At 35.4% G+C, this 57,671-nt stretch carries 53 protein-coding genes and 4 tRNA genes (2 of these 57 cut by a window edge); 44 read left to right on the top strand and 13 right to left on the bottom strand.

Annotated features, from left to right (window positions below; all coding sequences use genetic code 11):
• From gyrA to dnaA, 6 genes are all read right to left on the bottom strand, one after another.
• Positions 1-2,399: the 5' portion of a DNA gyrase subunit A gene (gene gyrA, locus ACUN28_RS01595; protein WP_016085333.1), read on the bottom strand. 73 nt of this gene lie to the left of the window's left edge; 2,399 of the gene's 2,472 nt are visible here — the first part of the coding sequence; its start codon is at positions 2,397-2,399; its stop codon lies off the left edge, out of view.
• Between the two features lie 88 nt (positions 2,400-2,487).
• Positions 2,488-4,410: a DNA topoisomerase (ATP-hydrolyzing) subunit B gene (gene gyrB / locus ACUN28_RS01600; RefSeq protein ID WP_033659981.1), complete on the bottom strand. Its 1,923-nt coding sequence runs from the start codon at positions 4,408-4,410 to the stop codon at positions 2,488-2,490.
• 38 nt (positions 4,411-4,448) lie between these two features.
• A complete protein-coding gene (gene recF, locus ACUN28_RS01605) occupies positions 4,449-5,576 on the bottom strand; it encodes a DNA replication/repair protein RecF (RefSeq protein ID WP_016085335.1) in 1,128 nt (375 codons plus the stop codon).
• Positions 5,577-5,588: 12 nt separating this feature from the next.
• Entirely contained in the window at positions 5,589-5,801 is a 213-nt protein-coding gene (gene yaaA, locus ACUN28_RS01610; protein ID WP_000821366.1) for a S4 domain-containing protein YaaA, read from the bottom strand.
• Positions 5,802-5,928: 127 nt separating this feature from the next.
• Complete coding sequence (gene dnaN / locus ACUN28_RS01615) at positions 5,929-7,074, bottom strand: DNA polymerase III subunit beta (protein ID WP_016085336.1); 1,146 nt, start codon at positions 7,072-7,074, stop codon at positions 5,929-5,931.
• A 179-nt stretch (positions 7,075-7,253) separates the two neighbouring features.
• The gene (dnaA, locus tag ACUN28_RS01620) at positions 7,254-8,594 is read right to left on the bottom strand and encodes a chromosomal replication initiator protein DnaA (RefSeq protein WP_016085337.1); all 1,341 of its coding nucleotides are present in this window, start codon (positions 8,592-8,594) and stop codon (positions 7,254-7,256) included.
• 565 nt (positions 8,595-9,159) lie between these two features.
• On the opposite strand from dnaA, the gene rpmH reads away from it, so the two are divergent.
• The 10 genes from rpmH to spo0J all read left to right on the top strand — a co-directional run bounded on the left by rpmH (position 9,160) and on the right by spo0J (position 18,205).
• Positions 9,160-9,294 carry a 50S ribosomal protein L34 gene (gene rpmH / locus ACUN28_RS01625; RefSeq protein WP_000831901.1) on the top strand — a complete coding sequence of 45 codons (135 nt, stop codon included), beginning with the start codon at positions 9,160-9,162 and terminating at the stop codon, positions 9,292-9,294.
• 76 nt (positions 9,295-9,370) lie between these two features.
• Entirely contained in the window at positions 9,371-9,718 is a 348-nt protein-coding gene (gene rnpA / locus ACUN28_RS01630) for a ribonuclease P protein component (protein WP_016085338.1), read from the top strand.
• Positions 9,719-9,770: 52 nt separating this feature from the next.
• Positions 9,771-10,538 (top strand): YidC family membrane integrase SpoIIIJ, encoded by a 768-nt coding sequence (gene spoIIIJ / locus ACUN28_RS01635; RefSeq protein WP_016085339.1) that lies wholly within the window; start codon positions 9,771-9,773, stop codon positions 10,536-10,538.
• Positions 10,535-11,152 carry an RNA-binding cell elongation regulator Jag/EloR gene (gene jag / locus ACUN28_RS01640; protein WP_016136951.1) on the top strand — a complete coding sequence of 206 codons (618 nt, stop codon included), beginning with the start codon at positions 10,535-10,537 and terminating at the stop codon, positions 11,150-11,152. The genes spoIIIJ and jag overlap by 4 nt, the downstream gene beginning before the upstream one ends.
• A 226-nt stretch (positions 11,153-11,378) precedes the next feature.
• Positions 11,379-12,755: a tRNA uridine-5-carboxymethylaminomethyl(34) synthesis GTPase MnmE gene (gene mnmE, locus ACUN28_RS01645; protein ID WP_016085341.1), complete on the top strand. Its 1,377-nt coding sequence runs from the start codon at positions 11,379-11,381 to the stop codon at positions 12,753-12,755.
• Between the two features lie 46 nt (positions 12,756-12,801).
• Positions 12,802-14,691, top strand: coding sequence for a tRNA uridine-5-carboxymethylaminomethyl(34) synthesis enzyme MnmG (gene mnmG, locus ACUN28_RS01650; RefSeq protein WP_016085342.1), 1,890 nt, complete (start codon positions 12,802-12,804; stop codon positions 14,689-14,691).
• A 21-nt stretch (positions 14,692-14,712) separates the two neighbouring features.
• Complete coding sequence (gene rsmG / locus ACUN28_RS01655) at positions 14,713-15,432, top strand: 16S rRNA (guanine(527)-N(7))-methyltransferase RsmG (protein ID WP_016085343.1); 720 nt, start codon at positions 14,713-14,715, stop codon at positions 15,430-15,432.
• Positions 15,433-15,537: 105 nt separating this feature from the next.
• Positions 15,538-16,410, top strand: a complete 873-nt coding sequence (gene noc, locus ACUN28_RS01660; RefSeq protein WP_016085344.1) for a nucleoid occlusion protein — start codon at positions 15,538-15,540, stop codon at positions 16,408-16,410.
• 189 nt (positions 16,411-16,599) lie between these two features.
• Complete coding sequence (soj, locus tag ACUN28_RS01665) at positions 16,600-17,361, top strand: sporulation initiation inhibitor protein Soj (RefSeq protein ID WP_016085345.1); 762 nt, start codon at positions 16,600-16,602, stop codon at positions 17,359-17,361.
• Positions 17,354-18,205 carry a stage 0 sporulation protein Spo0J gene (gene spo0J, locus ACUN28_RS01670; protein WP_080117787.1) on the top strand — a complete coding sequence of 284 codons (852 nt, stop codon included), beginning with the start codon at positions 17,354-17,356 and terminating at the stop codon, positions 18,203-18,205. The genes soj and spo0J overlap by 8 nt, the downstream gene beginning before the upstream one ends.
• Positions 18,206-18,225: 20 nt before the next feature.
• Here spo0J and yyaC read toward each other — a convergent pair whose 3' ends face one another.
• A complete protein-coding gene (yyaC, locus tag ACUN28_RS01675; RefSeq protein ID WP_016085347.1) occupies positions 18,226-18,822 on the bottom strand; it encodes a spore protease YyaC in 597 nt (198 codons plus the stop codon).
• A gap of 259 nt (positions 18,823-19,081) precedes the next feature.
• On the opposite strand from yyaC, the gene ACUN28_RS01680 reads away from it, so the two are divergent.
• The 24 genes from ACUN28_RS01680 (at position 19,082) to ACUN28_RS01795 (ending at position 38,440) form a co-directional block, all read left to right on the top strand.
• A complete protein-coding gene (locus ACUN28_RS01680) occupies positions 19,082-19,963 on the top strand; it encodes a mechanosensitive ion channel family protein (RefSeq protein WP_016085348.1) in 882 nt (293 codons plus the stop codon).
• Positions 19,964-19,983: 20 nt separating this feature from the next.
• Positions 19,984-20,181, top strand: coding sequence for a DUF951 domain-containing protein (locus ACUN28_RS01685; protein ID WP_000436051.1), 198 nt, complete (start codon positions 19,984-19,986; stop codon positions 20,179-20,181).
• A 115-nt stretch (positions 20,182-20,296) separates the two neighbouring features.
• Complete coding sequence (gene ychF / locus ACUN28_RS01690; RefSeq protein ID WP_000524664.1) at positions 20,297-21,397, top strand: redox-regulated ATPase YchF; 1,101 nt, start codon at positions 20,297-20,299, stop codon at positions 21,395-21,397.
• A gap of 191 nt (positions 21,398-21,588) precedes the next feature.
• On the top strand, positions 21,589-21,879 hold the full coding sequence (rpsF, locus tag ACUN28_RS01695; protein ID WP_001233781.1) for a 30S ribosomal protein S6: 291 nt from the start codon (positions 21,589-21,591) through the stop codon (positions 21,877-21,879).
• A 26-nt stretch (positions 21,880-21,905) separates the two neighbouring features.
• Complete coding sequence (ssb, locus tag ACUN28_RS01700) at positions 21,906-22,418, top strand: single-stranded DNA-binding protein (protein ID WP_016085349.1); 513 nt, start codon at positions 21,906-21,908, stop codon at positions 22,416-22,418.
• 45 nt (positions 22,419-22,463) lie between these two features.
• Complete coding sequence (gene rpsR, locus ACUN28_RS01705; RefSeq protein ID WP_000918873.1) at positions 22,464-22,697, top strand: 30S ribosomal protein S18; 234 nt, start codon at positions 22,464-22,466, stop codon at positions 22,695-22,697.
• A gap of 80 nt (positions 22,698-22,777) precedes the next feature.
• Positions 22,778-23,713: a YybS family protein gene (locus ACUN28_RS01710; protein ID WP_016085350.1), complete on the top strand. Its 936-nt coding sequence runs from the start codon at positions 22,778-22,780 to the stop codon at positions 23,711-23,713.
• A 78-nt stretch (positions 23,714-23,791) separates the two neighbouring features.
• Positions 23,792-25,765, top strand: coding sequence for a DHH family phosphoesterase (locus ACUN28_RS01715; RefSeq protein ID WP_016085351.1), 1,974 nt, complete (start codon positions 23,792-23,794; stop codon positions 25,763-25,765).
• Positions 25,762-26,208, top strand: a complete 447-nt coding sequence (rplI, locus tag ACUN28_RS01720; RefSeq protein WP_000864237.1) for a 50S ribosomal protein L9 — start codon at positions 25,762-25,764, stop codon at positions 26,206-26,208. The genes ACUN28_RS01715 and rplI overlap by 4 nt, the downstream gene beginning before the upstream one ends.
• A gap of 27 nt (positions 26,209-26,235) precedes the next feature.
• Positions 26,236-27,597 (top strand): replicative DNA helicase, encoded by a 1,362-nt coding sequence (dnaB, locus tag ACUN28_RS01725; RefSeq protein ID WP_001286242.1) that lies wholly within the window; start codon positions 26,236-26,238, stop codon positions 27,595-27,597.
• A 214-nt stretch (positions 27,598-27,811) separates the two neighbouring features.
• Entirely contained in the window at positions 27,812-29,101 is a 1,290-nt protein-coding gene (locus ACUN28_RS01730) for an adenylosuccinate synthase (protein ID WP_016085352.1), read from the top strand.
• A gap of 140 nt (positions 29,102-29,241) precedes the next feature.
• Positions 29,242-29,317: transfer RNA gene (locus tag ACUN28_RS01735), tRNA-Lys, on the top strand.
• Positions 29,318-29,330: 13 nt separating this feature from the next.
• Positions 29,331-29,402, top strand: a tRNA-Glu gene (locus tag ACUN28_RS01740).
• A 21-nt stretch (positions 29,403-29,423) separates the two neighbouring features.
• A tRNA-Asp gene (locus tag ACUN28_RS01745) sits at positions 29,424-29,499 on the top strand.
• 41 nt (positions 29,500-29,540) lie between these two features.
• A tRNA-Phe gene (locus ACUN28_RS01750) sits at positions 29,541-29,613 on the top strand.
• A gap of 283 nt (positions 29,614-29,896) precedes the next feature.
• Positions 29,897-30,604, top strand: coding sequence for a cell wall metabolism DNA-binding response regulator WalR (gene walR, locus ACUN28_RS01755; RefSeq protein WP_000971865.1), 708 nt, complete (start codon positions 29,897-29,899; stop codon positions 30,602-30,604).
• A gap of 3 nt (positions 30,605-30,607) precedes the next feature.
• Positions 30,608-32,449, top strand: coding sequence for a cell wall metabolism sensor histidine kinase WalK (gene walK / locus ACUN28_RS01760; protein ID WP_000755363.1), 1,842 nt, complete (start codon positions 30,608-30,610; stop codon positions 32,447-32,449).
• A complete protein-coding gene (locus ACUN28_RS01765) occupies positions 32,446-33,762 on the top strand; it encodes a YycH family regulatory protein (RefSeq protein WP_016085353.1) in 1,317 nt (438 codons plus the stop codon). Before walK ends, ACUN28_RS01765 begins: the two co-directional genes overlap by 4 nt.
• A complete protein-coding gene (locus ACUN28_RS01770; RefSeq protein ID WP_016085354.1) occupies positions 33,743-34,585 on the top strand; it encodes a two-component system regulatory protein YycI in 843 nt (280 codons plus the stop codon). The genes ACUN28_RS01765 and ACUN28_RS01770 overlap by 20 nt, the downstream gene beginning before the upstream one ends.
• The gene (locus tag ACUN28_RS01775) at positions 34,569-35,363 is read left to right on the top strand and encodes an MBL fold metallo-hydrolase (protein ID WP_000522836.1); all 795 of its coding nucleotides are present in this window, start codon (positions 34,569-34,571) and stop codon (positions 35,361-35,363) included. The genes ACUN28_RS01770 and ACUN28_RS01775 overlap by 17 nt, the downstream gene beginning before the upstream one ends.
• Positions 35,364-35,426: 63 nt before the next feature.
• Positions 35,427-36,602 (top strand): S1C family serine protease, encoded by a 1,176-nt coding sequence (locus tag ACUN28_RS01780; RefSeq protein ID WP_016085355.1) that lies wholly within the window; start codon positions 35,427-35,429, stop codon positions 36,600-36,602.
• A gap of 53 nt (positions 36,603-36,655) precedes the next feature.
• Positions 36,656-36,841, top strand: a complete 186-nt coding sequence (locus ACUN28_RS01785) for a CxxH/CxxC protein (RefSeq protein ID WP_001052827.1) — start codon at positions 36,656-36,658, stop codon at positions 36,839-36,841.
• Positions 36,842-36,900: 59 nt separating this feature from the next.
• Positions 36,901-37,380 carry a 23S rRNA (pseudouridine(1915)-N(3))-methyltransferase RlmH gene (gene rlmH, locus ACUN28_RS01790; RefSeq protein ID WP_001027000.1) on the top strand — a complete coding sequence of 160 codons (480 nt, stop codon included), beginning with the start codon at positions 36,901-36,903 and terminating at the stop codon, positions 37,378-37,380.
• A 181-nt stretch (positions 37,381-37,561) separates the two neighbouring features.
• The gene (locus ACUN28_RS01795) at positions 37,562-38,440 is read left to right on the top strand and encodes a radical SAM/SPASM domain-containing protein (RefSeq protein WP_016085356.1); all 879 of its coding nucleotides are present in this window, start codon (positions 37,562-37,564) and stop codon (positions 38,438-38,440) included.
• Between the two features lie 37 nt (positions 38,441-38,477).
• On the opposite strand, the gene pepF is transcribed toward ACUN28_RS01795, so the two are convergent.
• Complete coding sequence (gene pepF, locus ACUN28_RS01800) at positions 38,478-40,295, bottom strand: oligoendopeptidase F (protein WP_016085357.1); 1,818 nt, start codon at positions 40,293-40,295, stop codon at positions 38,478-38,480.
• 136 nt (positions 40,296-40,431) lie between these two features.
• The gene (guaC, locus tag ACUN28_RS01805; RefSeq protein ID WP_000432444.1) at positions 40,432-41,415 is read right to left on the bottom strand and encodes a GMP reductase; all 984 of its coding nucleotides are present in this window, start codon (positions 41,413-41,415) and stop codon (positions 40,432-40,434) included.
• A 240-nt stretch (positions 41,416-41,655) separates the two neighbouring features.
• Between guaC and ACUN28_RS01810 the strand changes: the two genes are divergently transcribed.
• From ACUN28_RS01810 to ACUN28_RS01820, 3 genes are all read left to right on the top strand, one after another.
• Positions 41,656-42,687, top strand: a complete 1,032-nt coding sequence (locus ACUN28_RS01810; protein WP_016085358.1) for an acyltransferase — start codon at positions 41,656-41,658, stop codon at positions 42,685-42,687.
• Positions 42,688-42,875: 188 nt separating this feature from the next.
• Positions 42,876-44,321, top strand: a complete 1,446-nt coding sequence (gene dbpA / locus ACUN28_RS01815; protein WP_016085359.1) for an ATP-dependent RNA helicase DbpA — start codon at positions 42,876-42,878, stop codon at positions 44,319-44,321.
• 279 nt (positions 44,322-44,600) lie between these two features.
• Complete coding sequence (locus ACUN28_RS01820; RefSeq protein WP_016136950.1) at positions 44,601-45,839, top strand: hypothetical protein; 1,239 nt, start codon at positions 44,601-44,603, stop codon at positions 45,837-45,839.
• Positions 45,840-46,029: 190 nt separating this feature from the next.
• On the opposite strand, the gene ACUN28_RS01825 is transcribed toward ACUN28_RS01820, so the two are convergent.
• Complete coding sequence (locus ACUN28_RS01825) at positions 46,030-46,590, bottom strand: DUF1836 domain-containing protein (RefSeq protein WP_016085361.1); 561 nt, start codon at positions 46,588-46,590, stop codon at positions 46,030-46,032.
• 164 nt (positions 46,591-46,754) lie between these two features.
• Between ACUN28_RS01825 and trhA the strand changes: the two genes are divergently transcribed.
• The gene (trhA, locus tag ACUN28_RS01830) at positions 46,755-47,402 is read left to right on the top strand and encodes a PAQR family membrane homeostasis protein TrhA (RefSeq protein WP_016085362.1); all 648 of its coding nucleotides are present in this window, start codon (positions 46,755-46,757) and stop codon (positions 47,400-47,402) included.
• Positions 47,403-47,621: 219 nt separating this feature from the next.
• On the top strand, positions 47,622-48,638 hold the full coding sequence (galE, locus tag ACUN28_RS01835) for a UDP-glucose 4-epimerase GalE (RefSeq protein WP_016085363.1): 1,017 nt from the start codon (positions 47,622-47,624) through the stop codon (positions 48,636-48,638).
• A 182-nt stretch (positions 48,639-48,820) separates the two neighbouring features.
• Here the strand turns inward: galE and ACUN28_RS01840 are convergent, their stop codons facing one another.
• Positions 48,821-49,222, bottom strand: a complete 402-nt coding sequence (locus ACUN28_RS01840) for a hypothetical protein (protein ID WP_016085364.1) — start codon at positions 49,220-49,222, stop codon at positions 48,821-48,823.
• Between the two features lie 425 nt (positions 49,223-49,647).
• Here ACUN28_RS01840 and ACUN28_RS01845 point away from each other — a divergent pair, with 425 nt between their 5' ends.
• A complete protein-coding gene (locus tag ACUN28_RS01845) occupies positions 49,648-50,238 on the top strand; it encodes an AmiS/UreI family transporter (protein WP_016085365.1) in 591 nt (196 codons plus the stop codon).
• 105 nt (positions 50,239-50,343) lie between these two features.
• Positions 50,344-51,225 carry an NAD-dependent epimerase/dehydratase family protein gene (locus tag ACUN28_RS01850; RefSeq protein ID WP_080118138.1) on the top strand — a complete coding sequence of 294 codons (882 nt, stop codon included), beginning with the start codon at positions 50,344-50,346 and terminating at the stop codon, positions 51,223-51,225.
• 88 nt (positions 51,226-51,313) lie between these two features.
• Here ACUN28_RS01850 and sodA read toward each other — a convergent pair whose 3' ends face one another.
• The gene (gene sodA, locus ACUN28_RS01855; protein ID WP_016085367.1) at positions 51,314-51,940 is read right to left on the bottom strand and encodes a superoxide dismutase [Mn]; all 627 of its coding nucleotides are present in this window, start codon (positions 51,938-51,940) and stop codon (positions 51,314-51,316) included.
• Between the two features lie 216 nt (positions 51,941-52,156).
• Between sodA and ACUN28_RS01860 the strand changes: the two genes are divergently transcribed.
• A complete protein-coding gene (locus ACUN28_RS01860) occupies positions 52,157-53,227 on the top strand; it encodes a nitric oxide synthase oxygenase (protein ID WP_016085368.1) in 1,071 nt (356 codons plus the stop codon).
• A 363-nt stretch (positions 53,228-53,590) separates the two neighbouring features.
• Complete coding sequence (locus ACUN28_RS01865; protein WP_016085369.1) at positions 53,591-55,159, top strand: BCCT family transporter; 1,569 nt, start codon at positions 53,591-53,593, stop codon at positions 55,157-55,159.
• A 160-nt stretch (positions 55,160-55,319) separates the two neighbouring features.
• Here the strand turns inward: ACUN28_RS01865 and ACUN28_RS01870 are convergent, their stop codons facing one another.
• Complete coding sequence (locus ACUN28_RS01870; protein WP_016136949.1) at positions 55,320-56,618, bottom strand: MFS transporter; 1,299 nt, start codon at positions 56,616-56,618, stop codon at positions 55,320-55,322.
• Between the two features lie 329 nt (positions 56,619-56,947).
• On the opposite strand from ACUN28_RS01870, the gene lytS reads away from it, so the two are divergent.
• Positions 56,948-57,671: the beginning of a two-component system sensor histidine kinase LytS gene (gene lytS, locus ACUN28_RS01875; protein WP_016085371.1), read on the top strand. Its footprint extends 1,046 nt past the window's final position; the window shows 724 of its 1,770 coding nt (coding positions 1-724); its start codon is at positions 56,948-56,950; its stop codon lies off the right edge, out of view.

Here is a 57,671-nt window from a genome sequence, read left to right on the forward strand (position 1 = left end):
TCTTGCTCATCCTCTAAACGAATTAGACGAACACCTTGTGTGTTACGTCCCATTTGAGAGATTTGATCAACTGGCATACGAATAATAACGCCTGCCGCTGTAATTAGCATGATGTCTTCTTCACCTGTTACAGACTTAACTGCTACTAATTTACCGTTCTTATCTGTAATGTTACAAGTCTTCAGACCTTTACCGCCACGACTTTGTAGACGATATTCATCAATCGGTGTACGCTTTCCGTAACCATTTTTCGTTACAATTAGAACATTTACATCCTCTTCGACAATTTCCATGCCTACGACTTGATCTTCATCACCTAATGTAATTGCTTTTACACCAGCCGCATTACGTCCCATAGAACGTACATCTTGCTCGTTAAAGCGAATTAACATACCGTTGCTTGTTCCTACAATAATATCCTTATCACCAGATGTTAAACGTACAGATATTACTTCATCCTCTTCACGAAGAGAGATTGCAATTAAACCATTCGTACGTATATTCGCAAATGATGAAAGTGGTGTTCTCTTAGAAATACCTTGTTTTGTTGTGAAGAATAAGAATTCATCGTCACCAAATTCCCGAATTGGAATAATGGCGTTGATCCATTCACCCTTATCTACACCTAATAGGTTAATAATCGGTATACCTTTTGCTGTACGGCTATACTCTGGGATTTCATATCCTTTCGTACGGTATACTTTACCCTTATTAGTGAAGAATAAAATATGATCATGCGTAGAAGTAGTTAATAAATGCTCTACGAAATCATCATCATTTGTTCCCATTCCTTGCACACCACGTCCACCACGGTTCTGTGTTTTGTACGTAGAAGCTGGCAACCTCTTAATATAACCATTATGAGTTAACGTAATAGCGATGTTTTGCTCTGGAATCAAATCTTCATCTTCAATAAATTCCATGCCACCAATTGTAATTTCCGTTCGTCTCTTATCATTGAAGCGCTCTTTAACTTCCGTTAGTTCTTCACGAATAATCTCAAGAACTTTCTCTTCATCTGCTAAGATTGCTTTTAATTCAGCGATTAACTTCATTAAGTCTTGATATTCTTGCTCAATTTTTTCACGTTCTAATCCTGTTAAACGTTGCAGACGCATATCTAAAATTGCTTGTGCTTGTTTCTCACTTAAACCGAAACGTTCCATTAAGCCTTGCTTTGCAATATCTGCTGTTTTCGAACTACGAATTAACGTAATAACTTCATCAAGATGATCTAGAGCAATTCGTAATCCTTCTAAAATATGAGCACGCGCCTCTGCTTTTTCTAATTCATAAGCAGTACGTCGACGAATTACTACCTTCTGATGCTCCAAGTAATGATATAAATTTTGTTTTAAATTCAACACTTGTGGCTCTCCATTTACAAGAGACAACATATTAATACCGAAACTTGTTTGAAGTGCTGTATGTTTATATAGATTATTTAATAGTACATTGGCATTGGCATCACGGCGTACTTCCATAACAATACGCATACCGTTTCGATCTGACTCATCACGTAAATCCGTAATACCTTCGATTTTCTTATCACGAACTAATTCTGCAATTTTTTCAATTAATCGCGCCTTATTCACTTGATAAGGTAGTTCAGTTACGAGAATAGATTGTTTACCATTTGACTTCTCTTCAATTTCAACTTTAGCTCGAAGCATAATAGAGCCTCTACCTGTTTCATATGCTCTTCGAATCCCACTTCGTCCCAAAATTAAACCTGCTGTTGGAAAATCTGGTCCTGGAATAAACTCCATTAATTCAGCAATCGTAATATCGGGGTTATGGCTTAGTGCCAATACACCATCAATTACTTCACCGAGTTGATGCGGCGGAATATTTGTTGCCATACCAACCGCAATACCCGTCGTACCATTCACTAATAAATTAGGGAAACGCGCTGGCAATACAATTGGCTCTCTTTCAGAACCATCATAGTTATCTTGATAATCAATCGTATTTTTTGAAATATCACGTATTAATTCCATAGAAATCTTAGACATTCTTGCTTCTGTATAACGCATTGCTGCTGCTGAATCACCATCAACAGAACCGAAGTTACCATGCCCATCAACAAGCATATAACGTTGGCTAAAATCTTGCGCCATACGTACCATCGTCTCATAAACAGCTGAATCACCGTGAGGGTGATACTTACCGATTACTTCACCGACAATACGTGCTGATTTCTTATACGCTTTATCAGCTGTAATTCCTAAATCATTCATCGCATATAAAACCCTACGATGCACAGGTTTTAATCCATCACGAACATCTGGTAATGCACGAGATACGATAACACTCATTGCGTAATCTAAAAATGAGGTACGCATTTCATGACTAATATTAATTTCTCGAATTCGTGCTTGTTGTTGATTGTCTGACATCAACGAGCACCTCCTCTTACATTTCCGTTACACATACATTGATTTATATGTAGAAGACAGGAATACTTAGATTCCTGTCATTACTCATTTAAATATCAAGGTTTTTCACGTATTTTGCATTTTCTTGGATAAAGTTACGACGTGGCTCTACTTTATCTCCCATTAAAATTTCAAATGTTTCATCCGCTTCAATTGCATCTTGAAGAGAAACTTGAAGTAATGAACGTACTTCTGGGTCCATTGTTGTCTCCCATAACTGAGTTGGATTCATTTCCCCTAGACCTTTATAACGCTGAATCCCTGGCTTAGGTTGTGCTGGTAATTCCGCTAAGATTTTTTCAAGTTCTTTATCATTATAAGCATATTGAATTTTCTTACCTTGTTGTACTTTAAACAAAGGTGGCTGTGCGATATATATATAACCGCACTCAATTATTTGACGCATATAACGATAGAAGAACGTTAATAATAGGGTACGAATATGTGCACCATCAACATCGGCATCGGTCATAATAATAACTTTATGATAACGTGCTTTTTCAATATCGAAGTCTCCGCCGATATTTGTACCGATCGCTGTAATAATTGTACGAACTTCATCATTTGATAAAATCTTATCTAAGCGTGCCTTTTCAACATTAATAATTTTACCCTTCAGCGGTAAAATCGCTTGGAAATGACGATCGCGCCCTTGTTTTGCAGATCCACCCGCAGAGTCACCCTCTACGATATAAATTTCACTAATTGCTGGATCTTTAGAAGAACAGTCTGCCAATTTCCCTGGTAAACTTGAAACTTCTAAAGCACTCTTTCGGCGAGTTAACTCACGAGCCTTTTTAGCTGCTACACGCGCACGCGCTGCCATCGTACCTTTATCTATAATTTTACGTGCAACATTGGGATTTTCCAGTAAGAACTTTTCAAATGCCTCTGAGAATACTGACTCTGTAATTGTTCTTGCTTCGCTATTTCCAAGTTTCGTCTTCGTTTGTCCTTCGAATTGTGGATTCGGATGTTTAATTGACACAATTGCCGTTAAACCTTCACGAACATCTTCACCGGTTAAATTACTATCCGCATCTTTTAAAATATTATTTTTACGACCATAATCGTTGATCACGCGAGTTAAGGCTGTTTTAAATCCTACCTCATGTGTACCACCTTCATACGTATGAATATTATTCGTAAATGAGTAAATATGATTTGTATATCCTTCGTTATATTGAAGCGCAACTTCAACCTGAATACCGTCTTTTGACCCTTCTACATATACAGGTTCTTCATGAATTGGCTGTTTTGAACGATTTAAATGTTCAACATATGATTTAATTCCACCTTCATAGTGAAACTCTTTCTTTTGCTTATGTTCACGCTTATCTTCAATTGTTAATTTAATATTACGATTTAAAAATGCCAGCTCACGCATACGAGTCGCTAACGTATCAAATTCATATTCTGTCGTTTCTTTAAAAATCTCTGGGTCCGGCTTAAAGCGAGTTATTGTTCCAGTTTTATCTGTATCACCGATGACTTTTAAATCTGCAGCTGGAATACCTCTTTCATACTTTTGATAATGGATTTTTCCATCACGATGTACAAATACTTCTAGTTCTGTTGATAAGGCATTTACAACAGATGCACCAACACCATGCAAACCACCAGAAACCTTGTAACCACCACCGCCAAATTTACCTCCGGCGTGAAGGACAGTCATGATAACTTCTACTGCAGGACGTCCCATTTTTTCTTGTATACCAACTGGAATACCACGTCCATTATCCGTTACAAGAATACTATTATCTTCTTCGATACTAACGTTAATTTCATCACAATACCCTGCAAGTGCTTCATCAATACTATTATCGACAATTTCCCACACAAGATGGTGAAGTCCTTTTCCACTTGTAGATCCAATATACATCCCAGGGCGTTTTCGAACTGCTTCTAGTCCTTCAAGTACCTGTATCTGACTTTCATCATACGAATTTTCTTCCATTTGTTTTTGTTCCATTGACACAAAGATCACCTACTTTTCCATTTAAACAGGGATTACGCCCTATCTATTTCACAATCTACCGTGCCGTTCGTTACATGAATTGTTTTCGCTTCTTTTAATGTTTCGTGTTCAATTCCGTCGACACTCGTCGTTGTCACAAATGTTTGCACTTTTCCTTGAATTGTATTTAACAGATGCGATTGACGATAATCATCTAATTCTGATAATACATCATCCAATAAAAGAATCGGATATTCCTTAACTTCTGAGTAAATCAATTCAATTTCAGCTAATTTTAGGGACAGTGCGGTCGTTCGTTGTTGTCCTTGCGAACCAAAGACTTGAACATTTTTACTATTAACGAAGAATTGTAAATCATCACGATGAGGACCAATTAAAGTCGTACCACGGAAAATCTCACGTTGTTTCACAGATTGAAAATTTTCATAGTATACTTCTTTTATTTTCGACAAATCCATTGATTCTGATACATCTACGCTTGGTTTATAGACAATTTCTAATTCTTCTAATCCACGGCTTATACCGCGATGAATTGGAGCTGCCCATTCTTGTAGTAAATGCAAAAATTCAAACCGTTTTTGCAATATTTTTGTACCATGCTCAATAAGTTGAAGTGTAAATACATCCAACATCGTTTCCTCATTCTTACTATTCCCTTGCATTTTTTTCAGCAAGTGATTTCGTTGCGTGAGCACCTTTTGATATTGACTCAATTCATACAAATAGACTGGAGCTATTTGGCCTAATTCCATATCTAAAAAGCGTCTTCTTACTTGAGGGCTTCCTTTTACAAGATTTAAATCTTCTGGGGCAAACATGACAACATTCATCATGCCAATATATTGACTCAATTTTTGTTGTTCAAGTTGATTTAATTTTGCCTTTTTACCTTTTTTCGAAATATTTAATTCCAAAGACAAAGAACTATTTCTCTTTTGTAATTTCCCTTTAATTTGACCGAAATCTTCATCCCAGCGGATAAGCTCGCGATCATTAGAGGTTCTATGAGATTTCGCCATCGCTAAAACATAAATAGCTTCCATCAAATTCGTTTTCCCTTGCGCGTTTTCACCGATAATTACATTTACTTTATCTTCAAAGGAAAGCTCTAACTTTTCATAATTGCGATAGTTTTTTAATTGTATTTCTGAAATAAACAAAGGGCTCCCCCTTTATGCCTGAACTTGGAAACTTCCGCTTCCTGGAATTTCAATAATATCGTTCGCATATAGTTTGCGACCTCTTCTATTTTCAAGTTCTTGATTCACGTACACTTCATATTCTTGTAAAAACCATTTTACAGCGCCACCTGTATCAATTACATCGGCTAACTTTAAAAATTGTCCTAGTGTAATATACTCTGTTGAAATTTTAATACGTTTCATAAAATCGCTCACTTTCTGAAAGTGTTCATTCTTTCATTGTACTAAATAAACTAACATTAGGAAAGTAATACCCAAAAATCAAATAAGGGCCACTAGCATCTGAAAACTAGCAACCCTTACTTCTTACTTAGTAAGTACGAACAGGTAAAATTAATTGAATAATGGACTCATCATTTACTGTACGAATTAAGAATGGTCTCATTGCGCCAGTAAAGCTAATTTTAATTTCAGTACTATCTAAGGCTTTTAGTGCATCCATCATATATTTTGCACTAAAAGATATTTTTAACTCTTCCCCATCTACTTTTTCACATTGAACTTCTTCTACTACTTTCCCGATTTCTGGTGAATTCGAAGAAATTTCCAGCATTTCCTGTTCTAAAGTTGATAATTTTACAACATTATTACGACCATCTCTTGCTAATAGAGATGCACGATCAATTGCTTGTAAAAATTCTTTTGTATTTACAAAAATATCTGTTTTACTCTCGGCTGGAATTAAACGAGTTGTATCAGGATAATTCCCTTCTAATAATCTTGAGAAGAATAATAAATGTTTTGTACGGAATAATACTTGATACTCCGTAATAACGATATCTACCATTTCTTCAGACTCATCTAGAATTTTGCTTAATTCATTTAAGCTTTTACCAGGGATAACAACATTTGCTTGGAATTCATCTGCAATGTTATATCCTTCGATTTTTGCTTTTCGAAGAGCCAACCTGTGACTATCTGTAGCAATGCAAGTTAATTCGCTGTTATATACCTTCCAGTTTACACCTGTCAAGATCGGTCTTGTTTCAGAAGTGGAAACTGCGAATACAGTTTGTCTGATCATATGTTTTAGTAAATCTGTTGGAATCTTAAAAACATGATGTTCTTCAATTTGTGGTAACAATGGATATTCAGCAGAATCTAAACCATTTAAATTAAACTCTGACTTTCCAGAAGTTATTTTTGTCATAAAATGATTTTCCACTGAAATTTCGACAGTCTCTTTAGGTAATTTTTTTACAATCTCACTAAAATATTTTGCTTGTAAAACAATACTGCCTGATTGTGCTACTTCTACGATTTCTTTTCCATCTTCTTCAACTGGGATAAAAGATTCGATAGAAATATCCGCATCGCTTCCTGTTAACGTAACTCCTTCTTCCGTAGCGACAACTTTAATTCCTGTAAGGATCGGAATTGTTGTACGAGAAGAAACTGCCTTCATTACATCTTGTACACTTCTTACAAGATAGTCTTTTTGTATTGTAAAACGCATAAAGAAAAACCTCCGGTAAGTATAAGATTTTATTTAATTAATAAAGATAAAAAAATAGTAGTAATAGTAGTAGGGCTTGTGGATATGTGGATAACTCCGTTGAAGGATGTAAAAACAGTCTATCTACATGTGGATAGACTGTGCGTAAAACAAGGAAAGTTATTCACACTATTCAGCTACTACTTTAAAATATCGTTAATTTCTTCAACTTGCTTTTGTAATTGCGTATCTGTTTTAAGCAGCTTAGAAATTTTTTCATGGGCATGGATAACTGTTGTATGATCACGTCCACCGAATTCTTCACCTATTTTAGGTAAGGAGGAGTCTGTAAGTTCGCGTGATAAATACATTGCAATTTGGCGAGGGAAGGCAACTGATTTTGTTCGCTTTTTCGCCTTGAAATCTTCCAGTTTTATTTGGTAAACATCCCCGACAGCCTTTTGAATATCATAAATAGAGATAATTTTTGGTTTAGAATTTGGAATAATATCTTTAAGTGCCTCAGCAGCTAAATCAGCATTAATATCTTTGTTAATTAAAGATGAATAAGCTACAACTCGGATGAGTGCACCTTCTAGTTCACGAATATTTGAATCGATTTGATTTGCAATATAAAGCATAACCTCATTTGGTATATCGAGTCCTTCAGCCTTTGCTTTTTTACGTAAAATTGCAATTCGTGTTTCTAAATCTGGTGGCGTAATATCCGTAATGAGTCCCCATTCAAAGCGAGAACGAAGACGATCTTCTAAAGTTGGAATTTCTTTTGGTGGCCGATCACTTGAAATTACAATTTGTTTACTTTCTTCGTGTAATGCATTGAATGTATGGAAAAACTCTTCTTGAGTTTGTTCTTTTCCTGCTAGAAATTGAATATCATCTATCAATAAAACATCTACATTGCGGTATTTATTACGAAAATCGACCGCTTTATTATCACGAATAGAATTAATGAACTCATTTGTAAATTTTTCTGATGATAAATATACAACCTTCGCGTTTGGGTTATGTTCAATTACATAATGACCAATTGCATGCATTAAATGGGTCTTTCCAAGTCCAACTCCCCCATAAATAAAGAGGGGATTATATGCTTTAGCTGGCGCTTCAGCTACGGCCAATGAAGCAGCGTGGGCAAAACGGTTACCAGAGCCAATAACAAATGTATCAAACGTATATTTTGGATTTAGCATACTCTGTGGTAAATGATTAGAATCATCCTGTGCTGAATTTGGTTTAGAAGGAGGAAGATCAATCTCCTCTTCAGCTTGACTTTGGGGAATAATAAAGCGAATAGCTAACTTTGCCCCTGTTAAATCATAAAGTGTTTCCGAAATTAGCTCTGAATAATGAGATTCTAACCAATCACGAGCGAATTCATTTGGAGCTGTAATTGTTAATACGTCTTTCTTTAAATTATGTGCAGTTGTTGATTTTAACCATGTTTCATAACTAGGTTTACTGACCTTTTTTTCTAGTTCTTTTAAGGCGCTGTTCCATAAATCAGAGATGTTTTCCAAAGGTGTCCCTCCTTTACTAAGATGGTAAAAGAATAAGGTTGCGCAACAAATGTACAACCTAAATAAATATAAAATGTATATTTATACGAAACGTATTTTAAAACCTAAAAACGTCGTTTGTATATGAGATAGGGTTTTCGACAAAAAAAGTAAATGTGGATAATCATTTACCCACATGTGATTAAAACTGTCCACATGTTATACACAAATTGTGGATAAGATAAAGATGTGGAAAACTTATTCAAAGTGAAAACACAACTATAATATCAAAAAAAAGTAGCTATAGCAATGAAATTAAGAAAGTTATCCACAAAATCAATACCTTGTGGAATAAACTTGTCCACAACACGATATACTGTGTAAAAGTACGAAAAGAGTTTGTGGATATAAAAAACAAGAAAAAACATTTATCCACAAGGAAATATGGGGTCTGTGAAAAAGTATGTGAATAGGTTCAAAATGAATATTTGATGAAAATTTCAAGAACCATTGACATTTTCCTAGTTGATTAACTATAATTTATAAGACTGTCTTTAACAGATATTCCTCAGGGAGGTGTCATATAATGAAAAGAACTTACCAACCAAATAAACGTAAGCGCAGCAAAGTACATGGTTTCCGCAGCCGTATGAGCACAGCGAACGGACGTAAAGTGCTAGCAGCTCGTCGTCGTAAAGGAAGAAAAGTATTATCTGCGTAGACCACTGATCGTTCAGTGGTCTTTTTTTCTAATAATAGTGAATTTCCGCTGATGAACTACAGGAGTGTCAATTGATATGAAGAAAAAACATCGTATAAAAAAGAATGATGAATTCCAGACGGTTTTTCAAAAAGGAAAATCTTATGCGAATCGTCAGCTTGTTGTCTATCAACTAGATAAAGAAGGACAGCCAAACTTTCGTATTGGCCTTTCTGTCAGCAAGAAAATAGGAAATGCAGTAGTGCGTAACCGAATTAAACGTATGATTCGCCAGTCGATCACAGAATTAAAAGATGAGATAGATTCTGGAAAAGATTTTGTTATAATAGCAAGGAAGCCTTGTGCAGAGATGACATATGAAGAATTAAAGAAAAGCTTAATTCATGTCTTTAAACGCTCTGGTATGAAAAGAATAAAAAAGTAGCGTAAGGAAATGAATTACACTATATACATACCGATACAAGGAGGAGTAGGCTTTGAAAAAGAAATTAGGTTTACTAGCCATGGTTATTGCATTAATGGCGATTACTGCTGGCTGTAGTGAAGTAAAACAGCCAATTACACCAAAAAGCACTGGAATTTGGAATGAATACTTCGTATACCCGCTTTCTCAGTTAATTACGTATTTTGCCAACTTATTTGGTAGTAATTACGGTTTAGCAATCGTTGTTACGACTCTTATTATTCGTTTTGCATTATTACCATTAATGATTAAACAAACAAAGAGTACGAAAGCAATGCAAGCGTTACAACCAGAAATGGTGAAGTTAAAAGAGAAATATAGCTCTAAAGATCAAGCAACACAGCAGAAACTACAACAAGAAATGATGCAGTTATATCAAAAAAATGGTGTAAACCCATTAGCAGGATGTTTACCAATCTTTGTTCAGATGCCTATTTTATTCGCGTTTTACCATGCGATTATGAGAACAGCAGAAATTAGTAAGCATACATTTTTATGGTTCGACTTAGGACAGGCAGATCCGTACTATATCTTACCGGTTGTTGCGGCAATTACGACATTTATTCAGCAAAAGCTTGCAATGGCAGGAACAGCTGGTCAAAACCCGCAAATGGCAATGATGATTTGGCTTATGCCAATTATGATTTTAGTCTTTGCAATTAACTTCCCAGCTGCATTATCACTTTACTGGGTTGTTGGTAATATCTTTGGTATCGCTCAAATGTACTTGATCAAGGGGCCAGAAATTAAGGCTAGTAAGGCAGGAGGATCAAGCAAGTGAGTATAATTACTGCTAAAGGACAAACAGTCGAGCTGGCAGTACAAGATGCTTTAAGGCAACTAAATGTTTCAAAAGACCGAGTAGATATAAATATTATCGATGAGGGTAAAAGAGGGTTCTTAGGTTTATTTGGGAATCGACCTGCAGTAGTAGAAGTTGTATTGAAGAAAGATCCAATTCATGAATGTGAAGAATATTTAAAAAATGTTATTCACGATATGGGTGTGGAAACTGAGATTAGTAAAATTGTAAAAGGACGCGAAGTTGAATTTACAATTTCTGGCGAAAATATAGGTGTTTTGATTGGAAAAAGAGGAAACACCTTGAATTCTTTACAGTATTTAACAAAACTTGTGGCGAATCGTAATACGAAGCAGTATATTGGTATCACACTAGATGCTGAGAATTATCGTAGTAAAAGAAAAGGTACATTAGAAGCACTTTCTTATCGATTAGCAAAACAAGTAGTAAGTACGAAAAAAAGAGTTGTATTGGAGCCTATGCCATCTTTTGAACGAAAGATTATCCACCAAGCATTATCTAATCATCAAAATATCATTACAACTTCTGAAGGAAAAGAACCACATCGACATGTTGTAATATCTTCCAAGTGACCGGTTACTCAATTGAGTGCCGGTTTTTTTGAGGGAAAAATAGATGTGGATAACTAAAAAACACTAAACTTATCCACTGTGAATAAGTTTAGTGTTTTTCACATGAGGACATAATAAAATGAGTTATTATTCTTTTGTAGATAGGTTCGTTATGGTATTCTAATAATTTAGTGAAGAAAATAATCATGTTGAAATAGAGATAAATAAGCAAGTGAGGTGAAAGGACATGGAATTTGATACAATTGCTGCGATTTCCACGGCGCTTGGAGAGGGTGCAATTGCCATTGTTCGAGTAAGTGGGGATGATGCGGTTGAAAAAGTTAATCGTATTTTTAAAGGGAAGGATTTAACAGAGGTTCCTTCGCACACAATTCATTATGGTCATATCGTTGATTTAGATACAAATCAGGTTATTGAAGAAGTGATGGTGTCTATTATGCGTGCACCAAGGACTTTTACACGTGAAAATATAGTAGAAATTAACTGTCATGGCGGACTTGTTTCAGTAAATAAAGTATTGCAACTTATTTTAGCGCAAGGAGTACGATTAGCGGAGCCTGGTGAATTTACGAAACGTGCTTTTTTAAATGGTCGTATTGATTTATCACAAGCAGAGGCTGTTATGGACTTAATCCGCGCAAAAACAGATCGTGCAATGAACGTAGCAATTAATCAAATGGAAGGGCGTTTATCTAAATTAATTGGCCGTCTGCGTCAGGACATATTAGAAACGTTAGCTCATGTTGAGGTAAACATAGATTACCCAGAATATGATGATGTGGAAGAAATGACACATAATATTTTAATTGAGAAAGCTACACATGTTCGTACTGAAATTGCAAAAATATTAGAAACATCGAAGCAAGGAAAGATTTTACGTGAAGGTATTGCTACTGCAATCATCGGTAGACCTAACGTTGGGAAATCATCGCTATTGAATAGTCTCGTTCAGGAGAAAAAGGCAATTGTAACCGATATTGCAGGAACAACTCGTGATGTTATTGAAGAGTACGTTAATGTGCGTGGTGTACCACTTAAACTTATAGATACAGCCGGAATTCGTGAAACAGAAGATGTTGTGGAACGAATTGGTGTAGAGCGCTCAAAAGAAATGATGAGCCAAGCTGATTTAGTGTTAGTTGTCGTTAATTATAGCGAAGCTTTAACGAATGAGGATGAAGATCTATTCCGTGCTGTACAAGGAAAAGATTTCATTGTTATTGTAAATAAGACAGATTTACCGCAAGCAATCAATATGGAACGTATTACAGAATTGGCAGCGGGAAATCGTGTTATTACAACATCGTTAATTGAGGAACAAGGAATAGATGAACTTGAACAGGCAATAGCTGATTTATTCTTTGAAGGAACAATTGATTCTGCAGATGTGACATATGTTTCTAACGCGAGACATATTGGATTATTAACACAAGCAGGAAAAACAATTGGAGATGCAATTGAGGCGATAGAAAATGGTGTTCCAATTGATATGGTGCAAATTGATTTAACAAGAACGTGGGAAATACTTGGTGAAATTACTGGTGACACAGTCCATGAGAGCCTAATTGACCAGTTGTTCTCTCAATTTTGTTTAGGAAAATAATATAGAGATGTTTTAGAAAGATAGAGATTATTAGGAGGAATAAACAATGGGATACAATGCCGGTTCATACGATGTCATAGTAATCGGTGCAGGTCATGCAGGATGTGAAGCTGGTCTTGCGGCAGCACGAATGGGCTCCAAAACATTAATGTTAACAATTAACTTAGATATGGTAGCGTTTATGCCATGTAACCCTTCTGTTGGTGGACCAGCAAAAGGGATTGTTGTTCGTGAAATTGATGCATTAGGCGGAGAAATGGGACGCAACATTGATAAAACATATATTCAAATGCGTATGTTAAATACAGGTAAAGGACCAGCTGTACGTGCACTTCGAGCACAAGCAGATAAGTTCTCTTACCAGCATGAATTAAAGAAAACAATTGAAGAAACACCAAACTTAACGTTGTTCCAAGGAATGGTAGAGCGTTTAATCGTTGAAGATGGCGAATGTAAAGGGGTAATTACGCAAGCTGGTGCTGAATATACAGCAAAAACTGTTGTAATTACGACTGGAACATTTTTACGTGGTGAGATTATTATGGGAGATTTAAAATATTCGAGCGGTCCGAATAATCAACAACCATCTATTACTTTATCTGAACATTTAGAGGAGCTTGGATTTGATCTTGTTAGATTTAAAACAGGTACACCTCCGCGTGTAAATAGTAATACGATTGATTACAGTAAAACAGAAATTCAGCCAGGTGATGATAAACCACGAGCTTTCTCTTTTGAAACGACAAAATTTATTATGGATCAAATTCCATGTTGGTTGACGTATACAAGTACGGAAACACATCGTTTAATAGATGAAAACTTACATCGCTCAGCTATGTATTCTGGTATGATTAAGGGAACAGGACCTAGATATTGTCCTTCGATTGAAGACAAAGTAGTAAGGTTTAATGATAAACCACGTCATCAAATTTTCTTAGAGCCAGAAGGACGTAATACACAAGAAGTGTATGTACAAGGTTTATCCACAAGCTTACCAGAAGATGTGCAACGTGATATGCTTAGAACAATACCTGGCCTAGAAAACGTTGAAATGATGCGTACAGGTTATGCAATTGAATATGATGCAATCGTGCCAACACAACTATGGCCGACACTTGAAACGAAAAAAATCAAAAATTTATATACAGCAGGACAAATTAATGGAACTTCTGGTTACGAAGAGGCGGCAGGACAAGGGCTTATGGCTGGGATTAATGCAGCATGTCGTTCTTTAGGTAAAAAAGAAGTTATTTTAGGTCGCGCAGATGCTTATATTGGTGTCTTAATTGATGATCTTGTAACGAAAGGTACAAATGAACCATATCGTTTATTAACGTCTCGTGCAGAATATCGCCTATTATTACGCCACGATAATGCTGATCTACGTTTAACTGAAGTTGGTCGTGAAATTGGATTAATTAAAGAAGAGCGCTACGAGCGATTTACAAATAAAAAATTACAAATTGAACAGGAAAAGGAACGTTTAGGAAGCATTATTATTAAACCACGTCCTGAAGTTCAAGAATTAATTCGTAGTATTGGCGGAAGTGAATTGAAAGATGGAATACGTGCAAGTGATTTATTACGTCGTCCAGAGATGACATATGAGCATATTCATCTTTTAGTACCAAGTGAAGTAGAATTAAGTGATGAAATTACAGAACAAGTTGAAATTCAGATTAAGTACGAAGGATATATCGAAAAATCTTTACAGCAAGTAGAGCGTATGAAGAAAATGGAAAACAAAAAAATCCCTGTGGATATTGATTATGATGCAATTTCTAGTCTTGCCTCAGAAGCTAGACAGAAATTGAAAGATGTTCGTCCACTTTCAATGGGTCAGGCTTCACGTATTTCTGGCGTAAATCCAGCGGATGTTTCCATCTTGCTTGTTTATATTGAACAAGGAAAAATTGCGCGAGTATCGAACCAATAAATAGTAAGGAGATATTGTTAGATGAACATAGAACAATTTCAATCTATGCTAGAAGAGAAGGGTATCATCCTCTCTTCTAGACAGTTAGAGCAGTTCGAAATCTACTTCGAAACATTAGTAGAGTGGAATGAAAAAATGAACTTAACGGCTATTACGGAGAAAGAAGAAGTATATTTAAAACACTTTTTTGATTCCATTACCGCTGCTTTCTATTATGATTTTTCAAAACCATTCTCAATTTGTGATGTTGGTGCAGGAGCTGGCTTCCCAAGTATTCCTTTAAAAATCTGTTTCCCGCACTTAAAAGTGACAATTGTAGATTCATTGCAAAAACGTATTAACTTCTTAAATCATTTAGCACAAAAATTGGGATTAAGTGACGTTGCGTTTTGTCACGATCGTGCTGAAACATTTGGGAAAAAAGAAGGTGTACGTGAATCGTACGATATTGTAATGGCACGTGCAGTTGCGCGTCTTTCGGTATTAAGTGAATTATGTTTACCACTTGTAAAAGTTGGGGGAACATTCATTGCAATGAAAGGTGCCGCAGCAAATGAAGAAATTGAAAATGGCAAGTATGCTTTAGAGGTGCTAGGCGGGAATTTAAAAGAAATGTCTACGTTCCAATTACCGTTTGAAGAAAGTGAACGTAATATTTTATTAATCGAGAAAAAGCGCAAGACACCAAAGAAATATCCACGCAAACCGGGAACACCCAATAAATTACCTATTGAAAAATAAATCTTATTAGACGTAAGATTAAATTATATAAATGAAAACGTAAATGTTTCATAGGAAACATTTTATGGAGAATAGTCAATAGGCCTAAAAGGTGGTGGAATATGTATGAAAAATACGTTTTCTCGTTTATTTGGCTTTGGAGATAAAGAGAGCGAATTCGAATTACAAGACGAAAGCCATGAAGAAATAGATAAAAAGGTATATGAAGAAATACAGGAAATTCCGATAGTAAATATTACCCCTAACCGTTATCAACCACGAACAGTTTTTGATGATGCGCGTATTGAAGAGCTAGCATTAACGATTCGTACACACGGACTGATTCAGCCAATTGTTGTGAGGCAATATGAGGATGATAAGTACGAGATTATCGCTGGAGAAAGGCGTTTCCGTGCGGCAACAAAGTTAGGGTGGGAAAAGGTACCTGCAATTATAAAGAACTTAAATGATACAGAGACAGCTTCTGTAGCTTTAATTGAAAACTTGCAGCGTGAGGAACTAACAGCAATCGAGGAAGCTGTGGCATATCAAAAGCTAATTGAGTTACATAATTTAACACAAGAAGCATTGGCACAACGACTTGGAAAAGGACAATCCACAATCGCAAATAAGTTGCGATTGTTAAAGTTGCCTGAAGAAATAAAAGGTGCGTTATTAGAAAAAAGTATTACAGAACGCCATGCCCGTGCGCTCATTCCTTTAAAGAATGAGGAATTACAACTGAAGGTTTTACAGGAAATTGTGGAGAAACAACTGAATGTAAAGCAAACAGAGGAACGAATTGCGAAATTACTAGAGGAAGCAAAACCGAAGCGTAAGGCGAAGCAAAAAGCAGTAAGTCGAGATACGAGAATCGCCATGAATACAATTAGGCAGTCATTACAAATGGTTGCTGACAGTGGTTTAAATGTTAATTCTGAGGAAGAAGAATTTGATGAGTACTATCAAATTACAATTAAAATTCCGAAGAAAAAATAATAATGGCATGTTAGAGACCTTATCCTATTGGATAGGTCTCTTTTACTATATTTTCTTGTTAGATGAAGAAGGAGTTTAGAAATAAATTTTGAAGTTTAATAAGGACGTAAAAGAAAAACTTTTATTTCATGTTACAATAAACGTAATTGTTACTAGAATAAGATAGAAAGGTTGAAAGTAGGTGACATCATGGGAAAAATCATTGCTATTGCCAATCAAAAAGGTGGCGTTGGGAAAACAACAACATCTGTTAATTTAGGGGCTGGATTGGCACAAGTAGGTAAGAAGGTCCTTCTTGTAGATATTGATGCTCAAGGAAATGCAACGACTGGTGTGGGAATTGAAAAATCCGAATTAGATCAATGTATTTACAACGTTCTTGTGGAAGATGCAGATGTTCAAGGGGTTGTACGGAAAACCGCAACTGAAAACTTAGATGTTCTACCCGCTACAATTCAATTGGCAGGTGCTGAAATTGAATTGGTACCGACTATTTCCCGGGAAGTACGTTTGCAAAGGGCATTACAGTCAGTTCGTGATGAATATGATTATATTATTATCGACTGTCCCCCGTCCTTAGGGTTATTAACGATTAATGCATTAACAGCAGCAGATTCTGTTATTATTCCTGTTCAATGCGAATATTACGCACTAGAAGGATTAAGTCAGCTATTAAATACAGTTCGACTTGTGCAAAAGCACTTAAATAAAAATCTAGCAATTCAAGGTGTATTGCTAACGATGTTGGATGCCCGTACAAATTTAGGGATTCAGGTTATAGATGAAGTGAAAAAATACTTTAGGGATAAAGTATACCGTTCGATTATTCCTCGTAATGTTCGTTTAAGTGAAGCACCAAGTCATGGGAAACCAATTATGCAGTATGACGCTAAATCAAGAGGGGCAGAAGTATATATAGATTTAGCAGAGGAAGTGATTGCAGGTGGCTAAAGGATTAGGAAGAGGAATCAATGTGTTTTTTCCTGATTTAGATGTGAAAGAAGAAGAGACAATTCAGGAGGTTGTGATAACTGAATTAAGACCGAATCCATATCAACCACGTAAACACTTTAATAAAGAGGCGATTCAGGAATTAGCGGCTTCTATTAAGGAACACGGTATATTGCAACCGTTAATTGCTAGAAAGAGTATTAAAGGATATGAAATTGTTGCAGGTGAAAGAAGATATCGTGCTGCCAAAGAGGCAGGACTCGAGAAGGTACCTGCTGTTGTAAGACAATTAAGTGAGCAACAAATGATGGAGTTTGCATTGCTTGAAAACTTACAACGAGAAGATTTAAATCCAATGGAAGAAGCAATGGCATATCAAATGTTAATGAATGAGCTAAATGTAACGCAAGAACAATTAGCGAAACGTCTTGGTAAGAGCAGACCTTACATTGCAAATTATACGCGGTTATTAAGCCTCCCCTCTTTTGTGCAAGATATGATTGCAAATGGTCAGCTTTCAATGGCTCATGGGAGAACTTTGCTTACGATAAAAGATGAAGAACAATTAAATTCTTTATTAAAACGAATCGAAAAAGAAGGATTAAATGTTCGTCAATTAGAGAAAATTGTTCAGGAGATTAATCAACGCGTTTCACGTGAAACAAAACAAGTGAAAAAAGAGAGAAACATATTTTTCGTAGAACGCGAAACGTTCTTAAGAGAAAAGTTTGGTACAGATGTGAAAATTAAAGAAACGAAAAGAGAAAAAGGTAAAATCGAAATTGAATTTTTTAATAAAGAAGATTTAAATCGTATTTTAGAATTGTTAGCACAGAAAAACTAAAAAGCAAACCATCTTATTATTTATAGATGGTTTGCTTTTTTTAATACAGATAGTTTTTGGTCGGTTTCTTTTATACTCTGCGCAATTACATCAGCCATTTTCATGACTAAACTTAGTCTTGTATTTTGCAGGACGAAAAACTCCATAAAACCATTTAGGTTTACGATGCCATGAATATGTAAATCACCAACTGCAGGTAATTTTTTATTCATTGCAGCTCCAGGCTTACTAGGCCCCATTCCGGTAGTGATGGAACCAATACTTTGAGACTTTCCTAAACAGGCATCAACCGCAATGATAAATGAAGTAGGATTATCTTTCTGTATATTCTGAATTTTCTCTTCTAAATTTAGCGCGTGTACTGGCTCATCTAGTGTGCCGAACACTTGGAAGTTTTTAATTCCTACTTGTTCTAGTTTCGTACCGACTAACGGACCGAGTGCATCGCCTGTAGAACGATCTGTGCCGATACAAATGAGAATAACCGGTATATTCGTTTTAATAGGGATATGGGCAAGTAAGAAGTTACTAATTGTCTCGGAGGCTTCTACGTCTTGGTGCATAACATTTTGAGTTTCTTTTTCGAAAAAAGGTAAGCGAAAACTTCCAATATTCATGAAGCATCCATCCTTTTAATAAATTTTCAAAATATGTTATATGGTGAGTAAAATGGAAAACTATAAGTGCGTAATTCCTGTAAAACTTGAGTGGAAACGGAAATAATAGTACTAGTATATATATATTCATTCCATTTTATACCTGTATGGAAGTTAACAAATGCAATTAAAGTCATAAAAATTTTTCAGCAATTAGGAGACTTCTGATACAATAAGAAGGATAACTAAAAAGAAATTTTGGCTGGAGAGGTAGAGGTACATGGATTTATTAACACAGTGGTTTAATGCCACGAAACAGTATTTATTAAATGCTGATCGTTGGGCTGATATTGGAACGGCGACATTGAAAATATGTATTATTTTAATAATCGGTGCAGTTGTGGTACGAGTTGCACGTGCAATTGTACGAAATGCGTTTCGCATGGGAAGCCGTTCACCAATTCAAATTTCAGAACGTCGTACAGTTACAGTAGCGAAGTTACTTGAAAATATTGTGGCATACGTTGTTATGTTCATTATGTTAATTGCGATTTTAGGTGTGTTTAATATTAATGCATCTGGTTTATTAGCGGGTGCCGGAGTAATTGGTTTAGCGGTCGGATTTGGTGCTCAAAGTTTGGTGAAAGATGTCATTACAGGATTATTTATTTTGTTAGAAGATCAATTTTCAGTCGGTGACTATGTAAAAATTGGTCAGTTTGAGGGAGTCGTTTTAGAAATTGGACTTCGTACAACAAAAGTAAAGAGTTGGACAGGCGAAATTCATACTTTACCAAACGGAAGTATTATTCAAGTTACGAACTATTCAGTTAGTAACAGTGTTGCATTTGTTGATGTATCTATTTCGTATGAGGCTGACATAGCGAAGGCGGAGCAAGTCATTGAAGAGTTATTAGAAGAATTACCTGCACAGTATGCGCAAATGGTAACAACGCCTCAGTTATTAGGTGTGCAAACATTGGCTGCATCGGAAGTTATATTACGTGTTATTGCGGAAGTAGAGCCGATGCAACATGCGGTTGTTGCAAGAGCACTTCGTAAAGAAATTAAAAATCGTCTAGATTTACATGGTATTGAAATTCCATATCCACGTATGGTTTTATATAATCGTGAAGAATTGGTGAGTGGAAAAGCAATTTAGTATGGAGAGGGGTTTGGAGAATGGAGCAAAAGCAGTATAACTTGTACGATGTTGTGGAAATGAAGAAAGCCCACCCATGTGGTGAGAATCGTTGGAAGATTATTCGTATGGGAATGGATATCCGCATTAAGTGCGAGGGATGTGACCATTCAGTAATGATTCCTCGAAGAGAGTTTGATCGTAAGGTGAAAAAAATACTTGTGAAGCACGAAGAATAGAGAGAAAGTAACAGTTGCAATGGGTAGCTGTTACTTTTTTTCGTTTGGAGGAAACTTGTCATTTTTTTCGTTACTATCTATAATGATGAAAGATTGAGACATAGGAGTGAAAAATATGGGATTAACGGCTGGGATTGTTGGATTACCTAACGTAGGGAAGTCCACTTTATTTAATGCAATTACACAAGCAGGAGCAGAATCTGCAAACTATCCATTCTGTACAATTGATCCAAACGTAGGAATTGTAGAAGTACCAGATGAGCGTTTAAATAAATTAACGGAATTAGTAGAACCGAAAAAAACTGTTCCGACTGTATTTGAGTTTACTGATATTGCAGGTATCGTAAAAGGTGCTAGTAAAGGTGAAGGTTTAGGAAATAAATTCTTATCTCATATTCGCCAAGTAGATGCAATTTGCCAAGTTGTTCGTTGTTTTGAAGACGAAAATATTACGCACGTTTCAGGGAAAGTAGATCCAATCGATGATATTGAAACAATCAACTTAGAGCTAATCTTAGCAGATTTAGAATCTGTTGATAAACGTATCGAGCGTGTTGCAAAATTAGCAAGACAAAAAGATAAAGAAGCAGTATATGAGCATGAAATTTTAGTGCGTTTAAAAGAAGCTTTCGAAGAGGGAAAACCGGCTCGTACTGTTGAATTTACAGAAGAGCAAATGAAGATTGTGAAGGGCCTTCATTTACTTACAACGAAAGAAATGTTATACGTAGCAAACGTAAGTGAAGATGATATTATGGATCCTTCTGAAAACAAATACGTACAAATGGTAAAAGAATTTGCTGCAAATGAAAATTCTCAAGTAATCGTTGTATGTGCAAAAATCGAATCAGAAATCGCTGAGTTAGACGAGGAAGAGAAAAAGGTATTCCTTGAAGAACTAGGCATTGAAGAATCTGGTTTAGATCAATTAATTCGTGCTGCATATGATTTATTAGGACTTGCTACATACTTCACAGCTGGTGTGCAAGAAGTACGTGCATGGACGTTTAAACAAGGTATGAAAGCACCACAATGTGCTGGTGTAATTCATACAGACTTTGAGCGTGGATTTATTCGTGCAGAAACAGTTTCTTATGATGATTTAATGACAAACGGTTCTATGACAGCTGCAAAAGAAGCTGGAAAAGTACGTTTAGAAGGAAAAGAGTATATCGTAAAAGACGGAGACGTTATGCACTTCCGCTTCAACGTTTAATTTAATATTTCCTAGGAAAAATAAAGATATGAGCTTGGCAAATATATTATATGTTTGCCAAGCTTTTTATGTATGGGTGAGTTGATTCATCCAACTTACTATGATATAATCTAAACTCGTGAGTAATTACTATAAATTAATTGCTCCTTGCCCATTATGGGCCGTTTAGACCAAAAGGAGGTGAAAGTGTAATGAGAAAGTACGAAATTATGTACATCATTCGTCCTGGCGTTGAAGAAGAAGCTCAAAAAGCTTTAGTTGAACGTTTTGCAGGTGTTTTAACAAACAATGGTGCAGAAATCATTAACACGAAAGAGTGGGGTAAGCGTCGTTTAGCTTACGAAATCAACGACTTACGTGAAGGTTTCTACATGATCTTAAACGTGAACTCTAACGCAGAAGCGATTAACGAATTCGACCGTTTAGCTAAGATCAACGAAGATATCCTTCGTCATATCGTTGTTAAAGAAGAAGAAAAATAATTGATATATAAGGGAGAGTGGTTCGATTGATGAATCGTGTTATCCTCGTTGGTCGTTTAACTAAGGACCCTGACTTACGTTACACGCCCAATGGTGTTGCAGTAGCTACTTTTACGTTAGCTGTGAATCGCGCATTTGCCAATCAACAAGGTGAGCGTGAAGCTGACTTTATTAATTGTGTAATATGGCGTAAACAAGCAGAAAACGTAGCAAATTATTTGAAAAAAGGTAGCTTAGCAGGCGTAGACGGACGTCTTCAAACTCGTAATTACGATGGACAAGATGGTAAACGTGTATACGTAACAGAAGTTCTTGCGGAAAGCGTACAATTTTTAGAGCCGCGTAATGGCGGTGGGGAGCAACGTGGTTCATTTAATCAGCAACCATCAGGAGCTGGTTTCGGTAACCAAGGCTCTAACCCATTTGGTCAATCTAGTAATCCGGGTAACCAAGGTAACTCTGGATTTACGAAGAATGACGATCCATTTTCAAATGTAGGTCAACCGATCGACATTTCCGACGACGATTTACCGTTCTAATACAGTAAATTTGTTAGTTTTAACAAAGAATGGAGGGAAATAGATATGGCAGGACGCAAAGGTGGACGTGCGAAACGTCGTAAGGTGTGTTTCTTCACAGCTAACGGCATCACTCGCATTGACTATAAAGATGTTGATTTATTAAAACGTTTCGTTTCTGAGCGTGGTAAAATTTTACCTCGTCGTGTAACAGGAACAAGCGCAAAATACCAACGCAAACTTACAGTTGCAATTAAACGTGCTCGTCAAATGGCACTTTTACCATATGTTGGTGAATAATAGCGTATGAAATGCACAGTAGAGTCGGACTCTACTGTGCATTTTGCTATGCTTTTCTTTTTTGAAAGAGAGGTTAGAGGATGAAAAATACGAAATTTATTACTGAGGGTGCAGCGTTGTTAGCGATATATGCAATGTTATTGCTTATATCTATGTATGTTCCGATTTTAGGTACGGTTGTAACGTTTGCGTTGCCATTGCCATTTATATTGCTAACGATTAGATATAAATTATCTAATGCCTTTGTAATTTTTACGGCGGCGCTTTTTATTACTGTTATTGTCAGTCAGCCGATGAACCTAGTGAAGACAACTATGTTTGGATTGATAGGTATCGTTTTAGGATATATGTATAAAAAACAAAAAAAGCCGGTAGAAATTTTGATGGCGGGGATGCTTGCATACTTAATTGGTATTATGCTCATTTATGTTGCGAGTATAAAGTTTTTTAACATAGATTTAATGAAGCAAATGCAAAATATGTTTAATGAAAGTATGACGCAAAGCGAAAAGATAGTCAGTGCTGCTGGTATGCCGATTAGTAAAGAACAAAAAGAGTTATTTGCACAAATGAATGATATGTTACAAACGTTATTTCCAAGTATACTTGTGCTCGTTTCTGCATGTTTTTCTTGGATCACAGTAATATTATCGGGCAGTGTTTTGAGAAAGTTAAAACATGATGTTATACCTTGGCCTAAATTTAAAGATATACAATTACCAAAGAGTATTGTTTGGTATTACGTTATATTTATTTTGCTATCAACTTTTATAAAAGTAGAACCGACATCATATTTACATATGGTATTTTCTAACCTAAATCTCATATTTGCATTATTACTCGTACTGCAAGGTCTGACATTTATTGCTTTTTTAGCGCATAGAAAAGGTTTTACGAAAGGTGTTCCTATTATTAGTTTTATTGTCTGCATGTTTATTCCGATGCTGTTTCCTCTTGTGACAATCTTAGGTATAATTGATTTAGGGATTTCATTGCGTTCTAAAATAGGAGGATAAAGTAATATTCCTTATACTATTTTAATCTGTTTAACTAACTGGAAGGTGAGTTAGTTTTACTTTATAGGAGTTGTATACATGCCTGAATTTTATAAGAAACAGTGGTTTTTATATCCTGTTTATGTATTGGCATTCTTCGTGTTTGTGCTCATTTCGATCCTCTGTTATTTTCATTTAATGATGGGGATAGCCGCCTTTTTTATTTTTTGTATCGTCCTTTTTGTTGTTGTACGATTTGAACTTACCTTTCAAAAGAATTTTGAAAAACATACGACAGATATGATTACAAGGGTAAAGAAAGTGAGTAATGAGGCATTTAACCAAATGCCGATCGGTATTTTGTTATACAATAAGGATTATGGGATTGATTGGGCGAATCCTTATTTATCTTCATGTCTGGGACAGCATGCGTTAGCTGGATGGCACCTTTATGATGTATCAGAAACGTTACTTCTTTTTATTAAGGGAGAAACTTCCGATGATATAGTCTCTTTAAATAATCGAAAGTTTCGTGTTTTTGTAAGGAAGGAAGAAAAGTTAATTTATTTCTTTGATGTAACGGAACAAACAGAGATCGAAAAGATGTACGAGGATCAACGTACTGTTTTGGCTGTCATTTATTTAGATAATTATGATGAAGTTACACAAGGTTTAGATGATCAATTACGTACGAATATAACAAGTCTGGTAACATCACGACTAAATGAATGGGCCGTTAAGTATGGGGCATATTTAAAACGTGCATCTTCAGAAAGATTCTTCGTTGTACTAAATGAAAGTATTTTAGCGCAGATGGAGAAAGGGAAATTTAGCATTTTAGATCAGGTGCGTGAAGAAACTTCCAAAAGGAATATACCACTTACTTTAAGTGTGGGTGTTGGATCAGGTGATTTACCTTTATCAGAGCTTGGGGCGATGGCGCAGTCCGGTTTAGACCTTGCGCTTGGCCGTGGTGGAGATCAAGTAGCTATTAAACAGGCAACAGGTAAAGTTAAGTTTTATGGTGGTAAGACAAATCCGGTTGAAAAACGTACTCGTGTACGTGCCAGAGTTATTTCGCATGCATTAAAGGATTTAGTATTAGAAAGTAGCAATGTCATTATAATGGGGCACAGGGCTCCTGATATGGACGCAATTGGTGCTGCGATTGGTATTTTGAAGGTAGCGCAATTAAATGAGCGCAAAGGATATATTGTGCTAGATGAAAATGATTCTGATAAGGGAATTAAGCGTTTGATGGATAAAGTGAAACAAAACGAAGAATTATGGTCACACTTTATTACACCAGGACAAGCGATGGAATTTGCAAATGATGATTCTTTACTTGTAGTTGTTGATACGCATAAACCTTCAATGGTGATGGAAGAAAAGCTTTTACGCAAAATTGAAAATGTAGTTGTTATTGACCATCATCGCCGAGGAGAAGATTTTATTGAAGATCCATTGCTTGTTTACATGGAGCCATATGCTTCTTCTACGGCAGAACTTGTTACAGAATTACTTGAATACCAACCGAAAAATTTAAAAATGACAATGTTAGAAGCGACAGCATTGTTAGCGGGTATTATTGTTGATACGAAAAGCTTTACATTCCGGACGGGTGCTCGTACGTTTGATGCTGCTTCTTATTTACGCTCACATGGTGCAGATACTGTACTTGTACAAGAGCTTTTAAAAGAAGATATGGATCAGTATTTACGGGTTGCAAAAGCTATTAAAAATGCGTACATTTATACAAATGGAATTGCGATTGCAAAAGTTGATAGTGATGATTACTACGATCAAGTGCTTATTGCGCAATCGGCGGACACATTATTAACAATGACAGGAATTATTGCGTCATTTGTTATTGCAAAACGTGGCGAGAATTTCATTGGAATTAGCGGCAGGTCTTTAGGTGAAGTGAATGTGCAGCTAATTATGGAAAATTTAGGCGGTGGTGGGCATTTAACGAATGCAGCCACACAAATGAAAAATGTTACAGTAGATGAAGCTGAGGAGAAGCTTCGATTTGTTATTGATGACTATTTACAGGGAGGCACACAATCATGAAAGTAATTTTTCTAAAAGACGTAAAAGGTAAAGGGAAAAAAGGAGAAGTAAAAAACGTACCAGATGGTTATGCAAATAACTTCTTATTAAAACAAGGATTAGCTGCTGAAGCAACAAATAGCAGTATGAAAACTTTAGAAGCTCAAAAGCGCAAAGAGGAAAAAGATGCAGCAGCAGAGGTTGAAAATGCAAAAGAATTGAAAGAAACATTAGAGAAACTAACTGTAGAAGTAAAGGCAAAATCTGGAGAAGGTGGCCGTTTATTCGGTTCTATTACGAGCAAACAAATCGTAGATGCAATGCAAAAATCACACAAGATTAAACTTGATAAGCGTAAATTTGAAATGGATGATGCAATTCGTGCATTAGGCTATACAAATGTTACTGTGAAATTGCATCCGCAAGTAACAGCAACAGTAAAAGTTCATGTTAGTGAACAATAAAAATAAGTTAAGCAAGGAGGATTGCGTATGAGTGATGTAATGGCTGATCGTACCCCTCCGCATAATATAGAAGCTGAGCAGGCAGTCTTGGGTGCTATATTGATTGATCAGGATGCGTTAACGTCAGCATCGGAACTATTAGTACCTGACTCATTCTATCGAACGAAACATCAAAAGATTTTTGAAGTCATGCTTGGGTTATCTGATAAAGGAGAACCGATTGACTTAGTAATCATGACATCAGCGATGGCTGATCAAGGATTATTAGAAGAAGTTGGTGGAGTTTCTTATCTAGCAGAGTTAGCAGAAGTTGTTCCAACGGCTGCTAACGTAGAATATTATGCACGTATCATCGCTGAAAAGGCACTTTTACGTCGTTTAATTCGAACAGCGACTCATATTGTGTCAGATGGATACGAGAGAGAAGATGACGTGGACGGCCTTCTAAATGAGGCTGAGAAAAAAATATTAGAAGTATCTCACCAAACAAATGCAAAAGCATTCCAAAACATTAAAGATGTTCTTGTAGATGCTTATGATAAAATTGAACTTTTGCATAATCAAAAAGGTGAAGTTACTGGGATACCAACTGGATTTACTGAATTAGATAAGATGACCGCAGGTTTCCAGCGAAATGATTTAATTATCGTAGCGGCACGTCCATCAGTAGGGAAAACCGCATTTTCATTAAATATCGCACAAAACGTAGCGACGAAAACGGATGAAAATGTAGCGATTTTTAGTTTGGAGATGGGCTCTGATCAGCTTGTTATGCGTATGCTTTGTGCAGAAGGAAATATTGATGCGCAAAGACTTCGTACCGGATCATTAACTTCTGATGATTGGGCGAAATTAACGATGGCGATGGGTAGCCTTTCTAATGCTGGTATATATATTGATGATACACCAGGGATTAAAGTAAATGAGATTCGAGCGAAATGTCGTAGATTAAAGCAAGAACAAGGTCTTGGGATGGTTTTGATTGACTATTTACAGCTTATTCAAGGAAGCGGGAAATCAGGAGAAAACCGTCAGCAGGAAGTATCTGAGATTTCTCGTACACTAAAAGGGATTGCGCGTGAATTGCAAGTGCCTGTTATTGCCTTGTCACAGTTATCTCGTGGTGTAGAATCTCGTCAAGATAAACGTCCGATGATGTCTGATATTCGTGAATCGGGAAGTATTGAGCAGGATGCTGATATTGTAGCCTTCTTATATCGTGAAGATTACTACGACCGAGAAACGGAAAATAAAAATACGATTGAAATTATTATTGCAAAGCAGCGTAACGGTCCAGTAGGCTCAGTAGAGCTCGCATTCGTTAAAGAGTTCAATAAGTTCGTTAACTTAGAACGTCGCTTCGAGGATGGACATGCGCCGCCTGCATAAAGATAGTATAAAAAAGAAACACATTTCTTATAATAAGATGTGTTTCTTTTTTTTATAGGAAAGATAAGGCTTTCATAATGTGAAAATATAATTCTTACGAACGAAAATGTTTTTTTATAAAAAAATGTTCGCTTTTTGGTTGACTTCTTTTTCGGTTTTGGTACAATTATATTGTTTGAATAGATCGTTTGAAAATTGCGGAGGTGCTTTAATAATGTCTTCAGTAGTAGTTGTAGGAACACAATGGGGCGACGAAGGAAAAGGTAAAATCACTGATTTTCTTTCTGAGCATGCGGAAGTAGTTGCAAGATATCAAGGTGGAAATAACGCGGGACATACAATTGTTTTCGGCGGAGTTAAATATAAATTACACTTAATTCCATCTGGTATTTTCTATAAAGAGAAAATTTGTGTAATCGGAAACGGCTTAGTAGTAGATCCGAAAGCATTACTTGAAGAGTTAAAATACTTACACGATCGTGGTGTAAGTACTGATAATTTACGCGTAAGTAACCGTGCGCATGTTATTTTACCTTATCACTTAAAACAAGATGAGTTAGAAGAAGCGAGTAAAGGTGATAACAAAATCGGTACAACGAAAAAAGGTATCGGTCCTGCATATATGGATAAAGCTGCTCGTATTGGTATTCGTATGGCTGATCTTTTAGACCGTGAAGCATTTAAAGAAAAGCTTGAGCGCAATTTAGTAGAAAAAAATCGTTTATTTGAAAAAATGTACGATACAGAAGGTTTCAGTGTAGAAGAAATCTTTGAAGAGTACTTCGAGTACGGACAACAAATCGCGCAATATGTATGTGATACGTCTGTTGTATTAAATGATGCACTAGATAACGATCAACGTGTATTATTTGAAGGTGCACAAGGTGTTATGCTTGATATCGACCACGGTACGTACCCGTTCGTTACATCTTCTAACCCGATTGCTGGTGGTGTAACAGTTGGAACTGGAGTTGGTCCTGCGAAAGTTACTCGCGTTGTAGGTGTATGTAAAGCATATACAAGCCGCGTAGGTGATGGCCCGTTCCCTACTGAGCTTAATGATGAAATTGGTCATCAAATTCGTGAAGTTGGTCGTGAGTATGGAACGACAACTGGTCGACCACGCCGCGTAGGTTGGTTTGATAGTGTTGTTGTAAGACATGCACGTCGTGTTAGTGGTTTAACAGATCTATCATTAAATTCTATCGACGTTCTAACAGGTATTCCAACTCTTAAAATTTGTGTTGCTTACAAATACAATGGCGAAGTTATCGATGAAGTTCCAGCGAACTTAAACATTTTAGCGAAATGTGAGCCTGTATACGAAGAACTTCCAGGTTGGGAAGAAGATATTACTGGTGTAAAATCATTAGACGAGCTTCCTGAAAATGCACGAAAATACGTAGAACGTGTTTCTGAGTTAACAGGAATTCAATTATCTATGTTCTCAGTTGGACCAGATCGTAACCAAACAAATATCGTTCGTAACGTATACGAAGCTTAATTGATATTTTTGAGAAAAAACTCATGTCCGCATGAGTTTTTTCTTATCTTTTATAAAAAAATAAAAAAGGTGTTGCAAAAAATAAAGAAGATATGTTATGATACATCTTGTCGTCACGAAAATATGACGTTGGTGAGTATGAGCCATTAGCTCAGTTGGTAGAGCATCTGACTTTTAATCAGAGGGTCGAAGGTTCGAATCCTTCATGGCTCACCATTTTATTTTTCGTGGCCCGTTGGTCAAGTGGTTAAGACACCGCCCTTTCACGGCGGTAACACGGGTTCGAATCCCGTACGGGTCATGTTTTTTTATGTTCATTTTTGGTCCCGTGGTGTAGTGGTTAACATGCCTGCCTGTCACGCAGGAGATCGCCGGTTCGACCCCGGTCGGGACCGCCACTTTTGTTTATACCACCATTAGTGGTTTTATATATAGTTTTGGCTCGGTAGCTCAGTCGGTAGAGCAGAGGACTGAAAATCCTCGTGTCGGCGGTTCGATTCCGTCCCGAGCCACTCTCAGGATATTAAGTGGGCCCACTTAATATCCTTTTTATTTTGTGTAGTTTTACAAATGTGTGTAGTTATTTTACAATAGGATGAGGAGCCTCTAGCAGTTGAAGCTAGAGGTTTTTCTGTAGATCGTATAGGATTCCGTGTAAAGGTGGATCATACATGAGTCTATGAGAATAGAGGAGAGAACACTTAAATAAAGGTTGCTGTCATATAGGGATATACTATAGAAACATCAATATATTTAAGAATCATTGACCATATTTTTATGAGGAGGAAATAGACGATGATGGGAAAGAAAATTTTAGTAGTTGATGATGAAAAGCCGATTGCGGACATTTTGAAGTTCAACCTAGAAAAAGAGGGTTTTGAAATTGTAATGGCGCATGATGGTGATGAAGCAATTGAGAAAGCGAATGAAGAACAGCCAGATATGGTTTTATTAGATATTATGCTACCAGGTAAAGATGGTTTAGAGGTTTGCCGTGAAATACGTAAAAGCTCAGAAATGCCGATTATTATGCTTACAGCAAAGGACTCTGAAATCGATAAAGTATTAGGGCTTGAGCTTGGGGCAGATGATTATGTAACGAAGCCATTTAGTACGAGGGAATTACTTGCTCGCGTGAAGGCGAATTTACGTCGTCATCAACAAGGTGGTGCTGCAGAAAAAGAAGAAAATACGGAAATGGTTATTGGACCAATTGTTATCAATCCAAATGCGTATAGTGTAACGAAACGTGAGGAAAATATTGAACTTACACATCGAGAATTTGAGTTACTACATTATTTAGCAAAACATTTAGGACAAGTTATGACACGCGAACATTTATTGCAAACAGTTTGGGGTTATGACTATTTTGGAGATGTACGTACAGTGGATGTAACAGTGCGTCGTTTACGTGAAAAAATTGAAGATAATCCAAGTCATCCTACTTTAATTGTAACTAGACGTGGAGTAGGGTATTACTTGCGTGACCCAGAGCAGGAATAGTATATGAAGAAAGTCGGTTTTTTTCAATCTATTCATTTAAAATTTGTACTCATATATATGCTATTAATATTAATAGCTATGCAAGTTATTGGAGTATATTTCGTAAGAGAGTTAGAAAAGAGCCTTGTACAAGGCTTTAGAGATTCTTTAACGCAGCAAACGAACTTATTAGCGTATAACTTGAAACAAGAGTTTAAAAAAAGTTATACAAAAGCAGAAACAGAGTCAACAGATGAAACGATTAAAACGTCAATTCGAAAATTTGCCTCTGATCGAAAGAAAGATATTCAAGAGGTAAGTGTATTTGATTCGCATAGAAAGTTACTCGCTATTTCAGATGAGTCAAAGCAAAATAAGGTAAATAGAACATCAACTGATATAGCTGTTCAGCGGGTATTGGTACAAAAAAAGCCAGAAGTGAAAATTGAGAAGGATGGCCGTACGGGCCATCGCGTACAAGTTATGCTTACTCCGATTCTAGATGATAACGGCAAAGATGCACTTGGTGTTATTTACATTGTTGCATCTATGGAAGATGTTTATAAACAGATGAAGGATATTAATCAAATTTTTGCGACTGGAACTGTAATTGCATTACTCGTAACAGCTGTACTTGGAATTTTGTTAGCTCAAACGATTACGAGACCAATCTCAGATATGCGAAGACAAGCGATTGAAATGGCAAAAGGAAACTATTCAAGGAAAGTAAAAGTGCATAGCCATGATGAAATTGGACAATTAGCATTATCTTTCAATAATTTATCAAAAAAATTACAACAAGCTCGTTCTTCAACGGAAAGTGAAAGACGTAAATTATCATCTGTTTTATCACATATGACAGATGGAGTAATTGCTACTGACCGAAAAGGGGACATTATTTTATTAAATGATCCTGCGGAAAAGATGCTAAATGTTTCGCGTGAAACGGCGCTCGATCAGTCTGTTTTAGAAGTATTAGGGATACAAGAAGAATTTACACTTGATCATTTATATGAAGAGCCGGATTCTGTTTTATTAGATTTTAGTACAAGAAATGAGCCATATATTTTACGCGCTAGTTTCTCTGTTATTCAAAAAGAGACAGGGAAAGCAAATGGTTTAATTGCCGTATTATATGATGTAACTGAGCAGGAGCGTATAGAAAGGGAACGCCGTGAGTTTGTAGCAAACGTTTCTCATGAATTAAGAACGCCATTAACAACAATGCGCAGTTATTTAGAGGCACTTACAGACGGTGCGTGGCAAGATCCGAATATTGCACCGCAATTTTTAACAGTTACACAAGAAGAAACAGAAAGAATGATTAGACTTGTAAATGCGTTATTGCAACTATCTAAACTTGATAGTACAGAACATCGTTTAATGAAAGAGTGGGTCGACTTTACTGACTTCTTTAATAACATTATTGATCGTTTTGAAATGTCTAAAGAGCAAAACGTAAGTTTTAAACGATCTTTCTCTAAAAAATCCCGATTTATTGATATGGATACGGATAAAATTACGCAAGTTTTGTATAACATTATTTCGAATGCATTAAAGTATTCACCAGAAGGTGGAACAGTAACATATCGCTTACGTGATCGCGGGGAATTATTAGAGATTAGTGTAAGCGACCAAGGAATGGGTATTCCGAAAGAAAACGTCGATAAAATCTTTGAACGTTTTTATCGCGTAGATAAAGCACGTTCCAGACAAATGGGTGGTACAGGACTTGGATTAGCAATTGCGAAAGAAATGATTGAGGCACATGGTGGCTCGATTTGGGCGAAGAGTGAGGAAGGAAAAGGGACAACTATTTATTTCACATTGCCAATGGCAGCGGATGAAGAGGACGATTGGGAATGAGTATGGAAAATGTTAAAACGATAGTTTTAATTAATTTAGTTGTAATTAGCCTATTTCTTACTTTTAACTTATGGACGTATGTGCCAGATTCCACATCTATGCAAAACGCAAAATTTGTGCAGGGGAACGAAGGAACTACTCAAACTAAAATCGCTGATGTTGTCCGCCCTACTTCTATCATCGTGCATAAAGATAAAAATCATTACGGGAGCAAAAGAGAGGGAGATATAGAATCAATCTATAAACCTTTGGAAGCAGGGGAATTACATGATTTCAGAGAGATATCGATTGCTAAGGCTGATTTCCTTTCTTATGTGCATGGTGAAGGGAAAATTGAGCTTGTTTTTCCTACCAACGTCCCATTTGATGCAGTTAAATCTATGTTTAATATGAAAGAAAAAAGTATAGATAAGCCGAAACATTTTAATCGAATTATTCTTGATCCTTCTAGAAGTAGAGATCAAGAAATTAAAATTAATTTTGTTTCTGATAGTGATAACTCTAGAATATATGAAGCAAAATTAAGTGGTGTGTATTTAAAAGATGTTGTAAACGCACAAAATCAATTTATAGTATCGGCGAAACCTTACTTTGATTATCAAATTAATGATATGAAGAAGCTATTTTTACCAGATGGAACGACAGAATTAAATAATATAACATATATTTCATCTAATTTAGCAGTTGATACATTTAAGAATGCTCTTTTTAGTGACCCACGTTATTTAAGCCCAATTACCGAGAAATCGAAAGAGACATTTACAGATGGTATTAGATCCATGGAGATTGAAAACGATCATCATATGCTAAAGTATAAGAATTCTTCTGTTTCAAGTGAGAAAACGACAGATAATTTAATGCTTTTACAAAAAAGCTTTGATTTTGTAAATGGTCACAGTGGGAGTTTGGATTCATATCGTTTGGACTATATGAATAAAGGACAGACAGTATTCCGTTTACATGAAGATGGATATTCCGTATTCAATACAGATGGATTAGCTGAATTGAGACAAGTATGGGGATCAGAAGAAGTAATGGAATATGAAAGACCATTGTTGTCTTTAAATACGAAAGGTATAGAACAGAAGGTTACTCTTCCATCAGGTCACGTTGTGATAGCATCTTTAGAAAATAATGCCGCGGTAGATAAACGATTCATTAAAGACATTGGTATTGGATACAAATTATCACTAGATGGGCAAGTGGCTCGACTACAGCCAATCTGGTATGTAAAGTTTGTTGAAGATGAAGCTGGCAAACAAAAAATATATGAGTGGAGTGAGGGAGGACTAAATGGATTGGGATCGGATTAAAACCATATTTATTGTGACCTTTTTTGTTTTGGACCTCTTTCTCATTTTTCAATTCATTCAAAAGCAAGATAGTAATCAATTGGAGCTTATTGCAGAAACAAAGATAGATCAAGAATTAAAAGCAAACAAAATTACTATGGGTAATTTCCCTAAAGAACCGAAAAAAGAGTCATTTATTAGGGCGGAAAACAAGGCATTTAAAGAAGAAGATGTACAGTCTTTAAAAAATCAAACGGCGCATATACAAAATATGTACAAGATAGAAAGTAAGCTAAAAGAGCCCTTTTTAAATACAAAATCATTATCTAAAGACAAGTATAGTGATTTTTTGAAGAACTATGTATTGGATGGACAAAAGTATGAGTTTGGCGCGATGAAAGACTCTAAAATTTACTTCTTCCAAAAATATAAAGATAAGCCTATTTTCTATAACGATCAGGCAATGATTGTTGTGGAATTAAATGAAAAAAATGAACTTGTGTCGTATACGCAGACGATGCTAACTGATTTAAAAGAAATGGGCGAAAGTGAAAAAACGAAACAGCAAGAAATTATTACTGCCCAAACGGCTTTAGAAAATCTGTATTTAAAAAATAAAGTTCATGGGAATACACATGTAAAAGAAGCACAAATTGGTTATGCCACCCTTACCGCATCTACTTCTAATAACCAAGTACTCGCTCCAACATGGAATTTAAAAACGGAGCAGAAACAGGACTTCTTTGTAAATGCAATTGAAGGACAAGTTATGGAACTAGGGGAAAGGGAAAATCAAGTGGTTGATGAACATACTGGAGTGAGAAAGAATGGGTTTGCATTTTAGCGTGCTTGCAAGTGGAAGTACAGGGAATATGCTATATGTAGGAACGGATGAAAAAAAATTACTCGTCGATGCAGGTTTAAGTGGTAAAGCAACAGAGGCTTTATTTAAACAGGCAGAACTAAATATAAATGATGTATCAGGTATTCTTGTAACACATGAACATAGTGACCATATTAAAGGATTAGGTGTATTAGCACGTAAATATGATTTGCCTGTTTATGCAAATGAGAAAACATGGAATGCAATGGAACATTTAATAGGAAATATCCCAACTGAGCAAAAATTTATTTTCTCAGTTGGGGATGTAAAAACATTCGGCGATATTGAGGTCGAATCATTTGGAGTTTCTCATGATGCTGCAGAGCCGATGTTTTATGCTTTTCATAATAATAATAGAAAGTTAGCCCTTATTACAGATACGGGGTACGTGAGTGACCGTATGAAAGGTGTTATTAAGGGAGCTAATGCTTTCGTGTTTGAAAGTAATCATGACGTGGAAATGCTTCGTATGGGACGTTATCCATGGAGTATTAAGCGACGTATTTTAAGTGATGTTGGGCACGTATGTAATGAGGATGCTGCATTAGCGATGGCAGATGTAATTACAGATGAGACAAAACATATTTATTTAGCCCATTTAAGTTTAGATAATAACATGAAAGAACTAGCACGTATGTCAGTATCACAAGTATTAGAGGAAAAAGGATTTGGAGTGGGAGAAGCTTTTGAAATTCACGATACAGATCCGAAAATGCCTACAAAAATTCAATACGTATAATTCTTCATTTTAGTAAACAATAAAGGTGAATATAGTTGTTTTCAGGAAGATAGGTGAACAAATATGTCCTTTATTGATGAAGAAAATTACCATATGAAACGTGCAAGGAAAAAGAAGCATAAAGGTATTGTTATTTCTAGCATAGCAGGAACAATTGTAGGAGCTTCATTATTTGCATTTGGAGCTCCTTTATTTTCAAATGATACGGACGCGTTTCCGCAAGCTGAAGCAAGTGGAAGTAATATGGCCGAAGCTCAAGGAATTAAACAGATTAGCTTTGTGGATGCTGTTGATCGCGCGTCTGAAGCTGTTGTTGGAGTTATTAATATTCAACGAGATAATTTTTCAGAGGCAGATTCAGAAGCAGGTACGGGATCAGGTGTAATTTATAAGAAGACAGATGGTCAAGCTTATATTGTAACGAATAATCATGTTGTTGCTGGAGCAAATCGTATTGAAGTAAGTTTAAGTGACGGTAAGAAGGTTTCAGGAAAGGTATTAGGAACCGATGTAGTCACAGATTTGGCTGTACTAGAGATAGATGCAAAGCATGTGAAAAAAGTAATTGAGATTGGCGATTCTAATACTGTTCGAAGAGGAGAACCAGTCATTGCGATTGGAAACCCACTAGGGCTACAATTTTCTGGAACCGTCACACAAGGCATAATTTCGGCTAATGAGCGTATTGTCCCTGTAGACTTAGATCAAGATGGACATTATGATTGGCAAGTAGAAGTATTGCAAACAGACGCAGCAATTAATCCAGGTAATAGTGGTGGTGCGCTTGTAAACGCAGCAGGTCAATTAATTGGTATTAACTCAATGAAAATTGCTGCAAAAGAAGTAGAAGGAATTGGGCTAGCTATTCCTGTTACTAGAGCTGTTCCAATTATGAATGAATTAGAGAAGTATGGAAAAGTAAGAAGACCGTATGTTGGAATTGAACTGAGATCATTAAATGAGATTCCAAACTACTATTGGTCAAAAACATTGCATTTACCAGGCAATGTAACAGAGGGAGTTTGCATTTTAGATGTGAAAAGTCCTTCGCCAGGTACAGATGCTGGTTTACGAGAACACGATGTAATTGTAGCAGTAGATGGAAAACCGGTTCGCGATATTATCGGATTCCGTACGGCCTTATATGATAAAAAAATTAATGATAAAATGACTCTTACGTTTTATCGTGGTACAAAACGAGCAACAACAACGGTTAAACTAGGCATTCAAAAGTATTAAAAACAGGAGGGCCTACCTCCTGTTTTCTATTGTAGAAAAGTGAGGTGAAGAATATGAATTTACCTTGTTGTTTAGAACATGTTGAATTAGCTTTAGATATTATTGTGGATGAGTGTGAAGTTGCACCAGTTATCAACAATGTGGATAACTCAGAAAAAGAGAAAAAAACATGTGAATTTTGTCAAAATGAGGCGACATATGTTGTATCGAACACAGATTCTCACACAATATGTGGGTAACATTTGTGGATATGTGGATAAGTCCTGTGGATAACATGTTTGTAAGGTGGGGAATACGTGTGAATATCTCGATTATTTCAATTGGGAAATTAAAAGAAAAATATTTAAAACAAGGTATAGCAGAATATTTAAAACGATTATCTGCATACGCAAAAGTAGAAGTAATTGAATTGCCAGATGAAAAGGCACCAGAAAATTTAAGTGAAGCAGAAATGTTAATTGTAAAAGAAAAAGAAGGTATACGTATACTGGATAAAATTTCTGATGATACGCACGTGATTGCGTTAGCGATAGAAGGAAAGCAAAAATCATCAGAAGAATTTGCGATAAGCTTAGATCGTCTTGCTACATATGGAAAGAGTAAAGTTGCCTTTGTAATTGGTGGATCCCTTGGACTAAGTTCAGAAGTAATGAAGCGTTCAAACGAATCCCTTTCTTTTTCAAAGATGACATTACCACACCAATTAATGCGATTAGTATTGCTTGAGCAAGTGTATAGAGCATTTCGGATTAATCGTGGTGAACCGTATCATAAATAAAACTACTTTTATATATAACAAGAGTAAAAAGGACCATTGGACAAAAATTACCGATGGTCTTTTAAACATTAATAGATGGTATATAGGTTTCCTAAAATAAGTATGTTTCTATTTCTAAAAAAGTGTGATGTAATATGAAGAGGAAAAAAGTATAAGTAGTCATAGAAGTGAGGAATTAAAGGTGAAGAAGTTTAAAAAGTTTTACTTGGAGATTACGAGTGTATGTAATCTTGCGTGCAGCTTTTGTCCGCCGACGGAAAGGCAGAAGCAATTCATTTCTGTGGAGGATTTTGCTAAAAGATTAGACCAAATTAAACCTCACACAGACTACATTTATTTGCACGTGAAGGGTGAGCCGTTGCTTCATCCGAAAATAGATCAGCTGTTAGATTTAAGCCATGAAAAAGGGTTTAAAGTTAATATTACAACGAACGGAACGTTAATTAATAAGAGAAGGCATAGACTGTTAAATAAGCCTGCGTTAAGACAAATGAATTTTTCACTGCACAGTTTTGATGGACACCCAGGCTCGCAAGATAAAGAGGGCTATGTAAGAAGTATACTTTCCTTTATTAGGGAAGCGACAAGTCAATCGGATTTAATTGTTTCGCTAAGGTTATGGAATTTAACTCAGGATAATAAAACAAATGCTGAAATCCAGAAAAATAGAGATTTATTATCCATCATTGAAAATGAGTTTGATCTATCTTATCAAATTGAAGAGAAGCTTACACCAGGAAAAGGTATAAAAATTGCGGACCGTGTCTTTATTAATCAAGACTATGAATTCCAGTGGCCGGCATTACATGAAGAAGAGGATGATGGAAAAGGATTCTGTCACGGTCTTCGTAATCAGGCTGGAATTTTAGCGAACGGAACGGTTATTCCTTGCTGTTTAGATGGTGAGGGAATTATTAACCTTGGGAATATTAATAATGACTCATTTTCTAACATTATAGAAGGTGAAAGAGCAACAAACATTGTCGATGGATTTTCGAAAAGAGTTGCAGTCGAAGAGCTATGCAGGAAATGTGGATACCGTAAAAGATTTGGAAAGTAAATATGAAATAAGCCCTCATAAAGCGAGGGCTTATTTTTTATTCTTGATAAGAGCGCTCTAATTCATCAATTAAGGAACCGACGTAAGAAACAGCTTTACGGATTGCATCTGGTTTGGACATATCTACTCCGGCGTGTTTCATTAATTCAAGTGGTTTCATCGTACCACCAGCGCGAAGTACATCTAACCAGCGATCAACGACAGGTTGTCCTTCTTCTTTAATCATTTGGGCTACCGCAGTAGATGCAGTGAGGCCTGCGGAATAGGTGTAAGAATATAAGCCCATATAATAATGAGGTTGACGCATCCAAGTTAAGCCAGCGCCTTCGTCAATTTCTACGGAATCTCCCCAGAATGTAGAAAGTACATTTGTTTTTATTTCAGTTAAAGTTGTAGCTGTAAGTGCTTCGCCTTTTTCTGCTAGAGTGTATACTCTTCTTTGATATTCTCCCTCAAGTAAGTGAGTAACAAAGTTATGATAATACGTGCCGAGTAGTTGCAGAATGACCCATCTGTGCATTCTCTTATCGTCAGTAGTCGCTAATAAATGCTGGGCTAATAGTAATTCGTTCATCGTAGACGGTGCTTCTACAAAGTACATAGATGGACGTACATTCATAATACGCTGGTTTTTATTTGCTAAATAAAAATGACCAGCATGCCCAAATTCATGGGCTAATGTGAAGCATCCACGCATCGTATTTTGCCATGTAATTAAAATGTATGGATGAGAACCATATGGACTTGAACAAAATGCACCTGTTGATTTCCCTACATTATCTGCAAGATCGACCCATCTTTCTTTGAATCCTTTTTTGATAATGGAACTATATTCATTGCCGAGTACTTGTAAAGAGTCTTGAATAAGTTTTCCAGCTTCTTCGTAAGTAATTGTCGGATTAAATTCAGGATCTAAAGGTGCATGTAAGTCGCAGAACAGCATTTGATCGAGTCCTAATACTTTCTTTTTTAAATCTGCAAAACGGCGCATATGAGGCGCTAATTCGTTATAAATAATATCAAGTTGATTGTTATACATTTCAAGTGGGACTTTTTGTGGTTCTAAAAGCATATGCGTAACAGATTCAAACTTGCGTAAACGAGAAAGTGTTACTTGTTTTTTTACTTCAGTAGCATATGTTGTTGCCACTATATTTTTATATCGTTTCAAGGTGGAAACAAATGATGAGTATGCTTTTCTGCGTATGTCTACGCTTGGAGAAAACTCATATTTGCTCTCAAATAATGCAAATGAGACAGGGAGTTCGTTTCCTTGTTCGTCCTGTATGGAGGTAAAATCCATATCGGCTAATTTAGTCATACCGTAAATTTTGTATGGAGAACTATGTACTTCGCCAAGCGCAGCAAGAGCTTCTTCTGTTTCAGGAGAGAGCGTGTGCGACCTTTTTTGTAGTATGTCTAGTAATGATTTACGGAAAGGTTCAAGCTGTGTTTCTTCAGTTAAATATTTTTCAATTGTACCTTCATCGAATGAGAGGATTTCATTATGAATAAAGGATAGTGCCGTATGTACTTTCGTCCATAAAGCGGCAATTTTGGAAGAGTTCGCTTGAATAATTGGATTTGTACGATCAGTAGATTCTTTTAAATTTGCATAGGAGTATAGTTTTGTTAACTTCATTAAAAGCTCTTCTTCTAAAAGTAGGCAATGTAATAAGGTAGTAGGGCTAGTATGTAATTGTCCTTTAAACGCATCAAGTTTTTTTATATCATCTGTTAATACACGTAATGCAGTTTCCCACTCTTTATCAGATTCGTATAAATCAGAGAGGTCCCATGTTAGTTCAGTAGGAACTTCTGCGCGAATATGGCGTTTCTCAATTACATCTTTCATTTATTATATCCCCCTTATTATAAGTATATAAAAACATGATACTAGAAAATTCAGTTAAATGAAAATATTTAACATTTTTATACATAAAAAGAAGGACAAGCATAAAAATACTTGTCCTTCGAGTTAAATTTAAAAATTAATATACTTTATCACCGTTGAAAATAGAGTTTTTCACGACTACATAATCTACAGTACGAATTGAGTCTAATTTTGTTCCGCCAGCGTAAGAGATAGAAGATTGAAGATCTTGTTCCATTTCGATTAAAGTGTCTTCTAAAGAACCTTTATGCTCAACGAACATTTTCTTACCTTCAACGTTTTTCTTCTCGCCTTTTTGGAATTCAGAAGCAGAACCGAAGTACTCTTTATAAAGTTTGCCGTCTTTTTCGATTGTTTCCCCTGGAGACTCTTCATGACCAGCGAATAGAGAACCAATCATAACCATAGTCGCTCCAAATCGAATAGATTTAGCTACGTCGCCGTGTGTACGAATACCACCGTCAGCGATAATTGGCTTACTTGCAGCTTTTGCACACCAGCGAAGTGCAGCTAGTTGCCAACCGCCAGTTCCAAAGCCTGTTTTAATTTTAGTAATACAAACTTTACCAGGTCCAATACCAACTTTTGTTGCGTCAGCACCAGCGTTTTCTAATTCTCTTACCGCTTCTGGAGTTCCAACGTTTCCAGCGATAACGAAGCTTTCTGGTAAATGCTTTTTAATATGTTGAATCATGTTGATCACAGCATTAGAATGTCCGTGCGCGATATCAATCGTGATGTATTCAGGTGTAAGTTGCTCAGCAGCTAATTGTTGTACGAACTCATACTCGTCCTCTTTTACACCAACGCTAATAGAAGCGATTAATCCACGTGATTGCATATCTCTAATGAATGAGATTCGTTTCTCTGGTTGGAAACGATGCATGATATAGAAGTAATTATTTTCAGCTAAATAAGTTGCAATTCTTTCATCAATAATCGTTTGCATATTTGCAGGTACGACAGGTAATTTAAATTTATGTTTACCTAAAGTGACAGTTGTATCACATTCAGATCGGCTGTTTACAATACATTTTGCAGGAATTAATTGAATATCTTCATAGTCGAATACGTTTTCCATCGTTTACACCCCTAAAATACGAATATTTTATTCATTTCATTTAAAAATGTTCGTCCAAAAGATAATTTACATTATTTTCACTCATAAGTCAAAGGTTTTGATGTTTATATTTACAAATTGAGTCTATTTAAGTTGATTATAGGTTTGTATTGTCAAAAAATGTTTTAATATAGGATTTTCTGATATAGAATTATGTGAGGCAAAGAAAAAATTAAATATACAAATTTGGGAGAGATTTTAATGAAGCGATTAATGTATATGGACTGGTTGCGAGTATTAGCGACAATCGCAGTTGTTACAATTCACGTTTCTGCTGGTTATGTTGCCGTTTTAGATGCCAATAATGTTTCACGCTGGATGGCTGGTAATCTATTTGAATCGATTTCACGTGCAAGTGTTCCGATTTTTGTAATGATTAGTGGAGCTTTATTGTTAAAGGGGACAAAAGATATTTCAGTCGGGGAATTTTTACAGAAGCGTGCAAGTAAAGTGATTATACCTTTTGTAGCTTGGAGCGCTATATTTTATGCATATGGAGCATATGCAGGATATTTCCCAGTATCTTTAAAGCAAGGGATCAAGCACTTTTTAACAGATACTATTGGGGGACATTTGTGGTTCTTATACATGATTGTAGGGATATACTTGATTACACCTCTACTGAAAATCTTTGTGAAGAACGCTAAAAAAAGAGAAATAGAATACTTTTTAATTTTATGGCTATATGCATCTGTTGTAGTCAATTTAGCGAAATATTATTATCCGATCAACTTTAATATTGAATTATTTTACGTTACAAATTATGTAGGGTATTTCCTACTTGGTTATTATTTATCTAATTTTGATATTTCGAAAAAATGGAGAAATATTTCTTACATTGGAGGATTTGTAGGATTTATTAGTACATTCTTTATTACTTATTACTATACAGTAAAAGCAAATGGACAGTTAGAGCAGTTTTGGTACGGATACTTTGCGCCAGGCGTTGTACTGATGGCAATTGGATTATTTGTATTTTTCAAATATGCTTTCCAAAAATCAGAAAGAGAATTACCATTGTTATTCCGTTTTATAAATCAAGCAAGCCTTGGAATCTATATTCTTCACTTCTTCTTATTAAATAACTTGTTGTATATGGTTTTCCCTAAGGTAAATGAGCGTGTGCATGCAATATTGGCAATACCTATTAATGTAACGATTACAATTGTTCTTAGTATGGCAATTACGTTAGTATTGCAAAGAATACCAGTTGTGAAAAAACTAGTTCCGTAAAAAATGAATATGGTATAGATAGGGCAGACTTATTATTAAGGCTGCCCTTTACTATTTTAAAATTATATTTAGATAAATTTAGGTTTAAACGAATTAAAAACAGTGGATTAATATAGTATCTTACTATAGTCTAAAGTGAGGCATGAAGAACATAATAGGTTAAATATAAAATCAAATGAGGTTAATATATGAGTAAAAAAAGCTTTAGTAATTATGCATTAAGTAAAGAAGTAAGACGAGCACTTACTGGTTTAGGATATGAGCATCCAACAGAAGTGCAAGGAGAGGTTATTCCAGTTGCGTTGCAAAAGAAGGACCTTGTTGTAAAGTCACAAACGGGAAGTGGAAAAACGGCTTCGTTCGGTATACCACTTTGTGAAATGGTAGAGTGGGAAGAAAATAAACCACAAGCATTAGTTTTAACACCAACAAGGGAACTTGCTGTTCAAGTGAAAGAAGATATTACGAATATAGGGCGATTCAAAAGAATTAAAGCTGCTGCAATCTATGGTAAATCTCCATTTGCGCGTCAAAAATTAGAGTTAAAACAAAAGACGCATATTGTAGTAGGGACTCCAGGACGTGTGTTGGATCATATTGAAAAAGGGACTCTTTCTTTAGATCGATTGAAATATTTAGTGATTGATGAAGCAGATGAAATGCTAAACATGGGTTTTATCGATCAAGTAGAGGCAATTATTGATGAATTACCTAAAAAAAGAATGACAATGCTATTTTCAGCAACCTTACCGGAAGATGTTGAAAAGTTATCCCGTACATATATGAATGCACCAACTCATATTGAAATTAAAGCGGCTGGGATTACAACAGATAAAATTGAACATAGACTTTTTGAAGTGAGAGAAGAAGAGAAGCTTTCACTTCTTAAAGATGTAACAACGATTGAGAATCCAGATAGTTGCATTATTTTTTGTCGTACACAAGAAAACGTAGACCATGTATATAGACAGCTAAAACGAGTTAATTATCCTTGTGACAAAATACATGGTGGTATGGTACAAGAAGATCGTTTTGAAGTTATGGATGATTTTAGAAAAGGAAAATTCCGTTATTTAGTAGCAACTGATGTAGCTGCGAGAGGAATTGATATTGATAATATTACACATGTTATTAATTATGATATTCCATTAGAAAAAGAAAGTTATGTACATCGTACTGGAAGAACAGGACGAGCTGGTAATAATGGAAAAGCTATTACATTTATAACGCCTTATGAAAATAGATTTTTAGAAGAGATTGAGGAATATATTGGGTTTGAAATTCCAAAAGAACTGGCCCCTTCAAAAGAAGAAGTTATAAAAGGGAAAGCAGTATTTGAGGAAAAGATATATGCTAAACCAATTATAAAGAAAGATAAAAATGCAGATATAAACAAAGGGATTATGAAATTGTACTTTAATGGCGGAAAGAAAAAGAAAATTAGGGCGGTAGATTTCGTCGGTACAATTGCTAAAATTCAAGGTGTTTCCGCTGAAGATATAGGTATTATTACAATACAAGACAATGTTTCATATGTTGAAATATTAAACGGAAAAGGGCCACTTGTTTTAAAGGTCATGAAGAATACGACGATAAAAGGTAAACAATTAAAAGTTCATGAGGCAATTAAGTGAGGGTAACTATCCACTATAAAGGTGGATAGTTTTTTATTATTCATATAGAGGTATAATAGCCAATTGTTTTCATAGGGAAATTAGCTAATAAATTAATTATATTTGAAGGTAACCAATAGAGAGAGTAATTCATAATGAGCTTGAATAATCTCTATTGACGATTTTTTTTAAACATAATAGTATTTTCATTTGATTTTTTTCAATAACGAATGTGAAAATCAGGGAGAATTTTAATATTGTTACTTAAAAATATATAGAAGTAAGGACGGTGTTTCATTGATGAATTTGATTGGGGATAAGCGAAATTTGAATTGGCTTCATTTTTATTTGTTCTTAGCAATTTTTGCTTCTCTTTTATTACGTATATATTTAGCATTTCATTTAGAAGGATACGAACGAGATCAACTATTTTTCGTGGATTGGATGAATACTGTAGGTAAATATGGACTAGGTGATGTGTATGCACATGGGGATTTAGTAAACTATCCGCCATTTTTCTTAGCTCTTTTAGGTATTTATGGAGAAATATTGTCATTTTTAAATATACATGTGGAAGCTGCGGGTGTTTTAATTCGAATCCCGTCCATTGTATTTGAAGTAGTAGCTATTATTATTTTTGCTATAGTTTCTAAAAGAATAGACAATTCGATTATGAGAGCAGCATTAGTAACATTTTTTGCCTTTAGTCCAGCCGTTATAGTGGATGGAACTATTTGGGGGCAAGTAGATATGCTACATAGCATATTGATGGTTAGTTCAATTTTATTATTAATGTCTAAGCCAACTTGGTCTGGTGCTATTTACGCTATAGCACTACTAGCTAAATTTCAATCAATCGTAATTGCCCCTGTTTTTGCTATGTATTTCTTAAAAATCATTTGGGAAAAAAAAGAAGGCAAGCAATTAACCAAATTTGTAATCGGGTTCTGTATTCCTTTATTACTATTCGGTCTTTATTTCGCAGCGTATGGAACATTTATCACGATGTTAAAACAAGCATATTTAAATGCGGTAGGTACGTTCCCAACAGTAACTGTATTTGCTATGAACATTTGGTATTACGCAATTGGTACGGATCCTAATACAGTGGATACGATTCAAATTTTACCGCATATTACATTGAAAACAGTTGGATTAATACTCTTGTCTATTGCGGCAGCGTTGACTTGTCTGTATATCTTTTTCCATCGTCACATGAATACAGCGGTTCTATTAAAAGCTGCGACCTTTATAAGTTTTGCGTTCTTTATGTTACCTACGCAAATACATGAGAGATACGCTTTCCCAGCGTTAGTATTTGTCATCTTTTTACTACTATATGAAATGAAGTGGACAGGAATAGCTTTAGGATTAACGTTAACAATCTTTTTTAATATAGTAATGGTTCTGTACGCGGGCTTTAATACAAATATGGGAATGTTTATTGTTATTATTAATGTTTTCATTTTCTATGCTATGTGTAAATTATTAGTAAAAGAGTATTATGATCGCTTTGAATTGTTAATAAAGAAGCAGTAAAAATTATAATTTTAGGGGAGGTACATTTTGCTAATATGCAGAATGTACTTTTTTATTGAAAGAGTAAAATTCCAATAGAAAAATCAAAGATGAGAAGATACTTAGAAGCATAATTTCTAAAATACTACAATCATTCAGATAGTTGAAGTTAATAAAACGCTACCTAAAAGTAGGTAGCGTTTTATGGTTATTAGGATTCTTTTAAATCGTCAATTAACTTCTCAGCTAAGCGTCTATACATATTACTCATCGACACGAATGATGTTAGTAATAAAAACTTCTCTAAGTTTTGATCTTCTAAGGAAGAAATCTCACTTACTTCTGAAATACGGTTATTTACTTCTTGTTTAAAGCTTTGGACGTTGTTTTCGGTAAGAGAAAGATACTCTTTATATAGCATATTTAATTCGAATGAATCATCGCTTAATAAGGATTCATTTATATTTTCTAAGGAGCTTTTTATGTCATTAATGGAAAGAGCCCCTTTTAATTGATAAATTAAGCTGATTAAAATCATATGCTCTTTTGAGTATTTTTTATTTTTGATTGGAATAAACAATTTCCCTTTTGCATAATTGTTAATCATTGTTTTTGTTAATACTTTTTCATCATCAGTTCTTGTTGTATCCGCATAAGTATTTTCAAATAGTTGGACAACCTGGTCTACATACAAGTCGACATTTGGAATATCCTCGAGTGTAATATTTTTTTCTAAATGTAATGTTTCAAGCAATTTATTTATATTTTCCACGTAGAACCCCTCACTTTTATAACTTAGTGGAGCATAATGTTTAGTTTATCTCTAAATATGGTATTACGAAACAAATGAATTGTAAATGTTGACCTCTAATAATAATGCGTATATAATTACATGTAGTTATCAAAACTACATGTAATTATATGAGGGGTGTTTATATGAATGCGTATATAAGAGAACCGGTTAATGCTTTTACCCACTTGGGAGGAGCTGTATTATCATTTGTTGCATTATTAGCTATGCTTGTAAAAGTTTCTGTTAAGATGCCATCTTTTGCGGCAATTACAGCTGTTATGTTGTTTGGGATCGGAATGATGGTTCTGTATACAGCATCAGCTGTATATCATAGTGTTGTAGCCAGTGAACGTGTTATTTATTTCTTTAGGAAGCTTGATCACTCTATGATTTTTATATTGATTGCAGGTACATATGCACCATTTTGTTTAATTACATTACATTCCGCAAACGGTTTATTATTATTTTGTTTAGTCTATGCAACTGCCGTTTGTGGTATTGTTTTTAAAATGTTTTGGTTTAGTTGCCCGAGATGGTTATCAACAGCAATTTATATTACAATGGGCTGGTTAATTGTTCTGTTCTTTGCACCGTTAGCTGCTAACTTAAGTGCAGGAGGTATAATGCTCTTAGTGCTTGGAGGCATTTTTTATACAATTGGTGGATTTATTTATGGAACAAAGCTAAAGTGGTTAGAGTTTAAACATATGGGGCATCATGAAATTTTTCACGTGTTCGTGTTATTGGGAAGCCTTGCCCACTTTTTAAGTGTATATTGCTACGTAATTTAACAATATAAAATTTCCAAGTGATTTTTATTCTTCTTGATTAATAAAAAAAGATATAGACACATATGTATGTTGAAGAGTTGCATAACTTAAAGGTTATGTGGCTCTTTTTTTATAAATAATAATTAAAAATATTTTTAGAATTATCAGTCTATTCGTGGTAGGATAGATGTGTATTGAGGTTATAAAATTTTATAATTAATAATCAGTGGGGGACTATATATGGCGATACTTATAACGGGTGGAGCAGGATATATTGGTAGTCATACATGTATAGAATTATTAAATAATAATTATAAAATTATAGTCGTAGATAATCTTTCAAATAGTTCAATCGAGTCTTTAAACCGAGTAAAAGAAATAACAGGGAAACAATTTGAATTTTATAAAGAAAGTGTTTTAAATCGTGAAAAAATGAATGAGATTTTTTTGAAAAATAATATTGAAGCGGTTATACATTTTGCTGGATTTAAAGCAGTGGGGGAATCGACTACAATTCCTCTTACATATTATTATAATAATATAATAAGTACAATCGTACTATGTGATGTGATGCAGAAACATAATGTTAAAAAATTTATTTTTAGTTCATCTGCAACTGTATATGGAATTCCAAAAACATCACCAATTACAGAAGAATTTCCGCTGAGTGTGACAAATCCGTATGGGCAAACAAAACTAATGATTGAGCAAATTATGCGTGATGTAGCAAAAGCTGATGATGAATGGAGTGTTGCGTTACTCCGTTATTTCAATCCATTTGGAGCACATAAAAGTGGCCGTATTGGAGAAGATCCAAATGGGATTCCGAATAATTTAATGCCATATGTAACGCAGGTGGCGGTAGGTAAGTTAAAGGAGTTAAATATATTCGGAAACGATTATCCAACAAAAGATGGGACAGGTGTCCGTGATTATATTCACGTTGTTGACCTTGCAAAAGGACATGTGAAGGCACTTGAGAAAGTACTTGAGACGAAAGGAATCGAGGCATATAATCTTGGCACAGGTAAAGGGTATAGTGTATTGGAGATGGTAAAGGCTTTTGAGAAGGTTTCGGGTGAAAAAATACCTTATAAAGTGATAGGGCGTCGTCCCGGTGATGTAGCAATATGTTTTGCTGATGTATCTAAAGCGAAACGAGAATTAGGATGGGAAGCGGAATATGGGTTAGAAGAGATGTGTGTAGATTCTTGGAGATGGCAAGTAAATAATAAAAATGGCTATCAAATGATTTAAGGTAGTTAGTAAAGTATTCTCTTATTATTTTGTAGGATATTTTATGTATATAATAAATTGTATTCTTTATTATACTACTTGAGATCAGTAATATGTTCACTTTAGGAAAGAGAACATATTACTGATCATAGCGTTTGAACAGCAATTTGTTCTATATCAATTTTAGATAGAGGAAAGAACTATTAATGAATGCGAACAAGTTGTTTATGATACACCGTATTACCTTCTTGGCTTGTATAAGGCGGTACGCTTCGTCCGAAACAATTTGCAATAATATTGGAGTGAGTAGGATAAGAAATACGAATTTCATACAAATTAATAGCTTCATCTAAATTAGCATAAAATACTGCTAGATTGTTGCCTTGTAAAAGGTATGGAAATTCTACAACTGTATCTTCACCAATAAATACAGGTAATTTTACAGGACTAGAATAGTTAGACCAATCCCAAACCTCTATATTTATATAGTGTGCATAATATGCATCTAAATTTACAATGTTTATTACTGCTGAAACTGTTGCAGGCTCTCTTGTTAATACACCTGTTGAATGAATAACAGCTTGATGTGGATAATGAGGAGGCATAAATATCAGACCTTTCTAATTTAATATGATTTTACAATATTCTATGCAGATCATTGATAGAATGAAATAGGGAAAATGTATCATTCTATTAATTTTTTATAGAAATAAAAAATGTAATGTTGAATAATATTCCAATACTTGTATCATTGGTAAAGTGCGTTTATAATCAAATAATCCTATTAGCTTTCTAATTGCATTACGCATTATTGAAAGCGTTTTTATTATGTGATACATTGCGATGGACATGATTACTGTATGACATGTATCAAAGGGATTTTTTTATCGTTTTTAAAGGTAGGAAGTCTGACTTATTTTCGAAAGAACTTTGTATGGAGTTGGAAGTAAGAAGGAGAATAAGGAATAATATAATTTTTACAAGATGGGGAGGGACAGTGTGGAAATGTAAGGTTTTCACATGAGAATATATGGGTTATGTAGGATTATTACTTTCGGGTGCAGCTTTGTTTTTAAATAGTCTTGTTATATTAGGAAAAGCAGAGATGAAAAGTGCGGGTGTTTTTAATTTATTTGTGGGTGCACTACAAATTATTATCCCGTTCTATTTAATCATGATTTCTGACCAAAGCAATTGGACAGTGTATTCATATGCAGCTACTTTCTTATTTGGATTAACCTATTTATATGTAGGTGTTACCTTTATAAAAGGAATGGATAGTAGCGGTCTAGGGTGGTTTTGTATTTGGGTAGCAATCATTGCTCTATTTTATATGGTTGTTTCATTTGTTCAATTCCACGATGTTGTTAATGCGTTAACGTGGTTTATGTGGGCATTACTTTGGTATTTATTCTTTGTATTAAATACACAAAAAAAGAATATCAATCAATATCTTGGAAGGATTGCCTTCGTACAATCATGGGTAACATTGACGTTGCCTTCACTCTTTTATTTTATGGGAGTATGGGGAGAGGGATTCGTATATGAGCTATGGGTTTATGTATCCGTAATTTCTATTTTATACTGCTGTTATTGTATTTATAAATATCGAGTACGTTAATATATTTTCTGTAGAAAAGCATGGAATCGTTAAACTAATTCCATGCTTTTTATATATTAGCATTTATAATAGAGAGGTAGTATTTTACAATTTATCACAATGGGGATGATGAAGTTGAAAAAAGTATTGGTACTAGGGGGAACAAGATTTTTTGGTAAACATTTAGTAGAAGCACTTTTGCAAGATGGACACGATGTAACGATTGCGACGAGAGGAATTACGGAAGATTCTTTTGGCTGTGCAGTAAAAAGATTTGTTGTAGATAGAGAAGACGAAAAACAATTAGCAGAGCGTCTAGAAGATAAAAGTTATGATATCGTATACGATAATTTATGCTATAGCTCGAATGCAGCGAAGATAATATGTGAAGTGTTACGAGGAAAAACGAAGAAATACATTATGACATCTTCAATGGCTGTTTATGAGCCAGCACTAGGCTTGTTAGAAGGGGATTTTAATCCGTACGAGTATGAAATCGCGTATGGAGATAGAACTGACTTCAGTTATAGTGAAGGTAAGCGATTAGCCGAAGCAGTTGTATTTCAACAGGCAACATTCCCAGTTGTTGCAGTGCGTTTTCCAGTTGTTATTGGAGAAAACGATTATACGAAAAGGTTACAATTTTACGTTGAACATATTATGAGGCAAAAATTTGTCGCCGTGAATCATCTAGATGGAGAGTTGTCATTTATACATGAAGAAGAAGCAGGAGAATTTTTAGCTTGGTGCGGGATGAAGGACATAGAAGGGCCAATTAATGCTTGTAGCAACGGGGCAGTTTCTACTCGAGAAGTTATTCATTTCATAGAAGAAAACACGGGAATAAAAGCACTCGTTCAAGAAGTAGGAGATAATGTAGCGCCTTATAATGAAGTGATTAATTGTACATTACATAATGGAAAAGCTAATGAATTAGGATTCTCGTTCCGAGAGTTGAAAATAGAAATAGAAAAAGTATTACGTTATTACATACATGCAATGAAATAATCATAAATCCCCCGGTGGCAATCCGGGGGGTTCTGGAGGATTTCGACAATACTAATTTTACATTACTAAATTTACCTTATACGTACGACTAATGTTTTTGTGATTGAATTGCTTGTAAATACTTTTCATTTACCCGGTCCCAGTTCACGGTATGCCACCAATTGGTAACAAATTCTGGACGGCGATTTTGATACTTTAAATAATAGGCATGTTCCCATACATCGATGACGAGTAATGGAATCTTACCTTCTTGCAAAGGCGTATCTTGATTGGGTGTACTCATAACAGTAAGTTCTTCACCATCAAGGACAAGCCATCCATATCCACTTCCAAAACGGCTAATTGCTGCTTTGGATAGTTGATCTTTTAAGTTGTCAAAGGTATTGAAGTAATAATCAATTACTTTTGCAACGTCTCCATTAGGCTCGCCGCCACCTCGTGGGCTCATTACTTCCCAAAAAAGACTATGACAATAATGTCCACCACCGTTATTTCTGACAGCTGTAACAATTTCCTTTGGTAAAATTTCTAAATTACATAGTAATTCTTCTAAAGATTTATTATGTAATTCCGTATAGTTTTCTAAAGCGGCATTCAAATTACTTACGTATGTCGCATGGTGCTTCCCATGATGAATAGAAAGTGTGTTGCTATCGATATATGGTTCTAGCCCATCATAGTCATATGAAAGTTTTGGCAATTGAAATGAAGACATAACATTCCCTCCTTTCGTATTAAAAGTTGGTCTAGGTAAAAATAATTTACCTGAGTCAAAAATACACTTATTTTTTATGTAAGTCAATAGCAATGTCTTTAATTTTCTGAAAAATATTACAATAAAAGTAACACTTCGACTTTTATTTGTGACTACTATCCTTTTTGCTTATACTGTAAAGTAGTAACGTTTTGTTGAAATAGAAGGAGATCGTTTATGAGTAAAACGAAACAATTAATCGAGGAAGCGAGTCATTTTATTACGATTTGCTATAAAGAGCTGAATAAAGAACAATTCATAGAAGAGCGCGTGAAAGAAATTCAAGTTGAGATAGAGAAGACGGGGACGTATGAGCATACATTTGAAGAACTTGTTCATGGATCGCGAATGGCATGGCGCAATAGTAATCGGTGTATCGGAAGACTATTTTGGAGTAAGATGCACATATTAGATGCACGTGAAGTAGATGATGAGGAAGGTGTATATAATGCATTAATTCATCATATTAAATATGCAACGAACGACGGAAAAGTGAAACCAACAATTACAATTTTTAAGCAATATCAAGGTGAAGAAAATAATATACGAATTTATAATCACCAATTGATTCGATATGCAGGATATAAAACAGAAAGGGGAGTAATCGGTGACTCCCATTCCACTACATTTACGGATTTTTGTCAGGAACTTGGCTGGCAAGGAGAAGGTACGAATTTCGATGTATTGCCACTTGTATTTTCCATAGATGGGAAGGCACCTATATATAAAGAAATTCCGAAAGAAGAAGTGAAAGAAGTACCAATTGAACATCCAGAATACCCGATTTCGTCGCTTGGAGTAAAATGGTATGGGGTTCCAATGATTTCAGATATGCGCTTAGAAATTGGTGGTATTTCCTATACAGCTGCTCCGTTCAATGGATGGTATATGGGAACGGAAATTGGTGCGCGTAACTTAGCGGATCATGATCGTTATAATTTACTTCCGGCAGTTGCAGAGATGATGGAGTTAGATACATCGAGGAACGGTACGTTATGGAAAGACAAGGCACTAATTGAGTTGAATATTGCTGTATTACATTCCTTTAAAAAACAAGGAGTTAGTATTGTGGATCACCATACGGCTGCACAACAATTTCAGCAGTTTGAGAAGCAAGAAGCTGCGTGTGGACGGGTTGTAACAGGGAATTGGGTGTGGCTCATTCCGCCGTTGTCGCCAGCTACTACTCATATTTATCATAAACCGTATCTAAATGAAATTTTGAAGCCGAATTTCTTTCATAAATGATATTTAGTATAGGGGTTTCTTCTGCAAAATATAATTTTTTTTAATTACTGTTACGTAGCAAATGGAAGCCTTTACTATCGGTTATTTTTGGAAGGGTCTTTTTGAACCAAGGAGTTCCTTATGTTATAATCAAATTTCTGTTTCGAAGACCTTATAGAAATATAAGGTCTTTTGTTTTGCTGTTTTATGTAATAGGAATAGAAATTTTCTTTTAAATAAGGGATTTAGCATATTTTTAGGGACAACATAAGTGTGTAGAAAATCGATAAATTATTATACTTATATAATTATTGTGTTTTGGGTGTAAACGATACAACATAATAAAGTTGTTTTTTTAGATTGCTGAGGAAGGAGGAAGTGTAAATGAGGATGAAGAGTCGGAAAACGGATTGGCCTGTATTTCTTATTAGTGGTGGCTCACTTTTATTATTTGTAATTGCAGTTATTTTAAATAAAAGTTACGTAGAGGGAGTCATTAATAGCAGTTTTGCGGCTTCAATTAAATATTTTGGTGCCTTTTGGCAAGTTTTATTAATTGGTACATTTGTTGTGGCTATGTGTATGGCGTTCTCCAAATATGGGAGAGTTAAACTTGGGGGGCTAGAAAAACCTGAGATTAGTACGACAAAGTGGCTCGCTATTATTATGTCTACATTACTTGCCGGAGGTGGCGTTTTTTGGGCAGCGGCAGAGCCGATGTACCACTTGATGACGGTGCCACCAATACATGAAGGTATATCTGCTGGAACGAAAGAAGCGGTAATGCCTGCTTTAGCACAAAGTTATATGCACTGGGGTTTCCTGGCTTGGACGATTTTAGGTACAATTAGTGCGGTAGTTATGATGTACGGACATTATCATAAAGGCATGCCGCTAAAACCTCGAACGCTTTTATATCCTATTTTTGGAGAGAAATTGCGAAAGAGTTGGCTTGGAACAATGATCGATGTGTTTGCAATTATTGCGGTAGCTGCAGGGACAATTGGTCCAATTGGATTTTTAGGACTACAAGCAAGTTATGGATTACAAGCATTGTTTGACATTCCTGATGTGTTTACTACTCAATTAGCTATTATTGTTTGTGTAGTAGCTGTTTCTACTATATCTGCGGTAACAGGAATTGATAAAGGGATTCAAATTATAAGTAATTTAAATGTTAGGTTAGCAGTTCTATTAATGGTATTTGTATTACTGTTTGGACCAGGTGGATTTATTATCGATTCATTTGTTTCTTCGTTTGGGTTTTATATAAATGAATTTATTCCAATGAGCACATATCGTGGGGATACAGGTTGGTTAGGATCGTGGACAATCTTTTTCTGGGGATGGTTTATTGGATATGGACCAATGATGGCAATTTTAGTGAGCCGAATTTCAAGAGGAAGAACAATCCGAGAAATCATCGTTGCAATTGGAATTATTGCACCCATTATTACAACATTTTGGTTTACTATACTAGGGGGATCAGGTGTGTTTTATGAGTTAATGAATCCTGGTTCTATCTCGGTGGCATTAAGTGAGTCGGGTATGCCGGCGGCTATGATTGCAATTACGCAGCAATTGCCACTTTCTAATATTATTGGACCTGCGTTTCTTTTATTAACAATTTTATTTGTAGTGACAACAGGAGATTCAATGGCTTATTCCATTTCAATGGCAGTGACTGGAGATGGAGATCCTAGAATTAGTTTGCGAGTTTTTTGGTCGCTTATTATGGGCGCAGTTGCAGCGATTCTTTTATACATGGGTGAGGGAAGTATTAACGCCTTACAATCCTTCATTGTAGTGACGGCTGTTCCTGTATCCATTCTGTTATTCCCAATGTTATGGTTAGCGCCTAAAGTTGCAGGGGAATTAGCATTAAAACAAGGTATTGTAAAAGAAGAAGATAAAACTTCCTTCTTGTTTCAAAAAGCTAGTAAATCAAAATAAAGAATAAACAAAATGATTGTATGTTTTATTTTATAATAAAGCAGATTATTTTATATAAAAAGAGGAAGCATTTTATTTGAGATGCTTCCTCTTTTCTATTTACCCAACTACTTTCCCTGAAGGGGATAGTACTCGAACAAACATTTCGTATAGTTTTAAGCTATTCTAATACTTTATCTTTCGTCTCTGGGACACATAATAGCATTGTAACTAAACCTATTGGATAGATAATGAAGATGAGAGATAGTGCGCCCATTAAATTACCACCTGCAGCAAGTAATCCGATAATAACAGGTCCAAATCCAGCTAACCCACGTCCTGTACCGAAAATAAAGTTTTCTGCTGTCGAGCGAGCTTCAGCAGGATAGTTTTCAGCTAAAATTGCTCCGAATCCTCCCATCATGCCATTTGCAAAGAATCCAAGCAATGCACTTCCCCATAACAATAATGTTGAGTCTGTGAATAAGAAGAAGTAAATGAGACAGTATATAGTACCACCGACATAATAGATTGTAAAAGTTTTACGGCGACCAATTTTATCGGCTAGAATACCAAAAGTTGCAATTCCAATTAGCATGCCGATTGTAGAGATGAACATCCAACCGCTCGCTTTTGCTAATGTGTAGTTATATTTATTCGCTAAAATAGTTGGCATCCATGTGAAAATTCCATAATAGCCGAAGTTCTGGATGAATGACATAATAATAAGACCAATTGTTGTTATCGTTACCTTTTTATTTGCAAATAACTTTCGAAGTGGGAACTTTTTTATTTGCTTGAGTTGTTCTGCTTCAGTAGTTGTTAAATTACCTTCAGCTTCTTTTTGTAACAATTCTTTTTTGTATCGTTGTTTTTGTTCCCATATTTTCGGTTCACTTAAACTTTTGCGGACATAGACAGCTAGTAGAGCTGGAATGAGTCCAAATAAGAAAACAGCTCTCCATCCGAAATGCGGGACGATAAATGCTGGAAGGAGTGAAGCGACTAGTACGCCAAATTGCCATCCAAGTGCAACAACTGATGTTGCCTTAGCGCGCATTTCTTTAGACCATGTTTCAGTTACGATGGCCATTCCAATTCCAAATTCACCACCAACTCCCATTCCAACTAAAAAGCGCAGAATTAATAATTGCCAATAATCTGTTGCGAAATAAATGAGTGCGGTTGCTAGTGAAAATAGTAAGATTGTGAAGGCCATCGTACGGATACGCCCAAATAAATCAGCAATAAATCCAAATAAATAAGATCCGATTAGCATTCCTATTGTGGTAGCTAATGTTAAGTTTCCACCTTCAACAGGGCTTAAATGAAATTCTTTTAAAATGTAGACAAGTACGAAAGATAAGAGCAACATATCTAAACCTTCTGCCGCATATCCTAGCGCAGAACCAAATAATGTTTTATATCTTTTCTCTTTCGTCTCCTCTGTTGTTGATTGTACATCAGTAGTGACGTTCATCATTACTCCTCCTTATTTTCTTCTACAGTCGCTATGGAAGAATAACAAAAGGCCTTCTCACCTGATATGATGAGAAGGCCAAAAAAGCATACGTATTCCTAAAAAAGGCCATACGTATAGTATATTCCGACTTCCTTCTCAACCTCACGGGGTTGGGTTAAAGGACTGTATTATATTACTTTATTTTTAGCACTCTTCTATTAGATTGTCAAATAAAGAAGGAATTGTTATGTGTAAAATATTTCAAAAGGTATGTCATTCTTCTTGACGCCCACTTCATTATCTTCCCATAATAAAACTAACGAATATAAAAAAGGAATGAATCAAAGATGCTAAATTTAGTACTTATGATGATTGAACGTGTCGGTCTTATTGTTATTTTAGGATTTTTACTCTCTCATATTAAAACATTCAGGCGCCTTCTTCATAGACAAGATGGATATGTAGATAAGTTTAAGCTTATCGGTATTTTTTCAGTGTTTACAATTGTAAGCAATTACACTGGAATTGAAATAGCAGGGAATACAATTATGAATGAAAATTGGCTACAAGGTGTTTCTTCATCGAGTACAATTGCGAATACACGTATTATGGGTGTTGGAATTAGTGGATTACTTGGCGGACCTATCGTTGGAATTGGAGTAGGATCGATTGCGGGTATTCATCGTTATATGCTTGGTGGAACGACAGCGCTAAGTTGTGCAATCTCGTCAATTTTAGCGGGAGTTATAACGGGATATATTGGATACATTTTTAAAAAATATAATCGTACAATTACGCCTAAATTTTCAGCGTTTTTAAGTGTGTTTATCGTTTCTTTAGAAATGATCATGATCCTATTAATTGTAGAGGATGGAATGAGTATTGTGAAAACAATTGCGATACCGATGATCCTTGTAAATAGTTTCGGGAGTTTTATTTTACTTTCTATGATACAAGCTATTTTGCGTCAGGAAGAAAACGCAAAAGCTCTGCAAACACATAAAGTATTACGAATTGCTGATAAGACATTGCCATATTTTCGCCAAGGATTAACAGAAGAGTCTTGTAAAC

The sequence above is a fragment of the Bacillus sp. WC2507 genome, assembly GCF_052656125.1.

Coding starts and splice junctions, on each gene's coding strand:
- gyrB (WP_033659981.1), bottom strand. CDS start 4,410: ATGGAACAAAAACAAATGGAAGAAAATTCGTATGATGAAAGTCAGATA.
- yaaA (WP_000821366.1), bottom strand. CDS start 5,801: ATGAAACGTATTAAAATTTCAACAGAGTATATTACACTAGGACAATTT.
- dnaN (WP_016085336.1), bottom strand. CDS start 7,074: ATGCGTTTTACAATACAAAAAGACTATCTTGTAAGAAGTGTACAAGAT.
- rpmH (WP_000831901.1), top strand. CDS start 9,160: ATGAAAAGAACTTACCAACCAAATAAACGTAAGCGCAGCAAAGTACAT.
- rnpA (WP_016085338.1), top strand. CDS start 9,371: ATGAAGAAAAAACATCGTATAAAAAAGAATGATGAATTCCAGACGGTT.
- mnmE (WP_016085341.1), top strand. CDS start 11,379: ATGGAATTTGATACAATTGCTGCGATTTCCACGGCGCTTGGAGAGGGT.
- mnmG (WP_016085342.1), top strand. CDS start 12,802: ATGGGATACAATGCCGGTTCATACGATGTCATAGTAATCGGTGCAGGT.
- rsmG (WP_016085343.1), top strand. CDS start 14,713: ATGAACATAGAACAATTTCAATCTATGCTAGAAGAGAAGGGTATCATC.
- noc (WP_016085344.1), top strand. CDS start 15,538: ATGAAAAATACGTTTTCTCGTTTATTTGGCTTTGGAGATAAAGAGAGC.
- soj (WP_016085345.1), top strand. CDS start 16,600: ATGGGAAAAATCATTGCTATTGCCAATCAAAAAGGTGGCGTTGGGAAA.
- yyaC (WP_016085347.1), bottom strand. CDS start 18,822: ATGAATATTGGAAGTTTTCGCTTACCTTTTTTCGAAAAAGAAACTCAA.
- ACUN28_RS01680 (WP_016085348.1), top strand. CDS start 19,082: ATGGATTTATTAACACAGTGGTTTAATGCCACGAAACAGTATTTATTA.
- ACUN28_RS01685 (WP_000436051.1), top strand. CDS start 19,984: ATGGAGCAAAAGCAGTATAACTTGTACGATGTTGTGGAAATGAAGAAA.
- ychF (WP_000524664.1), top strand. CDS start 20,297: ATGGGATTAACGGCTGGGATTGTTGGATTACCTAACGTAGGGAAGTCC.
- rpsF (WP_001233781.1), top strand. CDS start 21,589: ATGAGAAAGTACGAAATTATGTACATCATTCGTCCTGGCGTTGAAGAA.
- rpsR (WP_000918873.1), top strand. CDS start 22,464: ATGGCAGGACGCAAAGGTGGACGTGCGAAACGTCGTAAGGTGTGTTTC.
- ACUN28_RS01710 (WP_016085350.1), top strand. CDS start 22,778: ATGAAAAATACGAAATTTATTACTGAGGGTGCAGCGTTGTTAGCGATA.
- ACUN28_RS01715 (WP_016085351.1), top strand. CDS start 23,792: ATGCCTGAATTTTATAAGAAACAGTGGTTTTTATATCCTGTTTATGTA.
- rplI (WP_000864237.1), top strand. CDS start 25,762: ATGAAAGTAATTTTTCTAAAAGACGTAAAAGGTAAAGGGAAAAAAGGA.
- dnaB (WP_001286242.1), top strand. CDS start 26,236: ATGAGTGATGTAATGGCTGATCGTACCCCTCCGCATAATATAGAAGCT.
- ACUN28_RS01730 (WP_016085352.1), top strand. CDS start 27,812: ATGTCTTCAGTAGTAGTTGTAGGAACACAATGGGGCGACGAAGGAAAA.
- walR (WP_000971865.1), top strand. CDS start 29,897: ATGATGGGAAAGAAAATTTTAGTAGTTGATGATGAAAAGCCGATTGCG.
- walK (WP_000755363.1), top strand. CDS start 30,608: ATGAAGAAAGTCGGTTTTTTTCAATCTATTCATTTAAAATTTGTACTC.
- ACUN28_RS01765 (WP_016085353.1), top strand. CDS start 32,446: ATGAGTATGGAAAATGTTAAAACGATAGTTTTAATTAATTTAGTTGTA.
- ACUN28_RS01770 (WP_016085354.1), top strand. CDS start 33,743: ATGGATTGGGATCGGATTAAAACCATATTTATTGTGACCTTTTTTGTT.
- ACUN28_RS01775 (WP_000522836.1), top strand. CDS start 34,569: ATGGGTTTGCATTTTAGCGTGCTTGCAAGTGGAAGTACAGGGAATATG.
- ACUN28_RS01780 (WP_016085355.1), top strand. CDS start 35,427: ATGTCCTTTATTGATGAAGAAAATTACCATATGAAACGTGCAAGGAAA.
- ACUN28_RS01785 (WP_001052827.1), top strand. CDS start 36,656: ATGAATTTACCTTGTTGTTTAGAACATGTTGAATTAGCTTTAGATATT.
- pepF (WP_016085357.1), bottom strand. CDS start 40,295: ATGAAAGATGTAATTGAGAAACGCCATATTCGCGCAGAAGTTCCTACT.
- guaC (WP_000432444.1), bottom strand. CDS start 41,415: ATGGAAAACGTATTCGACTATGAAGATATTCAATTAATTCCTGCAAAA.
- ACUN28_RS01810 (WP_016085358.1), top strand. CDS start 41,656: ATGAAGCGATTAATGTATATGGACTGGTTGCGAGTATTAGCGACAATC.
- dbpA (WP_016085359.1), top strand. CDS start 42,876: ATGAGTAAAAAAAGCTTTAGTAATTATGCATTAAGTAAAGAAGTAAGA.
- ACUN28_RS01820 (WP_016136950.1), top strand. CDS start 44,601: ATGAATTTGATTGGGGATAAGCGAAATTTGAATTGGCTTCATTTTTAT.
- trhA (WP_016085362.1), top strand. CDS start 46,755: ATGAATGCGTATATAAGAGAACCGGTTAATGCTTTTACCCACTTGGGA.
- galE (WP_016085363.1), top strand. CDS start 47,622: ATGGCGATACTTATAACGGGTGGAGCAGGATATATTGGTAGTCATACA.
- ACUN28_RS01840 (WP_016085364.1), bottom strand. CDS start 49,222: ATGCCTCCTCATTATCCACATCAAGCTGTTATTCATTCAACAGGTGTA.
- ACUN28_RS01845 (WP_016085365.1), top strand. CDS start 49,648: ATGGGTTATGTAGGATTATTACTTTCGGGTGCAGCTTTGTTTTTAAAT.
- ACUN28_RS01850 (WP_080118138.1), top strand. CDS start 50,344: ATGATGAAGTTGAAAAAAGTATTGGTACTAGGGGGAACAAGATTTTTT.
- sodA (WP_016085367.1), bottom strand. CDS start 51,940: ATGTCTTCATTTCAATTGCCAAAACTTTCATATGACTATGATGGGCTA.
- ACUN28_RS01860 (WP_016085368.1), top strand. CDS start 52,157: ATGAGTAAAACGAAACAATTAATCGAGGAAGCGAGTCATTTTATTACG.
- ACUN28_RS01865 (WP_016085369.1), top strand. CDS start 53,591: ATGAGGATGAAGAGTCGGAAAACGGATTGGCCTGTATTTCTTATTAGT.
- ACUN28_RS01870 (WP_016136949.1), bottom strand. CDS start 56,618: ATGAACGTCACTACTGATGTACAATCAACAACAGAGGAGACGAAAGAG.